The sequence below is a fragment of the Limosilactobacillus kribbianus genome, assembly GCF_026413145.1.
In the GTDB taxonomy this organism is placed as follows: domain Bacteria; phylum Bacillota; class Bacilli; order Lactobacillales; family Lactobacillaceae; genus Limosilactobacillus; species Limosilactobacillus kribbianus.
On sequence record NZ_JAOVYZ010000007.1, the window covers coordinates 1 to 54379 of the forward strand.

51 protein-coding genes, 1 tRNA gene and 1 riboswitch are annotated in these 54379 nt (G+C 51.8%); of the genes, 8 read left to right on the forward strand and 44 right to left on the reverse strand.

The genetic code is table 11. From position 1 onward, the window contains the following. The first annotated feature begins 121 nt into the window (after positions 1-121). Positions 122-1009: a hypothetical protein gene (locus tag OCT58_RS02900; protein ID WP_267201344.1), complete on the forward strand. Its 888-nt coding sequence runs from the start codon at positions 122-124 to the stop codon at positions 1007-1009. Between the two features lie 264 nt (positions 1010-1273). On the opposite strand, the gene OCT58_RS02905 is transcribed toward OCT58_RS02900, so the two are convergent. The 8 genes from OCT58_RS02905 to uvrC all read right to left on the reverse strand — a co-directional run bounded on the left by OCT58_RS02905 (position 1274) and on the right by uvrC (position 10073). Further along, positions 1274-1362, reverse strand: a tRNA-Ser gene (locus OCT58_RS02905). A gap of 78 nt (positions 1363-1440) precedes the next feature. Continuing rightward, positions 1441-2067 carry a DUF308 domain-containing protein gene (locus OCT58_RS02910; protein WP_267201345.1) on the reverse strand — a complete coding sequence of 209 codons (627 nt, stop codon included), beginning with the start codon at positions 2065-2067 and terminating at the stop codon, positions 1441-1443. A 70-nt stretch (positions 2068-2137) separates the two neighbouring features. Then, positions 2138-2656, reverse strand: a complete 519-nt coding sequence (locus OCT58_RS02915) for an adenine phosphoribosyltransferase (RefSeq protein ID WP_267201346.1) — start codon at positions 2654-2656, stop codon at positions 2138-2140. A 23-nt stretch (positions 2657-2679) separates the two neighbouring features. Further along, the gene (gene recJ, locus OCT58_RS02920; RefSeq protein ID WP_305069070.1) at positions 2680-4998 is read right to left on the reverse strand and encodes a single-stranded-DNA-specific exonuclease RecJ; all 2319 of its coding nucleotides are present in this window, start codon (positions 4996-4998) and stop codon (positions 2680-2682) included. 76 nt (positions 4999-5074) lie between these two features. Continuing rightward, a complete protein-coding gene (locus OCT58_RS02925) occupies positions 5075-5908 on the reverse strand; it encodes an SDR family NAD(P)-dependent oxidoreductase (protein WP_267201348.1) in 834 nt (277 codons plus the stop codon). Positions 5909-5926: 18 nt separating this feature from the next. Then, positions 5927-6856, reverse strand: coding sequence for a ribonuclease Z (rnz, locus tag OCT58_RS02930; protein WP_267201349.1), 930 nt, complete (start codon positions 6854-6856; stop codon positions 5927-5929). Between the two features lie 26 nt (positions 6857-6882). Next, complete coding sequence (obgE, locus tag OCT58_RS02935) at positions 6883-8196, reverse strand: GTPase ObgE (RefSeq protein ID WP_267201350.1); 1314 nt, start codon at positions 8194-8196, stop codon at positions 6883-6885. Between the two features lie 65 nt (positions 8197-8261). Continuing rightward, on the reverse strand, positions 8262-10073 hold the full coding sequence (gene uvrC, locus OCT58_RS02940; RefSeq protein WP_267201351.1) for an excinuclease ABC subunit UvrC: 1812 nt from the start codon (positions 10071-10073) through the stop codon (positions 8262-8264). Between the two features lie 144 nt (positions 10074-10217). Between uvrC and OCT58_RS02945 the strand changes: the two genes are divergently transcribed. Further along, positions 10218-10358, forward strand: coding sequence for a hypothetical protein (locus OCT58_RS02945; RefSeq protein ID WP_267201352.1), 141 nt, complete (start codon positions 10218-10220; stop codon positions 10356-10358). 304 nt (positions 10359-10662) lie between these two features. On the opposite strand, the gene OCT58_RS02950 is transcribed toward OCT58_RS02945, so the two are convergent. The 8 genes from OCT58_RS02950 to rpsO all read right to left on the reverse strand — a co-directional run bounded on the left by OCT58_RS02950 (position 10663) and on the right by rpsO (position 19105). Next, entirely contained in the window at positions 10663-10962 is a 300-nt protein-coding gene (locus OCT58_RS02950; protein WP_267201353.1) for a nucleoside triphosphate pyrophosphohydrolase family protein, read from the reverse strand. Then, entirely contained in the window at positions 10963-11553 is a 591-nt protein-coding gene (gene yihA / locus OCT58_RS02955; RefSeq protein WP_267201354.1) for a ribosome biogenesis GTP-binding protein YihA/YsxC, read from the reverse strand. It abuts the gene before it with no gap. 11 nt (positions 11554-11564) lie between these two features. Further along, entirely contained in the window at positions 11565-12824 is a 1260-nt protein-coding gene (gene clpX, locus OCT58_RS02960; protein ID WP_267201355.1) for an ATP-dependent Clp protease ATP-binding subunit ClpX, read from the reverse strand. 133 nt (positions 12825-12957) lie between these two features. Then, the gene (gene tig, locus OCT58_RS02965; protein WP_267201356.1) at positions 12958-14271 is read right to left on the reverse strand and encodes a trigger factor; all 1314 of its coding nucleotides are present in this window, start codon (positions 14269-14271) and stop codon (positions 12958-12960) included. Positions 14272-14456: 185 nt separating this feature from the next. Further along, on the reverse strand, positions 14457-15647 hold the full coding sequence (gene tuf / locus OCT58_RS02970; RefSeq protein WP_267201357.1) for an elongation factor Tu: 1191 nt from the start codon (positions 15645-15647) through the stop codon (positions 14457-14459). Positions 15648-15857: 210 nt separating this feature from the next. After that, positions 15858-16766, reverse strand: coding sequence for a hypothetical protein (locus OCT58_RS02975; RefSeq protein WP_267201358.1), 909 nt, complete (start codon positions 16764-16766; stop codon positions 15858-15860). Positions 16767-16826: 60 nt separating this feature from the next. Continuing rightward, on the reverse strand, positions 16827-18650 hold the full coding sequence (locus OCT58_RS02980) for a ribonuclease J (RefSeq protein WP_267201359.1): 1824 nt from the start codon (positions 18648-18650) through the stop codon (positions 16827-16829). Between the two features lie 185 nt (positions 18651-18835). Further along, entirely contained in the window at positions 18836-19105 is a 270-nt protein-coding gene (gene rpsO, locus OCT58_RS02985; RefSeq protein WP_267201360.1) for a 30S ribosomal protein S15, read from the reverse strand. 258 nt (positions 19106-19363) lie between these two features. Here rpsO and rpsT point away from each other — a divergent pair, with 258 nt between their 5' ends. Beyond that, complete coding sequence (rpsT, locus tag OCT58_RS02990; protein WP_267201361.1) at positions 19364-19618, forward strand: 30S ribosomal protein S20; 255 nt, start codon at positions 19364-19366, stop codon at positions 19616-19618. 91 nt (positions 19619-19709) lie between these two features. Here the strand turns inward: rpsT and holA are convergent, their stop codons facing one another. From holA to pdhA, 16 genes are all read right to left on the reverse strand, one after another. Next, positions 19710-20744, reverse strand: coding sequence for a DNA polymerase III subunit delta (holA, locus tag OCT58_RS02995; RefSeq protein WP_267201362.1), 1035 nt, complete (start codon positions 20742-20744; stop codon positions 19710-19712). Further along, positions 20714-22768 carry a DNA internalization-related competence protein ComEC/Rec2 gene (locus tag OCT58_RS03000; protein ID WP_267201363.1) on the reverse strand — a complete coding sequence of 685 codons (2055 nt, stop codon included), beginning with the start codon at positions 22766-22768 and terminating at the stop codon, positions 20714-20716. The genes holA and OCT58_RS03000 overlap by 31 nt, the downstream gene beginning before the upstream one ends. A 209-nt stretch (positions 22769-22977) precedes the next feature. Continuing rightward, the gene (locus OCT58_RS03005; protein WP_267201364.1) at positions 22978-23469 is read right to left on the reverse strand and encodes a ComE operon protein 2; all 492 of its coding nucleotides are present in this window, start codon (positions 23467-23469) and stop codon (positions 22978-22980) included. Between the two features lie 56 nt (positions 23470-23525). After that, the gene (locus OCT58_RS03010) at positions 23526-24152 is read right to left on the reverse strand and encodes a helix-hairpin-helix domain-containing protein (RefSeq protein WP_267201365.1); all 627 of its coding nucleotides are present in this window, start codon (positions 24150-24152) and stop codon (positions 23526-23528) included. 97 nt (positions 24153-24249) lie between these two features. Continuing rightward, positions 24250-25293, reverse strand: coding sequence for a SepM family pheromone-processing serine protease (locus tag OCT58_RS03015; protein ID WP_267201366.1), 1044 nt, complete (start codon positions 25291-25293; stop codon positions 24250-24252). Further along, positions 25277-25798, reverse strand: coding sequence for a pantetheine-phosphate adenylyltransferase (coaD, locus tag OCT58_RS03020; protein WP_267201367.1), 522 nt, complete (start codon positions 25796-25798; stop codon positions 25277-25279). The genes OCT58_RS03015 and coaD overlap by 17 nt, the downstream gene beginning before the upstream one ends. Before the next feature lie 6 nt (positions 25799-25804). After that, positions 25805-26365: a 16S rRNA (guanine(966)-N(2))-methyltransferase RsmD gene (rsmD, locus tag OCT58_RS03025; RefSeq protein WP_267201368.1), complete on the reverse strand. Its 561-nt coding sequence runs from the start codon at positions 26363-26365 to the stop codon at positions 25805-25807. Beyond that, complete coding sequence (locus tag OCT58_RS03030) at positions 26362-26646, reverse strand: YlbG family protein (RefSeq protein ID WP_267201369.1); 285 nt, start codon at positions 26644-26646, stop codon at positions 26362-26364. The genes rsmD and OCT58_RS03030 overlap by 4 nt, the downstream gene beginning before the upstream one ends. Positions 26647-26658: 12 nt before the next feature. Continuing rightward, positions 26659-27873: an FtsW/RodA/SpoVE family cell cycle protein gene (locus OCT58_RS03035; RefSeq protein WP_438361108.1), complete on the reverse strand. Its 1215-nt coding sequence runs from the start codon at positions 27871-27873 to the stop codon at positions 26659-26661. 112 nt (positions 27874-27985) lie between these two features. After that, on the reverse strand, positions 27986-29830 hold the full coding sequence (gene typA / locus OCT58_RS03040; protein WP_267201370.1) for a translational GTPase TypA: 1845 nt from the start codon (positions 29828-29830) through the stop codon (positions 27986-27988). 108 nt (positions 29831-29938) lie between these two features. Further along, positions 29939-30706 carry an inositol monophosphatase family protein gene (locus OCT58_RS03045; protein ID WP_438361109.1) on the reverse strand — a complete coding sequence of 256 codons (768 nt, stop codon included), beginning with the start codon at positions 30704-30706 and terminating at the stop codon, positions 29939-29941. 1 nt (position 30707) lies between these two features. Next, the gene (locus OCT58_RS03050; protein WP_267201371.1) at positions 30708-30992 is read right to left on the reverse strand and encodes a UPF0223 family protein; all 285 of its coding nucleotides are present in this window, start codon (positions 30990-30992) and stop codon (positions 30708-30710) included. Between the two features lie 133 nt (positions 30993-31125). Beyond that, a complete protein-coding gene (gene lpdA, locus OCT58_RS03055) occupies positions 31126-32553 on the reverse strand; it encodes a dihydrolipoyl dehydrogenase (protein WP_267201372.1) in 1428 nt (475 codons plus the stop codon). Positions 32554-32558: 5 nt separating this feature from the next. After that, a complete protein-coding gene (locus tag OCT58_RS03060; RefSeq protein ID WP_267201373.1) occupies positions 32559-33878 on the reverse strand; it encodes a 2-oxo acid dehydrogenase subunit E2 in 1320 nt (439 codons plus the stop codon). Positions 33879-33923: 45 nt separating this feature from the next. After that, on the reverse strand, positions 33924-34901 hold the full coding sequence (locus OCT58_RS03065) for an alpha-ketoacid dehydrogenase subunit beta (protein WP_267201374.1): 978 nt from the start codon (positions 34899-34901) through the stop codon (positions 33924-33926). 2 nt (positions 34902-34903) lie between these two features. After that, a complete protein-coding gene (gene pdhA / locus OCT58_RS03070; protein ID WP_267201375.1) occupies positions 34904-36004 on the reverse strand; it encodes a pyruvate dehydrogenase (acetyl-transferring) E1 component subunit alpha in 1101 nt (366 codons plus the stop codon). A 254-nt stretch (positions 36005-36258) separates the two neighbouring features. Between pdhA and def the strand changes: the two genes are divergently transcribed. Then, a complete protein-coding gene (def, locus tag OCT58_RS03075) occupies positions 36259-36831 on the forward strand; it encodes a peptide deformylase (RefSeq protein WP_267201376.1) in 573 nt (190 codons plus the stop codon). A 34-nt stretch (positions 36832-36865) separates the two neighbouring features. On the opposite strand, the gene OCT58_RS03080 is transcribed toward def, so the two are convergent. Continuing rightward, positions 36866-37333, reverse strand: a complete 468-nt coding sequence (locus OCT58_RS03080; RefSeq protein ID WP_267201378.1) for a hypothetical protein — start codon at positions 37331-37333, stop codon at positions 36866-36868. 128 nt (positions 37334-37461) lie between these two features. Here OCT58_RS03080 and OCT58_RS03085 point away from each other — a divergent pair, with 128 nt between their 5' ends. Together OCT58_RS03085 and OCT58_RS03090 are read left to right on the forward strand one after the other, a co-directional pair. Beyond that, positions 37462-37683, forward strand: coding sequence for a DNA-directed RNA polymerase subunit epsilon (locus tag OCT58_RS03085; protein WP_267201379.1), 222 nt, complete (start codon positions 37462-37464; stop codon positions 37681-37683). Positions 37684-37760: 77 nt separating this feature from the next. Continuing rightward, entirely contained in the window at positions 37761-38723 is a 963-nt protein-coding gene (locus OCT58_RS03090; protein ID WP_267201380.1) for a diacylglycerol/lipid kinase family protein, read from the forward strand. Between the two features lie 36 nt (positions 38724-38759). Here OCT58_RS03090 and OCT58_RS03095 read toward each other — a convergent pair whose 3' ends face one another. The 6 genes from OCT58_RS03095 to lysA all read right to left on the reverse strand — a co-directional run bounded on the left by OCT58_RS03095 (position 38760) and on the right by lysA (position 45465). Next, positions 38760-40343, reverse strand: a complete 1584-nt coding sequence (locus tag OCT58_RS03095) for a C40 family peptidase (RefSeq protein ID WP_267201381.1) — start codon at positions 40341-40343, stop codon at positions 38760-38762. Positions 40344-40514: 171 nt separating this feature from the next. After that, on the reverse strand, positions 40515-41294 hold the full coding sequence (gene dapB / locus OCT58_RS03100; RefSeq protein WP_267201382.1) for a 4-hydroxy-tetrahydrodipicolinate reductase: 780 nt from the start codon (positions 41292-41294) through the stop codon (positions 40515-40517). A 13-nt stretch (positions 41295-41307) separates the two neighbouring features. After that, entirely contained in the window at positions 41308-42225 is a 918-nt protein-coding gene (dapA, locus tag OCT58_RS03105) for a 4-hydroxy-tetrahydrodipicolinate synthase (protein WP_267201383.1), read from the reverse strand. A gap of 16 nt (positions 42226-42241) precedes the next feature. Beyond that, positions 42242-43390: an N-acetyldiaminopimelate deacetylase gene (locus OCT58_RS03110; protein WP_267201384.1), complete on the reverse strand. Its 1149-nt coding sequence runs from the start codon at positions 43388-43390 to the stop codon at positions 42242-42244. A 12-nt stretch (positions 43391-43402) separates the two neighbouring features. Further along, positions 43403-44113: a 2,3,4,5-tetrahydropyridine-2,6-dicarboxylate N-acetyltransferase gene (dapD, locus tag OCT58_RS03115; RefSeq protein ID WP_267201385.1), complete on the reverse strand. Its 711-nt coding sequence runs from the start codon at positions 44111-44113 to the stop codon at positions 43403-43405. 38 nt (positions 44114-44151) lie between these two features. Beyond that, on the reverse strand, positions 44152-45465 hold the full coding sequence (gene lysA, locus OCT58_RS03120) for a diaminopimelate decarboxylase (RefSeq protein WP_267201386.1): 1314 nt from the start codon (positions 45463-45465) through the stop codon (positions 44152-44154). A 94-nt stretch (positions 45466-45559) separates the two neighbouring features. Further along, positions 45560-45742, reverse strand: a riboswitch (Lysine riboswitch). A gap of 210 nt (positions 45743-45952) precedes the next feature. On the opposite strand from lysA, the gene OCT58_RS03125 reads away from it, so the two are divergent. Both OCT58_RS03125 and dapF read left to right on the forward strand, forming a co-directional pair. Next, positions 45953-47311, forward strand: coding sequence for an aspartate kinase (locus OCT58_RS03125; RefSeq protein ID WP_267201387.1), 1359 nt, complete (start codon positions 45953-45955; stop codon positions 47309-47311). Between the two features lie 14 nt (positions 47312-47325). After that, positions 47326-48327, forward strand: coding sequence for a diaminopimelate epimerase (dapF, locus tag OCT58_RS03130; protein ID WP_267201388.1), 1002 nt, complete (start codon positions 47326-47328; stop codon positions 48325-48327). Positions 48328-48394: 67 nt separating this feature from the next. Here dapF and OCT58_RS03135 read toward each other — a convergent pair whose 3' ends face one another. The 5 genes from OCT58_RS03135 to OCT58_RS03155 all read right to left on the reverse strand — a co-directional run bounded on the left by OCT58_RS03135 (position 48395) and on the right by OCT58_RS03155 (position 54147). Next, entirely contained in the window at positions 48395-49147 is a 753-nt protein-coding gene (locus OCT58_RS03135) for a sulfite exporter TauE/SafE family protein (RefSeq protein WP_267201389.1), read from the reverse strand. 71 nt (positions 49148-49218) lie between these two features. Next, on the reverse strand, positions 49219-50196 hold the full coding sequence (locus tag OCT58_RS03140) for a ribose-phosphate diphosphokinase (protein WP_267201390.1): 978 nt from the start codon (positions 50194-50196) through the stop codon (positions 49219-49221). An 81-nt stretch (positions 50197-50277) separates the two neighbouring features. Further along, positions 50278-52770: an SF1B family DNA helicase RecD2 gene (gene recD2, locus OCT58_RS03145; protein WP_267201391.1), complete on the reverse strand. Its 2493-nt coding sequence runs from the start codon at positions 52768-52770 to the stop codon at positions 50278-50280. Between the two features lie 27 nt (positions 52771-52797). Beyond that, positions 52798-53478, reverse strand: coding sequence for a tetratricopeptide repeat protein (locus tag OCT58_RS03150; RefSeq protein WP_267201392.1), 681 nt, complete (start codon positions 53476-53478; stop codon positions 52798-52800). A gap of 12 nt (positions 53479-53490) precedes the next feature. Further along, positions 53491-54147: a histidine phosphatase family protein gene (locus OCT58_RS03155; protein ID WP_267201393.1), complete on the reverse strand. Its 657-nt coding sequence runs from the start codon at positions 54145-54147 to the stop codon at positions 53491-53493. Between the last annotated feature and the right edge of the window lie 232 nt (positions 54148-54379).

Here is a 54379-nt window from a genome sequence, read left to right on the forward strand (position 1 = left end):
CCTTTACTTTGGTGTGAACAGTTAAAGTATAACGCAGGAGCTTCTTGCGTTTTTTCTATTTTTATAACAAGGAAGCCAGGGATAGCGGTGATTAGCCGTTATTCCTGGCTTTCAAGTTTCAGTGGATAAACAATCAAATGAATTAGCTGAACAAATCATTGCAAAACTACACGCCAAAAATAATAGTTCATCTGATGCGACTACTCAGCACACTGGCAATGTTATTGCTAAGCTTGAAAAACAGTTAGACCGTGAAGATGATGCCTATAAAAAAGCGGAATTGCGAAAACAAATTCAGCAAAAGAAACTGGATAAACTAAATGGCTATGCGAATATTTCAATTTATGAAGCTGATTACTATAAGCAGGCAATTAATGATATTAATAAATTAAAGGACTATATTACTCGTGAGAAAAAGCGAAAAACTAGCAAGCAGCAAATTCTAGCCGACTCACAAACAACAGCTAAAGCAATTCTCCAAAATTATCGCCAGGCTGTTCATAATCACATTGAGGACCTTGAAACGTGGCAAAAGAACTATATTAAACAGTTTGAAAGTAGCAAGAAAGAATATGACAATCCACAACTAGAATTGTTACACCGTCAAGACTTTAATGCTAAGCTAAACGCTATGAATGATCGGCAGCTAAGCAATTACATTAGCAACTTAAACGAGCATGGCCAGTTAACGGTCTATGAATTAAACACGCTAATGGGCGCTGTTAAGGGCAAATCTCGCCTTTACAACATCCTAAAAGTTTATAAAGATAGCAACAACATTGGAAGCGAGTATAAGAATACCAAAGAATGGAAGGCAGTTAATAGTGCACTTAATACATTGGGTGTTTATGAACAATCAGACGGCATTTATACAGCACCCGATGCTAGTGGCCGGCCGCACCGCATTAACTTGTTAAATCTTGGGAATGAAGAAACCATTGGCTATAACGATGATGACGGTCAACAGAATACAATTGGTAATAACGGTAGAAATATATTAGATTTCTAAATTAAAGAATTAATAACAATCAACTCTGTAAAAGCACTTGGTTTCTCCTTGTGCTTTTTTTACTTGTCAAAACTTGACTTCCTCGCATACCAAAATAAAAAGGCCACCTAAACAGTGACCTATCAACGCCGGCAAGAATAGAAATTTGTCGTGAATTTTGTCGTGAACTTGCCAAAAAATACATTTTTATAATAATTTTCAAAAATAAAAAAGCTGGTATATCAACGTTTTGGCACCATTGACAACCAGCGAAAGGGTTAAAAAAGGAGAGTACAGGATTTGAACCTGCGCGCCCGCTCTACACGGGTTCGCCGGATTTCGAGTCCGGTGCATTACCACTCTGCCAACTCTCCATAATTCAACTGTTACATTATACCAAACTTCCCGAATTCCGTAAAGGGGACGTCAGTAACAGTCGAATTTAATCTGCTTTAGTTATTCTGATCCGCAACATCGTGTGTTGTTTGCCCATTCTTAGCCGTGTAAAGGGCTTCTTTGGTATTGTCTGGATTAACAATACTCAGGGAATAGTCCGCTCCGAGAACTTTCGAGATCTGTTTTGAATTGGACTTGATGGACTTGGTCAAATTTGGCCAGCCAATTTGTTCTGACTGGCTTGGATCCTGAACCAGCGATTCCAATGCCTTGACCGTGTCATCGTCGGTTGGCTTAATACTAAAGGTTTTGGTGTCCTCGTCAAAGCTAACCGAGCCCAGTTTGGAGTAACCTTTCTGTAATTGGCGCAGCACTGCCATTTCTTTATTTTCTTGGGTTGCCTGGTTATTAGCACTGCCATTAATGGTCCCCGTTTTATCGGAAAAGGCATTGCTCCCCTGTGTCTGGGTTGTCTGAGACGATGACGTGCTTGACTGCTCGGTCTGTGCCTGCTGATTGTGGTGGAAATATGGCAGATTGATTCCACCATAGATCACCGCTGCCAAGCTCAAAACAACGATAATCGTCCCGGCCTTCCATTCCCGGTAATGCTGCCAGGAATTAGCCAGGTAAAAGCCACCCAGAATCAACATTAAGCCACCAAAAATAACAAGAAAGATCATGAATTAATATCCCCTTTTGCAATTTGCTCAGCTGAAGCAAAAGATGTGCCGCTGCCAGCACATCTTGGTCTTAAAACTCCATTAATGCCTTCATGTCATACTTCTCAATCTTGTCACGACCATGGAGGGCCTTCAATTCGATTAAGAATGCACAACCAACGACGATACCGCCCATCTTTTCGACCATTTCAATTGTCGCCGAGATGGTACCACCGGTTGCCAACAGATCATCGACAACCAGGACCCGCTGACCGGGCTTAATCGAGTCGTATTCCATCTGCAGGGTTGCCGTCCCGTATTCCAAATTATAGGTGGCACTGATTGCCTTTCTTGGCAGCTTGCCTTTCTTCCGGGCCGGGGCAAAACCGACACCCAATTCCCGAGCAATTGGACAGCCGACAATAAAGCCCCGCGCCTCGGGACCGACAACCATGTCCACCTGCTTGTCACGGGCGTAAGCAGCCAATTCGTCAGTTGCTTGCTTGTACGCCTCACCGTCCGCCATCAGCGGTAAGATATCACGAAAGATAATTCCCTTTTCTGGATAATCGGGAATACTTGCGACGTATTTATAAAGGTCTAAGGTCATTGGAAATTTTTCTCCTTTAATTATTAATCCTTCTTAAGGCACTGTAGTATCCACTGAGTAACGCTCGTGGCGTCACCGTACAAAAGGACTTTTTCAGCTTGGTAACGAGCAAGCTGTTTTTGGTACTGTGTCGTTTGTTTCAAATCTGTCTTACCACTGACCGGCTGCAGATTTAAAACACCATTATTTATTGTAACAAATCCCGCTTCAGAAAACACTTGAATTATCAAATTTAATCGTGTTGGGTTGATTTTCAGGTACTGACTGGCAGCCATCGCCTGCTGTGGCCATTGAAGACGGGGATTGGCACGCAGAAAGCCGTACACCTCGGCGAAGTCTTGCCGATCCGGCAGGCCGGCGAGGTAAACATTCTGCCGATCCATCAGTAGCAAGCGGATTTGTGCCGGCGCCCCCGTATCATTTTGAAAAAGCTTCTTGAGCGCCGCCAGGCTATCGGGCAGATCCACTAAAGTAATTTGCCGATGCTTAAAGTCCATCTCCTGGGCGGCGGCCGGACTCAAAGCGTGCTCGGCCCCAACGTGGGGGGCAATGTTTTTGCGAAGCCGATCATCATAGACAATGTACTCCCCATCCGCCTTGAAATGTTCCGGACGTAAATGCGCCGTCCGCTCATCCAGGACGAGGGGGCCATGGACATGCGCGTCAACCAACATTAGTTGAACTGAACGCTGTCCCTGCCATTCATTGATGCCGACCGTCGCCGCAATGTCGACTTGATTGCCCGGTGCCTGAAAGAGCGGCGCATCTTGTCCATGACCAAAGGCAATCACGGCTAGTTTCTGCTGCCCGCGCAGGCTAAACTTCAGGTGGCTGTTGTCCCTTCCCATCGTCCGGACCCCAGCCGGGTGAATGTTGGTAAGTTCAAATACTGGTTCCTCATTGTCCGGGCCAAAAGGGGCCAACTTTTGAAGGTCATTGTAAAGGTCCTCATTGATCTGATCTGGATTGAGCTCGGTCGCCAGCTTTAATGGCAGCGGCTTTTGCCAATCAAAACCTTGACGCGTTGCCTCCGCATCCAATGCCGCCTGAAGCTGATCCAGCTTGTCAACCGCAAAGGAAAGCCCGCAGGCCGCCGGGTGACCACCAAAAGCCGTCAGCAGCGCGCGGTGTGGGTCCAAGGCGGCGAAGAGGTTGAAGCGCTCATCACTGCGCCCCGATGCCTTGGCAACCTCCTGACTACCGTCCACACTGGCAACGATGGTCGGCTTGCCGGTCTGCTCACGAACCCGGCTGGCAACGATACCAAGGACTCCCTGGTGCCAGTCATGACCCAACAAAATCAGGACCGGATGCTGCCGATTCTTAGCCGCGTTTGCTTGGGCCAGTGCTGGTTGCATAATCGTGTCCACCAGCTGGCGGCGCTGTTGGTTGGCGGCCTCAACCTGTTTGGCCAGCTCCTGGCCCTCTCCTTCATCAAAGGTCGTCAGCAGCTGAACCCCAAGTCCGGCATCCGCGACCCGGCCCAGTGCGTTTAGTTGCGGTGCAATCCCAAAGCCAATGTCCTGATCCGTCAGCCGTGGTTCATTAAGTCCCGCCAATTTCACTAGTTCATGGAGACCCGGTCGCATCCCCTGGCGCAAGACCTGCAGTCCCAGGGAAATCAGTACCCGGTTCTCGTCAGCAACACTTACCACATCGGCGATCTCACCAATTGCGACCAGGTCCAGCAGCTCCTGGGGAAATTCATCGGTCAGTGCCCAGGCCAGTTTGAAAGCCACCCCGACCCCCGAGAGACCGGCAAAAGGATAGTCCGTTCCTGGATACTGGGGATGAACCACCGCAACAGCGTCCGGTAGATCCGCTGGCAGCTCATGGTGGTCAGTCACGACAACATCCACGCCCTGCTTTATCACCGAATCAATGACATCCTTACCGCTGACCCCGTTGTCAACGGTCACGATCAACTGGGTACCCTCTTCAATCAAACGCTGGTAGGCTGCGGCATTCGGTCCGTAGCCATCGTTAAAGCGGTTGGGAATGTAATAATTGACATTGGCACCGATTTCTTGGAGCGTCTCGTACATGACTGCCGTGCTGGTAATTCCGTCCGCATCGTAGTCGCCGTAGATCGTAATTTGTTCTCCCCGCTCAATCGCCTGTTGAATCCGGTCCACGGCCTTGTCCATGTCATGTAGCTGATGGGGATCATGAATCAAGTTGGGATCAGGTTGTAAGAATTGCTGGGCAGCTTCCGGCGTTTTTATGCCCCGCTTTACTAGGAGATCGGCGAGCACCGGACTCAGCCCTATCTTTGTGAGGGCCGTTACTGCCGCCGGATCCGCATCCTTTGCCAGTTCCCATTTAAACCGCGAATCATTCATTTTCTTCACCATGCGCTTTCCTAAAAATTTCTGCAAAATAAGGAAGGCTGCAACACGTCGGTCACAGCCATTCTACTTACAAACTCTTCTTGTCCTGCTGAAAATCAAAGAACTTCTTAATCGCCCAATCGCTGAGACCAGGGATGACCCGGTAGGCCCAGCCAAGGCAGGCCACGTAGGTCGGAACATTGATTTCCCGCGTCTGGTAGCCAACGTTATCCCAGATCCGCCGAGCAAGTTCGTCTGGTTCAATGAACATCCATTTTGGCAGGTGGGCCTGATAGGTGTTGTTAGGATCACCCTTTGCCCAGAACTTCGTGGAGATCGGGCCGGGGTTGACCGTCAGTACCTGAACGCCGTAATCAGCGACTTCCATCCGTAAGACATTATCAAACTGAATAACACCAGCCTTGGTTGCCGAATAAACCGCGCTGTTTGGCGTTGGGATCTTGCCAGCCAGTGAGGCGATGTTGATGATTGCCCCATAGCCCTGATCCATCATCTGCTTGGCCACGCACCGGCTGATGTACATCAGTGCTAGGAGATTAACGTGAACCATTTCCGCCATAGAAGAATAATGCTGGTCAGCAACCTCGGTAAACTCACCCAAACCGGCCGAGTTAATTAGGACATCAATACTGCCGACCTCGTGTTGGATCTTGTCCAGCACCTGATCGATGGCGTCCGGATCAGTCACGTCGAGCTGGTAGGCAAATGCTGGCCGGCCCGACAAAATCAAGCACTTTTTGGCTACTTTCTGAAGCTTTTCCTGGTTGCGAGCGGCCACCACCACAATTGCTCCCCGGCGTGCTGCTTCTAGGGCGAGCTGCTTACCAATGCCGCTCGAACCACCGGTGATCAGCACGACTTCATTCCGTAAAAAGCGCAGTGTTTTTACCCGTCTTAACATTGTCTACCATCCCTTTTCTTATTTTTTAAACGGAATATCGAACACATCCAGGTCATTTACGACCCGCGTCTCTGGAAAAATATTGCGAACCTGGTAGGCCAGCTGATAGGCAGCCTTCCCGGCATAGCGGGCCGAAATATGGGTCAGGAAAAGACGCTTGGCACCCGCTTTTTTCGCAATTTCCGCAGCCTGCTTGCTGGTTGAGTGGTAATAGTTATGGGCCAACTGGGCCTCGTCTTTGCCGAAGGTGCTCTCGTGAACCAACACATCCGCATCTTTAGCCAACCAGAGCGCATTCTTCGTTGCCCGAGTATCACCTAAAATAGCAACCACCCGGCCTGGCTGTGGTTGACCGATGAAATCATGGCCATCCAATACCCGACCATCAGGGAGCTCAACGGTCTTGCCGGCCTTCAACTGCCCGTAAACCGGCCCGGACGGTACCTTGGCTGCCCGCAGCTTATCTACCATTAGTTCGCCCGGGTGATCATGCTCTACTACCCGATAACCATAACAGGTGATCTTGTGGTCCAACTTCTTAGCGTAAACCGTGAAGCCCTGGTCCTCGAAGATCTTGCCCTCCTGTTGGATTTCAACAAAGTGGAGCGGGTAGCTCAACCGCGACTCGCTCACCTGCAGGGCGGTCAGCACAAATTTTTTGATTCCTACCGGTCCATAAATTGTCAGCGGCTCGTTTCCCCCCTGAAAGGACCGCGAGCTCAGTAGGCCCGGAAGGCCAAAGATGTGATCACCATGAAGGTGGGTGATAAAGATTTTTTCGATCTTCCGCGGCCGAATCGTCGTGTAAAGGATCTGGTGCTGCGTTGCTTCACCGACATCAAAGAGCCAGATGGCATTGCGCTCTTCCAGCAGACGCAGAGCCACGCTGGTAACGTTGCGCTGCTTGCTGGGCGAGCCCGCACCGGTGCCTAAAAATTCTAGTTGCATAGTGTTTCCTACCTTTTCAATCGTGTTTATTGAACAAATTCAAAGACAAACTTCTTAATCCGTACCAGGTCGCCATCTTGGATGCCCTTTGCCCGCAAGGCATCGTCAACACCCATCTGACGGAGCTGCCGGGCAAAACGCAACTGGCTCTGCTCGTGAGTTAAGTCGGTCATGTCAAAGAGCCGGAGTAATTTGGCCCCGCCAAGGACCCAGGTTCCATCCTCATCCTTGCTGATCGTAAAGTCGGCGGTCTCCTTCTCCGGTGCGGCAGCCTTGTATTCGGCTACCAGTTGCTCGTCGTGGCTTTCGCTGTCAAAGGCCGGCGTCTGATCCAGCAGATCAGCCGTCAGCTGCATCAACTGCTGGACACCCTGGTGAGTAACGGCGGAGATTGGGAAGATCCGTGGCACGTTTGGCAGCGTCGTGTCCTCCTGCAGTTCTGCCTTGAAGTGATCCAGATTATCCTGAGCATTCGGCAGGTCCATCTTGGTGGCGACCACGATTTGCGGCCGCTTCAGCAATTCGGGATCGTAGTTAGCCAGCTCATGATTAATCTGCCGGTAACGTTGGATTGCCTGTTCCGGATCCTCGCTGCTCATGTCAACCAGGTGAAGCAAGACCCGTGTCCGTTCGATGTGACGCAAAAACTTCAGGCCTAAGCCGATCCCTTTAGACGCTCCTTCAATCAATCCAGGCATGTCAGCCATCGCAAAATCCCGGCCATCCGGCAGCATGACCATCCCCAGATTTGGCACCAGGGTCGTAAACTCATAGGCCGCAATCTTTGGCTTAGCACCAGTCACAACTGACAGGAGCGTTGACTTCCCGACCGATGGAAAACCGATCAGGCCGACGTCGGCCAGCATTTTCAATTCGAGCTCCAGATAGTGATCCTCACCAGGTTCCCCGTTTTCTGCGATCTCCGGAGCGGGGTTCTTGGCGCTGGCAAAGTGAATGTTGCCGCGACCGCCACGGCCGCCGCGGGCCACAACCAGTTCTTGCCCCTCTTCAACCAGGTCACCGATGATCTGGCCAGTATCGAGATCACGCACCGTCGTCCCCTGGGGAACCGCAATTACGGTATCCTCGGCGCTCGGACCGGTCATTTGCTTATTCATCCCGTTGCCACCGTTCTTAGCTTTAAAGATCCGGTGGTAACGGAAGTCCATCAGGGTCCGTAAACCTTCGTCCACCTTCAGGATGATGCTGCCGCCACGGCCACCATCACCACCGGCAGGGCCACCGTTAGGCACGTATTTTTCACGCCGGAAAGCGACCATTCCGTCACCACCCTTTCCGGCATGCACCTCAATTTTTATCTGATCAACAAATGTATTCATTTGGATTATTCTCCGTTCTATTTAGTTACTATTAAGTATATTGGAAAAAGCGGACAGCGTCAAAATCAATCGTGACTGCTGCCCTTGGCCACCGCCGCGTTTTTCTGCAGGGAAACCTTAATCAATTGGGCCGTGGGCCGGTTGATCCCCAGGGCCTGAATATCTTCCACCGAAGCCGCGGCGATCTTGCTAATCGACCCGTACTGCTTCAGCAGCTTGGTCCGGGTCCGCGGCCCAACCCCCTTGATCTCGTCCAATCGGGAACTGAGCGAATGCTTAGTGTGAACCCGCCGATGGAAGGTAATCGCAAAGCGGTGCACCTCGTCTTGGATCCGCTGTACCAGGTAAAAGCCCTGGCTACGTGGATCGAGGTGAACGTGCTGATCGTGATCGCCAAAAAGCAGGTCGGCAGTCTTGTGCTTGTCGTTTTTAACCATCCCGACTACCGGAATATCAAGCCCCAGTTCGTTCTCCAGGACATCCTTGACGGCGTCCATCTGAATCTCACCACCATCCATGAAGATCATATCCGGCATTGGCTTATTTTCCTTTAGGAGCCGGGAGTAGCGCCGTCGAATCACCTCGCGGGTGCTGGCGGCTTCATCGGCGTGGTCGATCACCGTCTTGAGCTTGTACTTACGATAAAGTTTCTTAGCCGGCTCCCCGTCAACGAAGACCACCATGGCGCTGACCGGATCGGCCCCTTGGATGTGGGAATGATCAAAGGCCTCAATCTTGTGGCCCGCCGGCAGTCCCAAGGCGTCGGTGATTTCCTTCATCGCCCCGGTCGTCTTGCTCTGGTCCATCTCCAGCAAGCGAAACTTCTCACTTAGGGTTAGGCGGGCATTTTCGGCCGCCATGTCCATCAAATCGCGCTTTTCCCCCCGCTCTGGTGTCCGCACCGGGACGCCCAGGATTTCACTGATTTCCTTATTTGGCAGTCCCGCCGGCAACAGGATTTCCTTAGGTAGGATGTTGTTGCGCCGGTGGTAGAACTGAAGAATGAAGCTGGTCATTTCTTCAACCGCCGTGTCAACAATTGGGAAGAGCCGCTTCTCCCGTTTCATCAGTCGCGCCTGGCGGATAAAGAAGACCTGGATCGAAAGCCAGCCCTTGTCCATATAAAAGTTAAAGAGGTCTCGCGGCGTCTTATCATTGGAGATGATCTTTTGCTTTTCAACGGTCACCTCAATGTAGTGCAGCTGGTCGCGGATCTCAGCGGCCCGTTCGTACTCCAGGTCCGCAGCGGCCTTATTCATCCGGGCCGTCAGCTGACGCTTAACTGCGGCCGTGTTCCCGTTGAGAAACGATTTAATCCGTTTGATCTGGGCTGCATACTCCGCGGGCGCAACCTCCTTAAAGCAGGCCCCCAAACACTGACCCATGTGATAGTACAGGCAGGGGCGGCCCTGGTAACCGTGGCAACGCCGCAGCGGGTAGACCTTTTGGATAAAGTGAAGGGTCTCCTCGGCCGCGTACACGTTCGGGTAGGGACCGAAGTAGTAGGCCCCATCTTTTTTGACCTGACCGGTGATCATGGTCTGCGGATCACGCTCGTTGGTGATTTTGATGTAAGGATAGCCGGTCCCCCGCTTCAGCTTGATGTTGAAATAGGGCTGGTGCTTTTGGATCAGGGTGATTTCCAGGAGGAAGGATTCCTTGTTGGTCCCGGTAATAATGGTCTCGAAGTCCGCCACCTCTGACACCATCTTGGCGACCTTTCCGGTGTGGCTGCTCTTAAAATACGACCGCACCCGGTTCTTCAGGTTCTTGGCCTTTCCAACGTAAATGATCTGACCGTTAATATTTTTCATTAAATAACAGCCGGGCTTATCCGGCAGTAATGCTAGCTTATGTTCCAGATATTCGCTTGCCATCATAACCCTCCGATAAAATTACTAACTAATTATTATAAGTGATCCGCCGTCCAAAAGGCAAAGAAAGTGCAAGCCAGATGACTTGTCGAATTGCCGGTAAATGTGCTAGCATTCTTCTTAAAAGAGATTAAAGGAGCGATCAGAATGGGACTTGTTACTCGGCGGAGCCTGCAAATCGACAAACTCTTCGACCAGTTGGCCGTTGATTCGAAGAAGCAAAAACCGCTTGATAAGAAAAAAGCAGACAAAGAAACTGATAAGAAAAACACGGATAAGCAAAAGTAAGCTTGGACCGCAAAAAAGAGGTGAGTGGGAAACAACCACCAGAGTGGGGCGCGACGCGAAGCTAGCCTATTAGGTATGGCTAGCCTAGGACGGGAGTCGGCGCTGAAGGCGTCGGCTTTCGTCCGTAGTCAAATAGACTTGCTCCGCTGCGCTAGACACTAGCCCCACGGTTGTTTTTCACGTTATCTTTCCAATTATTTGAAAAGTAAAGGGAGGTCGGGAGAAAACAAATTTTCTCCCGGCCTCCCTTTTTTAAGCGAAGGTGATAACCAACTGCATAGCTAACGTTTCAGCTGTTTACCAGTTACTTTTGTTTCTTAAAGCCACTAGGGTAGCGGCGGTTTAATTCCGCAATGTTTGCCTTGGCAACCTCGTCGAATGGAATGTCTGCCCACTCGGCAATCTGAGACAGATACCAGAGAACATCCCCCATCTCGTGCATCAGCTCTGCTCGGTTGAGCTGCTTGCTCTTAAAGGTGTAGTTCTTTACCAGGTCCACCACCTGACCCGACTCGCCGGCGAGCCCCAGGGCACAGTTGGTCAAAACCTGTTCATTTCCGTAGAGCGTCCGTTTGGCTGCCTTTTGGTACTCGTTGAAATCCACTTAGTTCATCCCCGTCTGTTGTTCAATCCATTGCCATACTTGATCCTTGCCCCGTTTCGTCACCGCCGAGAAGAGGATCAATGGCGCGTCACGTTTCATCGTCAGTCGCTTTCTGATCTGGCTTTCCTGCCGGTTCCAGACGTTAGACTTAACCTTGTCGCTCTTGGTTCCCACGACCAGGGTTGGCAAGCTGTAGTAGTCCAGCCACTGATACATTGAAACATCATCGGCAGTCGGTTCATGACGAGCGTCAACTAGCATAATGACCCCGCGCAATTGTTCCCGCTGGGTCAGGTACTGTTCAATCATCTGACCAAAGCGTTCCCGTTCCTTTTTGGAAACCTTGGCGTAGCCGTAACCCGGCACATCAACGAAGTAGAGCTGATTCTCCACGTTGTAAAAGTTCAGGGTCTGGGTCTTTCCCGGCTGACTCGAGGTGTGGGCAAAGTTCTGCCGGTTAATCAGTGTGTTGGTCAGTGAGGATTTACCGACATTCGAGCGGCCAACCAGGGCAATCTCTGGATAGTCCGTCTTGGGGTATTGATCGGCCCGAACCGCACTGATCGTCAGGTCAACGTTATGTACATCCATCGCGCTTCTCCTTACTTGGCCTGGGCTTGCTTCTTCATGACGTAGCGTGGTTCCGTATGGTGGGTCACGCAGCGCTTGTCAATCACAACTTCCGCGACATCCTTGCGGCTTGGCAGGTCAAACATGACGTCCCGCATGACGTCTTCAATGATCGACCGCAGCCCCCGGGCACCGGTATTTCGCTTGATGGCCAACTGAGCCATAGCCTTAAGGGCGCCATCGGTAAATGACAGCTTGCTGCCGTCAAGACGAATCAGTTCCTGGTACTGTTTAACCAGGGCATTCTTCGGTTCGGTCAGAATCCGGACCAGATCATGCTCGTCCAACTTCTCTAAAGCGGTCATCACTGGCAGCCGCCCGATGAATTCTGGGATCAAACCAAACTTCAGCAGGTCTTCTGGGATAACGTGCTGCAGGATGTTCTTCTCAGTGATGCTGCCCTTTTCATCGGCGTTCGTGTCGGTACCGAAACCAATCGTCTTTTCACCCAGCCGTTCCTTGACGATCGTCTCAATACCATCAAAAGCTCCGCCGACGATAAAGAGAATATTCTTGGTATCAACCTGAATAAATTCTTGTTGCGGGTGCTTCCGGCCCCCCTGCGGCGGAACATTGGCAATCGTCCCTTCCAGGATCTTCAAGAGGGCCTGCTGAACCCCTTCACCGGAAACATCCCGGGTGATTGAGACGTTTTCACTCTTCTTAGCAATCTTATCGATTTCGTCGATGTAGATGATGCCCTTTTCGGCCCGGTCAACATCAAAGTTCGCCGCTTGCAGCAGCTTTAAGATAATGTTTTCCACGTCTTCGCCGACATAACCGGCTTCAGTCAAAGTCGTCGCATCGGCAATCGCAAATGGAACGTTTAAAATCCGGGCCAGGGATTGGGCCAGGTAGGTCTTCCCAGAACCAGTTGGGCCGATCACCGCGATATTGCTCTTTTGCAGCTCAGTATCGTTGTTATCACCATTCATCATGGCGTTGACCCGCTTGTAGTGGTTGTAAACTGCCACTGCCAGCGTCTTCTTGGCTTCATCCTGACCAATTACGTAGTCGTCCAGTTCACTGACGATCTCTTCTGGTGTCGGTACCCGGAAGTCCTTGCTTGCCTGATCATCGGCCAGTTCCTGATCAATGATCTGCTTGCACAAGTCCACGCATTCGTTACAAATGTACACACCGGGACCGGCAACAATCTTTTTCACTTCGTCCTGTGACTTACCACAGAAGGAGCAGTGAATAGAATCCATTCCCTTGGTATCTTCAAACATTAAGCTTCCTCCTCTAAAGTACTGAGAACATCATAACAAAATTAAAGACCGATTTCGAATGATGTGATTTGGATCAAAAGAAAAAGTGTCCAATCAATTGATTGGGCACTCATCAGTCTTGAACGAAGTAAAATTACTTGTCAGACTTCTTGTCGTCGCTGGCAACCTGCTTTGCGGAGTCCGCAACCAGGTCAACGGCCTTCTTGATCTTGATGTCGTGAGCCAGCATGTCCTTAGACAGTGCCTTTTCAACGGCGTCTTCCTTCATGCCGTATTGCTTAGCCAGGTCAGCAACTTCCTTCTTCATTTCGTCGTCGCTGGCTTCCAGCTTAGCATCATCAACGATAGCTTCCAGAACCAGGTTAGTCTTAACCCGTTGTTCAGCATCGTTTGCGAATTGCTTCTTCAGGTCTTCTTCCTTAGTACCAGTGATCTGGAAGTACATTTGTGGGCTGATCCCCTGTTGTTGCATTCCAGCAAGGTATTGTTGCATCTGCCGGTTCGTGTCGTCATCCAGCATTGATTGTGGGATGTCTTGGATTTCGGCATTGGCAACAGCCTTTTCGATCGCAGCGTCTTCAATGGTAGCCTTAGCTTGGTTGTCCTTGTCTTCTTGCAGCTGCTTCTTGGTCTTGTCCTTCAGTTCGTCTAAGGTGTCAACATCCTCGTCAACGTCCTTGGCAAAGTCATCGTCAAGTTCTGGCAGTTGCTTTTCCTTGATTTCGTGAACCTTAACCTTGAAGATGGCGTCCTTACCGGCCAAGTTCTTAGCGTGGTAGTCTTCTGGGAAGGTTACCTTAACATCAACGTCATCACCGGACTTGTGGCCAACCAGTTGGTCTTCAAAGCCAGGGATGAAGGAGCCGGAACCCAGTTCAAGGGAGTAGTTGTCAGCGGAACCGCCGTCGAACTTCTCACCGTCAACACTACCTTCGTAGTCGATGACAACCGTGTCGCCGTTTTCAGCTGGCTTGTCTTCCTTCAGAACCAGTTCAGCTTGTTGTTGACGCTTCTTTTCTAATTCGGCATTAACGTCATCGTCAGAAACCGTGGTGTCCTGTTCAGGAACTTCCATTCCCTTGTAGTCGCCCAGCTTAACTTCTGGCATCACGTCAACCGTAGCAGTCAGAGTCCATGGTTGACCCTTTTCCATGCTCTTGATGTTAATTTCAGGTTGAGCAACTGGTTGGATCTTGGTTTCTTCAACCGCTGCGCTGTAGGCATCAGGCAGCACCTTGTTCAAGGCATCTTGGTAAAGTGATTCTTCGCCGTACATTTGATTAAAAATCTGGCGAGGAACACGACCCTTCCGGAATCCCGGAACGGTGATCTTCTTACGAGTTTCAACGAAGGCTTCGTCAAGACCCTTCTTAATCGTGTCGACATCAATCGTGAAAGTCAATGTCCCTTTGCTGGCATCGCTATCGCGTTCCCATTTTGCTGACATTTTATTTCCTCCAATAACATTTCAATTTGACCAGGCGCTTACTGCGCGCTGGTCTGTACATACTTTATTAGTTTACCGTAGCTGTCAGGCAATTGCAACCAATTGCCTGACATCGCAACGTAATTTTAAAGCAAAAAAGGAATTCGGCAAGACCGAATTCCTTCATGTTTTTGCCTAATTGAAAATTAGTCCAGCACTTCGGATACCACACCGGCACCAACAGTGTGTCCACCTTCACGGATGGTGAACTTCAGACCCTTTTCAAGGGCAACTGGCTTTTGCAGGTTAACAGTGAACGTAACGTTATCACCAGGCATAACCATTTCTACGCCATCTGGCAGTTCAATCGTACCAGTAACATCAGTAGTGTGGAAGTAGAACTGTGGACGGTAGTTGGAGAAGAATGGAGTGTGACGGCCCCCTTCTTCCTTGGTCATAACATAAACTTCACCCTTGAAGTTCTTGTGAGTCTGGATGGAGCCTGGGGCTGCCAGAACTTGACCACGTTCAACTTGGTCGTGAGAAATACCACGAAGCAGAACACCAACGTTGTCCCCGGCTTCACCAAGGTCAAGCGTCTTGTGGAACATTTCCAGACCAGTAACAGTGGACTTCAGAACCTTGTCGGAAAGACCAACGATTTCAACTTCGTCACCGATCTTAACAGTACCACGGTCGATACGACCGGAAACAACAGTACCACGACCAGTGATAGTGAAGACGTCTTCGATAGGCATCATGAATGGCTTATCAGTAGGACGCTTTGGAGTTGGGATGTAGTCATCAATAACATCCATCAGGTGCAGAACAACCTTTTCTTGTTCTGGGTCACCCTGAAGAGCCTTCAGAGCGGAACCACGGATAACTGGAACATCGTCACCAGGGAAATCGTATTCGTTCAGAAGGTCACGAACTTCCATTTCAACCAAGTCAACCAGTTCGTCATCGTCAACCAAGTCAGTCTTGTTCAGGAATACAACGATGTATTCAACACCAACCTGACGAGCAAGAAGAATGTGTTCACGAGTCTGTGGCATAGGACCATCAGTAGCGGCAACAACCAGGATAGCACCATCCATTTGTGCAGCACCAGTGATCATGTTCTTAACGTAGTCGGCGTGACCTGGCGCATCGATGTGTGCGTAGTGACGCTTTTCAGTTTCGTATTCAACGTGGGCAGTGTTGATAGTGATACCACGTTCCTTTTCTTCTGGAGCGGCATCGATATCAGCGTAATCTTCTTCCTTTGCCAGACCCTTAGCTGCCAGTACCTTGGTGATAGCAGCAGTTAAAGTAGTCTTCCCATGGTCAACGTGGCCAATAGTACCAATGTTTACATGGGGCTTTGTACGTTCATAATGTTCTTTTTCAGCCATTAATGAAAACCTCCTGTTAATTTACAAGTATAATGCCAGTCGTTTCAAAAAAATGACTGACACACCCTTAGGGATATTGTACTACTTCTTTTCGCCAATTGAAAGCTTTATATCAAAGGCTTGAAGAAGAATTCTTAAATATAATATCAACTATCCTCGCGTTTGTAAATAAATTTAGCGATGTTTTTCGCCTAAATTAGAAAATCCTTATTAATTCCCCTGGGCAAGCTTGCTAATCCGCGCCCTGATTAGCTTTTGCCAGCGTGCTGCAGCCGAATCAGTTGCACTTTTCCCACCGTCAATCGTCACTAACAGTTCCTCGGCCCAAGCTGTCGGGTCGTCAATCACGTCTTCAATTCGGGGCATCAGGAACATCAGTTGCAAGTCAAACTGCTGATTAGCCAGCTGATAGCGCATCGCATCCTGGTTGGCTAATCGGTCGTGAATCAGCTGACGCACCTTTTTCACCACCGGAAGTTCGTCGCTGGCAATCAAGTGGGCCGGATTTACCTGGTATTCCTGATTGTCCAGCCAGAGGTAGGTCACCTGGGCGTCCAGGTGAATGCAGCGAAGAGTTTCGATGATGTCACTTTTGATCAGGGGCTGAACAAAGGGATCACGCAAGACGAAACGACTTCCCAGCAAGAACTCGTTCAGCGGTAACTCGTAGGCTTCACTCAGACGCTCGCGTTGCTCCAGAATCGTTCCATCCCCCAGGTGATAAAACTGCCGAAGATTCTGTTGAAGGGTCACCTGGTACTTGATCTCCGCTGCCTGTTCACTATCAACAACTATTTTCAATAATTCTTCTTGCCAGCCTGGATCCGCCCCGGCAATCAGCAAGCGGCACTTGAGATAGCGCTGGTTCGCCAAAAGCACCCGCACCGCTAATTCAACATCCGATCGCGTTTTTAGGAAAAGGGCTGGTTCTTCCAGAACGAAGCTCAAGGCCTGGACGTACTGATGATCGTGATAGAGCGCCAGCACCTGGTTGCGGATCAGGATCGGGCTAGTAGTGTCCATCAGCAGTCCACCAAGAATCTCACTGGCCGTTTTCCATTTTTCCTGTTTGATCAGAACCAATGCACGCCGCAATTCACGCTTTTGTTGTTCATCCATTTTTTCACCTCACAACATGAAAGAAGGAGCCAATCCATTCGACTGGCTCCTCAATTTTGACTAGTTTTTATTATTATTTTTCTTGGCCTGACCTTGTTTGTCGTGCTTACGGCCCCGACCCCGGCCACGATGATGACCATTGTTGGACTTCTTTTCCTTATTAGAAGAATTATCCTTCTTATCCTCGTCATTGTTGTTCTTCTTGCCCTTACGTTTGGCGTGTTGGTTGATCTCCATGATCACGGGCAGGATAACCGGGTGACGCTTGGTCTGGTCAAAAAGGAAGCGGTTGAGCTTCTCACGAACATCCTGCTTGAGATGGCTCCAGTCGAATTCCTTTTGGTCCAGGTTTTCCTGGACAACCTTCTCAACTAGGTCGGCACTTTGTTTCATCAGCTGGTGGTTGGTCTTCACGAAGACAAAGCCCCGCGAAGTGATCTGCGGTCGGGCCACAATCTTTTTCTTCTTGCGGTCAATGGTAGCAACTACCACGAAGATCCCATCTTCGGACAGCACGCGCCGGTCGCGCAGGACAATGTTACCGATATCACCAATCCCGGTCCCATCAATCATCGTGTTGCCGACATCGATGTGATCACCGAGGTGGAATTCGCCCTTCTTGTAGGTTAAAACGTCACCCTTGGCAGTAATAAAGATATGGTCGGCAGGAATGCCCACCTCTTCGGCCAGCTGGGCGTGCTTGTTCAGCAAGCGGTACTCACCCTGGATCGGGATGAAGTACTTCGGCTTCATAAAGTTCAGCATCAGTTGTTCGTCATTTTGGTTGGCATGACCGGATGGGTTCAGGTCATCGGAAATAAACTTGACCTCGGCTCCGGTCCGGTAAATCATGTCCTTGGTCTTCTGAACCTCTGTCTCCTGGGCATAGGATGGCGTGGTCGTCACGAAGACCAGGTCGTTATCGGTCATGTGCAGCTTCGGGTTGTCCCCGCTGGCAATCTGTTGGAGCGACTTAATTGGCTCGCCCATCTTTCCCGTCTCTAGGATGACTACTTGGGAAGGATCCAACTTGTCCGCTTCCTTCATGCTGATTAGCAAGTCCTTTGGCAGCTTTAATTTGCCCAAACTCATGGCGGTGTTAACAATCTGTTCCAGGTCCTTGCCGGACAGCACAATCTTCCGATCAGCGGCCACGGCGGCATCGATAATCTGCTGAATTCGCATGATGTTGGAAGCAACGCTGGCAACGATGATCCGACCATCCTGGTGCTTGAAGGTTTCCTTGACGTACTCGCCAATGTCCTTTTCCCGGGCGGAAGTCCCGCTGATCCCTGCCCCTGCGGAATCGCTCAGTAACGCCAAAACACCCTGGGAGCCAATCTCCGCCAGCCGGGCCAGGTCGGTCTGGTAACCCTTCGTGGCCGTCTGGTCAAACTTGAAGTCACCAGTGTAAACGATATTCCCCTCACTGGTCTCGATGACCACCCCAAGGGTCTCTGGAATGGTGTGGGTCGTCTGGAAGAAAGAGACGGTCACGTCGTTGAAATCAATTGCCGTGGTAGCATCGACGACATGGAAATCATTGAATTTCTTAACTTCTTTATGGCTCTTAACCGCCAGCTTAGCTAGGGCAATCGTCATCTCGGAACCAAAGACCGGCACGTTGAAGTCCATCAAGAAATACGGCAAGGCCCCGATTGAATCGGCATGGCCATGGGTCAGGAAGACTCCGACAATCTTGTCCTTGTGCTGGCGCAGGTATTCCCAGTCAGGAATCACGACGTCAATCCCCATTAATTCGTTTTCCGGGTACTTTAGGCCGGCATCGAGAATAAAAATCTGGTTTTCCACTTCGACGGCGTACATGTTCTTACCGTTTTCACGAACGCCCCCGAATGGAATAATCTTAATACTGTTACTCATCGAGTAATTTACTCCTTTGATTTAGTTTTGAACTGCCCCACCACAAGTTAAATGATGGGATTTTTAATTTCGTTCACGATTAGCTAATCATATCTTACCACAATCAAAGTTATCATTGGAACTAATCTAGCCCGGGAGACGAAAAAAGCACCCCAGCCAAGTGCTGGAGTGCCAGAAGATCAAGATTACCGACGAAGGCCAAGAGCCTTGATCAGTTCACGGTAAGCAGGCAGGTCGGTGCGCCGCAGGTAAGCCAGAAGGTTACGACGGTGACCAATCTTCTTCATCAGACCACGTTGTGAGTGGTAGTCGTGCTTGTGAGTACGAAGGTGATCGTTCAGTTCGTTGATGTCAGCAGTTAAGACAGCAACCTGAACCTGGGTTGAACCAGTGTCGCCCTCGTGCGTTGCGAATTGCTTGATGATTTGATCTTTACGTTCCTTTGAAATAGCCATGCTATTTTCCCACCTTTCAATTAATAGTGCGCCTAGTTCTAAGTACGACGTCGGTGAGGATCGCCAAACTGAGAAGAGGCAAGTTGGTCATTAAATTAACCTTTAATACTATAACCGATTGCTGGCCTTCTTGCAAGCTTTGCAACAAAATCCCCGCTTGATCAGTTGAAACTATTGCATTAGCCGCCAGTCTTTTGTATAATGAAAAACGTTGAAAATTCTGGTCAACTGAATAACCGGGTAATGGAGGTGAAACTCATGCCAATTATCAAGTCAGCAATCAAACGTGTTAAAACTAGTGCCAAGGCCGAAGCAAAGAACGCTTCCCAATTAAGCCACATGCGGACTGCTATCAAGAAGTTCGACAAGGCCAAGCTTGCTGGTGAAGACAACCTTGACGCACTGTACAAGGATGCTCTTTCCGCAATTGATCGGGCGCACTCCAAGGGTCTCATTAAGGCCAACAAGGCTGCTCGTGACAAGTCACGCTTAGCCGCACGTTACAACAAGTAATGTAAAATAAAAAGGGTCAGCAAGTGCTGACTCTTTTTATTTTTAAACTGAATAGCGCACCAACCATCCAATGATGATTGGTGCGCTATTTTTAGTTGGCTTGGCGGGCCTGATGGGCGTACTGAAGCATGAACAATTGAAAAAGAAGGGCTGGATCGCGCTGGGTCGTCTTCAGTGCCTGTTCGATTCTGATTAAACCCAGGTAGGCATTCTCCAGGCTCAGCATCGAGAAGTTGCGAACCGTCCGCAACCCTAGTTTGACGCGGTATGGATGGACGTTCAATTCCTTGGCTAGGCTCCCCTGGCTCAGACCGCGTTGGTTGAGAACCTTGAGCTGAAGTAAGAGCCGAAATTGGCCCACTAGCACGGCATTGATCCGCAGAGGCTGTTGCTGCCCCGCCAAGAGTTGGCGATAGAGGTCCAGAGCCCGCACCTGGTCATGCTTGAGGACTGCCGTCACTAGATCGAAGACGTTCTCGTCAAGGGACTGGGGAACCAGTTCGGCCACCATCTGCTGAGTGATATGCTGATCTTGGTAGGCCAGGATCTTGAGCTTGGCTAGGTTGGCTTCCATCAGGCCGTAATCGGCATTGGTCCGCTGCACCAGCTCGTCCATTGCCGCCTGATCGATCTGGAAATGAGCCGCCATCAGTTGGCCGACGATCGCCTGGCGGGCCTGCTGCTCATTGAGCGGGGCCGCGCTGACCGTCACCGCCGTTTTCTTTAAGGCCTTCACAACCCCCTTGCGACCATCGAGCTTCTCATAGGGGGCCAGAATGACGAAGACCGTACTCATTTCAGGGTGACTCAGGTAGTCCTTCAGCCCGTCGACGTCATGGTCAATTTTCCCCCGCTTCTTCTCCCCGGTTAAAAAGTAGGGCTTGTTGATCACTACCAACCGCCGCTCGCCGAAAAACGGCGCCGCCATCGCATCATCGAGGGCGACGGCAACGGAGGTCGTTTCCATGTCGTAGCGGCCCACGTTCATCACCCGTTCCTCCTCTGGAATCAGCTGCAGGAATCGGTCAAGGGCCTGTTCGATTAAGGCCTGCTGGGTCCCCAGCACCAGGTAAACCGGGGCCGGTTGCTTGTTCTTCAGTTGTTTAGACAATTCGGTAAGGTCCATTTAAGTTCGTCTCCTCGTAGTGTGGTCGTCCAGTGACCATTGGTTCCTTGAAATACATATCTAATCATCCCGTATTGCTGGGTGGAAAGGTAGTTAATCTGCAGCTCTTTGAGCGTTGCAATTACCTCGTCATTGGGATGGTGGTAGCGGTTGAAGCGGCCTGCTGAAATAATTCCCAAGCGTGGTTGGAGCTGCCGGAGGAATTGCTCGTCGCTAGCCGTCCGGCTGCCATGGTGTCCCAGCTTGAGAACCGCAACCCGCAACTCAGGATAGCGGGCAATCACCGCCCGTTCTCCCGCTCGATCCAGGTCGCCGGTAAAGACAAAGCGCTGGCCGCCAAACTGGCCGGTTAACACCAGGGAATCTTGATTTTGTGCCTCACCCGGCTGGAAGGGATGCAGAATTTTGAGTTCCGGGTCAACGTTAGGATGCTGGTCCGTTACCGGAATAATTGCCGGCCGCTGCCCAGCCGTCAGCTTGTTTTGCAGCACCGGCTGGCGTTCCATCCCCGCCGGCACTACCACCCGGACCACGTGCATATTGGCAATCACGGTCGGTAAGTAACCGATGTGATCGGTATCCCGGTGGGTTAAATAAATGGTATCGATTCGGCTGATCCCCCGGCTCTTTAGGTAATTAATGCTGGTCCGTGTTGCCACGTTGCGCCGCGGTTGAGTTTTGAAGTGCCCAAAATTAAGCTTGCCACCGGTATCAATCATCATCACCCGACGATTCAGCGGTTCGCGGATGATGATGCAATCGCCCTGACCGATATCGACAAAGGCAACCTCGCCCTGTAGCGGAAAGTGAATCACCAGCAGGCAGGCCAGGTAAGCCAGCGCCAGCATTCCCCACCGCCGCGGCCTCGTCCAGTCAGTCAGGCACCATAAGGTCAGGCCAAACAAGATTAACGCAAAAAATAGCGGCGGCTTACCAAAGTGAACTTCGCCGGGTATGCTGGCCGCCAAGGCAATTACCCGTTGAAACAGGATCAGGAGCTGGTTCACCATCAAGCCCAAAAACGGCAGCAGCCAGTACGTCGTTGCCGCGACGATCACCAACGGGAAAAGGATCAGGGAGAAAAGCGGAATTAAGGGATAACTGATCAGCAGGCTCAGCCAGTGAAACTCAAACACGAAGGTCAGGATAGCGGGCAGGCTGATTAAACCCAGAAAAATGCTCTTCTGAAGGCCCGATTGCCGCCGGTCCAGGACGTGCAGCATGAAGGACAGCAGATAGGTCAGCTGGCCGCCCAGGCTGAGCAGCAGCTCTGGTTCATAAAGCAGCCCGCCAAGCAAGCTCAGTGCCCAGCAGTCCAGACCGTCCATTTTCAGAAACCTTTGGAGCAGGCCGGCCTCCGCAACAATCACCGCCCGCACCAGGCTGACCGCGCCCCCGGCAATTACTAGGTAGAGGGGCAAAAGACAGATTAGAAGCCCGTCGACCAGCTCCCGGTCAAGCCAGAGGTAAATGCCAGCCCAGCGCAGCAGGCTGATCAGTAAAACCACGTGCATCCCGGAAATGCAGAAGAGATGAATCACTCCCAGGCGCTTGACGTTTTCCATCAGGTCCGCGTTTTGCGGGTCTGTCTGGCCGATCAACAGCTGTTGACAATAACCTGCTAGCGGCTGGGGCATTTTCTGAAAGTAACGCCCCCATTGATAGCGCCAAAGGTGGCAGCGCATCCGCAAATTTGGCTTTAAAACGGGCCGGATCGCCACCAGCCGGGAAATTCGCAGCTGGTTGACAACGCCCCGCTGCCGAAAGTAGCGCCGCAAATCAAACTCATTTTCGTTAGTTGCCGGCATGACTGGCTGCAAATCACCGGTAACTTGCCAGTACTGAGGGCCGGCCATTTTTTCGATTACCCGCCGCTGCTCCCGGTCGCGGTTGATCATCGTTACCGTTTCGCGCTGTCCCGTTCGTTGATCCTTTGCTAAAAGAGTGATTAGATCTCCAGAGACTTTCACCTCGTCGGGCAGCACCAGTAGCGTCTGGGTCACCGGCGTCTGTCCCTTGACCATCATATGCGTCATCCGCTACCGATAGCCCTGACAGATCATTGTCGCTACCAGCAGTGTAAGCAGGCAAGCAATCAATACTTGTGGGCGTCTCAAGAAGCTTACCCGCACCAGCAGGTAGAGTACCAAAATCCAAAACCAACCAGATGGTCGCAGAAAGGCAACCGTAACCAATCCAGCCGTGAACGCCGGAAAGATCCAGTAATGACGAATTAGCCCTTTTGCTCAGGCCGGATGTACTGGCCCAAGTGAACCTCGTCTAAAATGTTGTCGTCTAATTTAATTTGGTGAAGTTGAATGTTCTTTAAGCGGATGAGTTTCATTGCGTAATCATCGTTGTGGTAGTTGCGAATGTAGTTAATCTCCCGAATACCGGCCTGCAGAAGGCTCTTAGTGCATTGCAGGCACGGAAAATCGGTCACGTACAGGCTGGCCCCGTCGGTTGAAATGCCGAACTTGGCACACTGCAAGATGGCGTTCATCTCCGCGTGGATCGTCCGAACACAATGACCATCGCGCAGGTAACAACCGGCATCAAGGCAGTGCTCGTCGCCAGCCACCGAGCCGTTGTAGCCCCCCGCGATGATCCGCTTGTCCCGCACCAAGACGGCGCCGACCGAGAGCCGCGTGCAAGTGCTGCGTGACGCCAACAAGGCCGCCTGAATCATAAAATACTGGTCCCAATCAATTCGCTTTTTGACCATAATTGTCAACTCCTTTATCTGGAATATTATAGCAAACAATTCACCCAAACCAAAAATTAGACGGCCAGCTGGCTTCGAATCTTGTCGACACTCTTGTCGCCAAAGCCACTAACCTGTTTCAAATCGTCAACCGACTTGAATTGGCCGTGTTCCTGACGGTATTGGAGGATCAACTCGACCTTCTTATCACCGATGCCGGTGATCTGGCAGAGCTGTTCCTTGGTTGCGGTGTTGAGGTTGACAATCGGCTGGTCGCTGCTCCCGCTCGCCTCCTCCGTGCTTGTTTCCCCACCAGGCGCGTTTGGCACACTTTCCCCGGGAAGCGGAATGTAGACGACCTGCTGATCGGTCAGTTGTTTAGCACGGTTAACCTGTTTCATGTCCGCCGTCGCCAAAACACCCCCAGCCGCCGCAATTGCTTCTTCCACCCGTGCACCGGCCCGCAGCTTGTAGACGCCCGGATGCTTGACCGCGCCTTTGACGTCAACACAGACGCGACCGGATGCAGCCGACGCAGTACTGGTTGCCTGACTCGCAAGCGATTGTTGACTGCTAGACAGAGTTTCGCCCGCCTGACTTGGCTGCGGCGACTTGAAGTACCAGCCGGCCACTAAGATTAGCAGAGCCCCGAGGATCAAAATTTGGTAGCAATAGCTTGTCCAGAGTTCACGTAGTCTCTCCATTTAACACCCCTCCCATATATATAAATACGTAAATTTTCCTATTTCGCACGAAAAAAACTGGAAAAAGTTTCCCTTTCCCAGTTTTTAGAATAAATGATTATTTTTCGAGGTAGTGAACTGCCTGCTTAAACGAGCTGACCGGCACGACTTTCATTCCCGGCGCATATCGTTTTGCCGTCTTCTTCGCCAGCTGATAGTTGGTCTGGTGGCCCTCCTCATACTTTAGCAGAAGCTTTGTCGGCTTGACGTATGGCGCTAGGAAAATCGTGGCCCCGGCGCGGTGGGCGGCAATCACTTTCTTGTCGATTCCACCGATCTCGCCGACGGTACCATCGGAGCTAATCGTCCCCGTCCCGGCAATCTTGCGGCCCCGCTGAAGATCGTGGCCACTGACCTGTTCATAAATCTGCAGTGTGAACATTAAACCGCCGGATGGGCCACCTAACCGCCCCGGATTTACCTTGACCGGAATTTTTGTCTTGACCTTCATGTTGTTGGTTAGGATGATGCCGATCCCGGAGCGGGTACTCGTCAGTTTAACCAGTCGGTGAGTTGTCTGGTGAGTGTGGCCGTTGCGCACGTAAGTAACCGTCAGCGGTGAACCAACTTTCTGCTTACCAATGTACTTCTGGAAGCCCTGGGCCGTGTTGTAATGGTGGCCGTTGACCTTGGTAATGGTATCCCCGACCTTGATGGCGTGCCTGAACTTTGAATTCGATTGGACCTGCAGGACGTAGATTCCCAGATACTTCTTCGTCACCTGCTGGTGGGCCGCCTTGTAGGCCACCGCAATTGCCTCGTTGATTGAGCTCTTCATATAGAAATCCTGAACTCGATCAAAGGTCGCTCCGCTCTGGCCCCCCGTCACGTCCGAAGCCTTTTCGATCGACATGTACGGAACCGCCTTGGCCAGCAAGTAGGTGGCCGGGCGGGCTTGTTGCAGGGCGACCGAGGTGATCATAAAACTCCCCTTCCCTGGATCAGGGTGGTTTTTCACCCGGACGAAGGATCGTAGGTTGGTAGCACTCCCCGGAGCTTCAATGTATGAATTAAGCGGCCACAACAGGAACCAGCCCAAGAAGAGGACGATCCCCAGTGTGATCGCAATCCAGCGTAATATCCGGTTATCTTGCTTTTTCATTGTGTGCCTTTACCCGCATCAGTTGTCGTTCTTCCAACCGCTTCTTCAATGCCGCATTGATGTTTGCTGGTAGATAGGCGGAAATGTCGCCCCCGTTAGACGTCACTTCCTTCAGCAGACTGCTTGAGAGGTGCTGATACTCCGGCTTAGCCAAGAAAAAGACGGTCTCGCACTGGTCATCTAAGAAGTTATTCATCGCCGCAATGTCACGTTCGTACTGAAAGTCGGTGTTGTTGCGCAATCCCCGCATCAGGTAGTCGGCCCCGATCCGATTCATCAGGTCCACCGTCAAGCCAGTGGCGGTGATGACCGAAACGTTGTCCAGACCGGCAACAGCTTCCTTGATTTGAGCCACCCGTTCTTCCACCGTAAACAACGGCTTCTTGCTGGTATTCGTCATTACGGCTACCGCTAACTGATCAAAAAGGGCGCTCCCCCGCTTGATCAGATCAAGGTGTCCCAAGGTCAGTGGGTCAAAACTCCCCGGAAATACAGCTACTTTCATCTTAAACTACTCCTTTCGAAAACGATAAATCGTTAGCACTGTGATACCGTATGTTTGCCGCCGTACAAAGGCAAAGTGCTCGAGATCCGCTGCCGGCAAACCGGCCTCCTGGTTGGTTTCGGCCACGATGGTCGCTCCATCATTGAGCAAATTTAACTCCACCATCTTAGCCAAATCCTTTAAGATCTGTTGCTTAGCATAGGGCGGATCGAGGTAAACCAAATCAAAGCACTCCCCTTGATGTCCAAGCATCCCCAGGGCCTTTCTGGCGTCCATCTTGTAAACCGTGAACTTATCAGGCTGCTTGGTCACACTAATATTGTGCTGAATCGTCTTGATCGCCTGGTATTGGCGATCGATTAAGGTCGCGTTGGCAATCCCGCGCGACACTCCTTCAATACTGAGGCCCCCGCTACCGGCAAACAGGTCCAGGCTCTGGCCCCCGTCAAAATAAGGACCGATGATGTTGAAGAGCGCTTCTTTAACCTTGTCGGTAGTTGGTCGGGTGGCCATTCCGGGAACTGCACTTAGTTTCCGGCCCCGAAAATCACCTGCTACTACTCTCATTTTTTGTCATCCTCATCGTGTAATTTATAGAGACCGGTCATTTCCAGATCGGTCAGAGTGGGGTCCAGATCCGGCCGATATGATTCCTCAACCGATCGCACCGCTCGCAACTTTTGAATTTTTTCCTTCACCGGCGCAACTTGGTCCTGATCAACATACAGAATCACGTAATGCATCCGCCGCGATACATAGCGCACAATGCCATAGCGCCGCAGCGTCTTGATGACGCGGTTCCCATTAATGTAGACCACAAGAGCCCGCCGGGGTGTCAACTTAAACATAATACCATATCCTTATTTAGTCGTCAGAAACGGGGAGCCCATTTCCAGGCGCCGTTTGTTTTGCTGAATACTGATGTTCATGATAATACCAACCGCTGCGGACAGGACCAGCATACTGGAGCCCCCGTAGGAAATAAAGGGGAAGGTCACCCCGGTAATCGGCAGTAGACCTAGAACCCCACCGATGTTAAAAAGGGTTTCGACGCTAAAGAAGGTCGCCGTCCCGTAGCAAATCAACGTCATATAGAGGGAATTGCTCCGGACCCCTAGCTGGATCATCCGGCAGATTAAAATCAACAGAAGGATCAGAATTGCACTCACACCAACCAAGCCCAACTCTTCACTGGTAATTGACATAATAAAGTCGGTGTTGGGTTCGGGCAGGTAGCCCATCTTCTGAACACTATTTCCTAGACCAACCCCAAAAATTCCACCGTTGCTGATGGCGTAATAGGAATTGACGAGTTGGCTCCCCGAACCGCTGGCATTACCGAAGGGGTTCATGAAGGCGATGAATCGCTGAGCCCGGTAACCACCATGGATCCAGCCGTTAATGATCGCCTGCTGGAGCCCGATGTACAAAACCAACGGCACACCGACGATCATGGAAACCCCGAAGGCCCAGCGCATATCGCAGGCCAGAATCATCACCGCGATGATTGCAAAGTTAATCGCCACCCCACCAGTGTCGGGTTGAACAAAAATCAGTATTAGGTAGGCTCCCGCTACTACAAGCGGACCGATCGACGACTTGGTTTCCAGGAAGTGGCGACCATGCTGCCGGGCCCGGGCCATTCGATCAGCCAGGTAGAGAATGAAGTAAAGTTTACAGAACTCCACCGGCTGAATGTTGACAGGACCAAGGTTGATCCAGCCGCGGGCCCCGTTGACGGCCCGGCCGAGGATCAGAACTATTACTAAGAGGAAACCCATAATTATGGTTGAGTACTCCAGAAACTTGCGCTGACGAAAATGCTCCAGGGAGTAGTTGGCAAAGAAAAACATTACCATTAGGCCCAGGATAACATAGAGCGTTTGCTTCACCAAATAGGCCTGGGGGGTTCCACCGTTTTGCATCTCAATTCCAGCACTAGACGAGTAGACCATCACAATCCCCGTGACACAGAGAATCAAGTAGGGTACCATCAGGTAATAGTCCCAGGAACGCCAATTCTGTTTTAACTGCGACCAGGCGAAATGCGGCCGCTTGATTTTTAGTTTTTTCACTAAAGCACACCTGCTCAAAATAAATTGTCTTGTCTATTATAGCATTAGAATAGACTAAAACCCGAAAAGCATCGTTTTGCTTTTCGGGTTTTATTAAATCTTAGGCGTTTGATTACTTCCGGGAAGCAGCACGACGGCGCTTAGCTTCCTTTTCCCGGGCATTCGTGTTCAAGATCTTCTTGCGCAGGCGAATGTTCTCTGGAGTAACTTCACAGTATTCATCCTCGTTCAGGAATTCGAGTGATTCTTCCAGTGAGAAGTGGGTTGGCGTCTTAATGTGAGCCATTTCATCGGAACCAGCGGCACGAACGTTGGTCAGGTTCTTCCCCTTGGTGATGTTGACGGTGATGTCGTTTTCACGGCTGTTTTCACCAACAATCATCCCTTCGTAGACTTCCGTTCCTGGATCGATCAGCAGTTGACCACGACTTTCGATTCCCATCATGGCGTAGGTAGTTGCCTTCCCGGCATTCATGGAAACCAGAGTCCCCTTCTGCCGGCCAGGGTTCCAGTTCTTGATCACTGGAGCGTACTTCTCAAAGGTGTGGCTCATGATCCCGTAACCACGGGTCAGGGTCATGAATTCCGTGGAGTAACCGATCAACCCACGTGACGGTGCCAGGAAGATCAGCCGCGTCTGGCCGTTCTCGCCTGGTTCCATGTTCTGCATCTCACCCTTGCGCTTGGAAAGGCTGTCAATCACGGCACCAGTGTATTCATCAGGGGTATCGATTTGAACCTCTTCAAATGGTTCGCACATCGTCCCGTCGATTTCCCGGTAGATAACTTCTGGACGGGAAACGGACAGTTCGTAGCCTTCCCGCCGCAGGGTTTCGATCAGGATGGACAGGTGGAGCTCACCACGACCGGAAACGGTCCAGGCACCTGGATCATCGGTATCATCGACCTTCAGGGAAACGTCAGTCTGCATTTCCCGCTTCAGCCGGTCTTCCAGCTGACGGGCAGTGACAAACTTACCTTCCCGACCAGCAAATGGTGAATCGTTGGTCCGGAAAGTCATCCGCAGCGTCGGTGGATCAATCCGCAGTGGCTTCAGTGCTTCAGGATGGTTCGGGTCGGTTACCGTTTCACCAACGTTAATGTCTTCCATTCCGGAAACGGCAATCAGGTCACCGGCTTCGGCTTCCTTGATTTCCAACCGCTTCAGACCGAAGAACCCGAAGAGCTTAGTAACCCGGAAGTTCTTCTTGGTTCCGTCCAGCTTCATCAGGGTAACATTGTCACCGACCTTGATCTTCCCCCGGAAAATCCGGCCGATCCCAATTCGACCAACGAAGTCATTGTAATCCAGGATGGCAACTTGGAACTGCAGTGGTTCGTCGGAGTTGTCAATTGGAGCCGGGATCGTCTTGATGATCGTGTCGAAGAGTGGCTTCATGGTGTGCTTCTGCGTGGAAATGTCAGAATCGTAGCTAGAAGTACCGTTCATAGCAGAAGTGTAAACCACTGGGAAGTCCAGTTGGTCTTCATCGGCACCCAGTTCAATGAAGAGGTCCAAAACTTCGTCGACAACTTCTTCCGGACGAGCACCCTTCCGGTCAACCTTGTTGATAACCACGATTGGGGTCAGGTGTTGTTCCAGGGCCTTCTTCAGGACGAAGCGGGTCTGTGGCATGGTCCCTTCAAAGGCATCGACAACCAGCAGAACCCCGTCAACCATCTTCATCACCCGTTCAACTTCACCACCGAAGTCGGCGTGACCTGGGGTATCCAGGATGTTGATCTGGTACTTGCCGTACTTTACGGCCGTGTTCTTAGACAGGATGGTAATACCACGTTCACGTTCAATGGCGTTCGTGTCCATGGCCCGATCTTGAATGCTGAAGTGTTCCGGCAGAGTGTCAGATTGCTTCAGCATTTCGTTAACCAGGGTCGTCTTACCGTGGTCAACGTGGGCAATAATCGCAATATTACGAATATCATCACGAGATTTCAAAGCGTAATTCTTCCTTTCATATCAACCTAATTTCATCTTAACTAGTATACACTGGATTGAGACTGATTTCATAAAAAAACTGTGACAAAGCCGTCACAGCCCCCACAACTACTCGGTCCGGGTGAGGATGTCACGCGCGACCCCATTCGTTGCTACTAATACAAGATTAGATGATAGCACATTTATTCCATCACCGTCAATTGATTTCACACTCAATCCCAATTCTTCCGCCAGAACTCGTCCGGCCGCCAGGTCCCAAGGCTTGAGCCAGGAAACGTAGGCGCCGAGCTCGCCGGTCAGGACGCCAATCATTTCCTTAGCCGCACTGCCATACATCCGCAAACCACTCGCCGCTTGGGCCACGGCCGGCAGATTGGCAACGTTGCGTAAAATCAGCGCACTGCTGACGGCGATCAGGCTTTGCCGCAGGGTGGTATCGACTGGTGGGACAAGCCGTTCTTCATTTTTAAAGACGCCCCAGTGATTGCCGCCATGATAAAGATCATTATTGACCGAATCCATAATGTAACCAAGCGTCGGCCGCCCATCAATGTAAAGGGCCAGCATGATTCCAAAATTGTCATGTTGCTTTACAAAGTTCAGCGTTCCGTCCAACGGGTCTACGATCCAGACGTGCCCGGCAAGGTTAAGGACCTCATCATCGCCAATCCCTTCTTCACTAAGGATCCGGGCGGCGGGATCAACTTCCCGTAGTCCCTGGTTAAGGGTCCGTTCGTTCTGCCGGTCAATGCTAGTCACTAGGTCATTATAATTGCTCTTCGTTGCCACCTGATAGGTACTATCCAACTGCGCGAGGGTCGATCGATTGACCTGGCGCAGCAACCTTTGCACTCTTGAGTCAATTTCTTCTAACACGTTAATCGCCAGCCATCTTGATTGTCTTGGCTGAAGAATCCTGAGCCTGCTTGACTACTTGATACAAAACATAACCCGATTCTTTCTCAAATTCCCGGCCAATCTGTTTCTCTTCTGCCTTAGAATTTACGATTTGCTTAAATGCCCGATAACGCTTCAAGACTTCATCACGCTTAATTCCAACTTCATAGGCATCCTCTACCGCGCGCAGCATTGCGATCACGGTCTCCATCTCCTGTGTTGACCATTCTGGATTCAACGGGTAGGAATAACTCTTGTTCTGCATTCTAGAACCCCCCTCAGCTTATTTATTCCATTATACAATTCTGCACAAGCGATTGGTGGATTTTCCTTTAAAATCCAAAAACGCGTTGCCATTTCTGACAACACGTTTTTGGATTTGATTCAGATGTTGATGATTAGATGTGAGTTGGTAGACCCAGAGCAACATCAGCAGCTTCCTGAATTGGTTCATTAAGGGTTGGGTGTGGGTGAATCGTCAAAGCAACATCTTCAACGTTCATTCCGCAGTTAACGATTAATGATAGTTCACCAGCAAGCGTACTTGCTTCTGGACCAACAACCTGGGCACCAACGACGTTCTTCTTTTCCTTCGTGTAAACGAAGCGAACAAAGCCATCTGGTTGGTCAAGTGAAACCGCCCGTGCGTTCCCAGCAAATGGGAATTGCGCAGTGGCAACTTCAATGCCCTTGTCCTTAGCTTCACTAGCAGTCATGCCGACTTGGGCAAGCTCTGGATCAGCGAAGCAAACAGCAGGTACCCCTACCCAGTCATTAGCAGTGTTCTTACCGGCAATCGCTCCAGCGGCAGTCTTACCTTCGAAGAATGCCTTGTGAGCCAATGCTGGGCCGGGAACCATGTCACCAACAGCGTAGATGTGATCGACATTGGTCTTACCCTGCTTGTCAACGATAACCTTGCCGTGGTCGTCCATCTTGACACTCGTCATGTCCAGGCCAAAGTTGTCGGTGTTTGGCTTCCGACCAACAGAAACCATGCAGTAGTCAGCCTTGATGCTGCTTTCCTTACCGTCAACTTCGTAAGTTACCGTAACACTGGAGTCATCCTGCGTCGAGTTCTTGGCCATGGCACCAGTGATGATGTCAATGCCCTTCTTCTTCAGGTTCTTAACAACAACCTTAACCATGTCCTTGTCGAAGCCACCAAGAATACTGTCAGTACCTTCAATGATTGTTACGTGAGAACCAAGGTCAGCATATGCACCAGCCAGTTCAGTCCCGATGTAACCACCACCGATAACAACAAATTCCTTTGGGATCTCAGGCAGGTTCAGGCCACCAGTAGAGTCGATAACCCGGCCTTCAAACTTGAAGTTCGGAATTTCCACTGGACGAGAACCAGTAGCCAAAATCAGGTTATTCCATTCGATCTTCCGACCGCCGTCGAAGTCCATGAATTGCTTTGGACCAGACTTCAGAACCCGGAGTTGGTGGTCGTTGTCCATCATGGCAACACCATCAATGATTTCAACCTTGTGCTTCTTGAGCAGCATCTTAACCCCACGGGTCATCCGGTCAACGACCTTCTTCTGCTTCCAGTCCTGGGTCTTCTTGAAATCAATCGTTGCATTGGTCTTGGAAACACCATAGGTGCTGGAATCCAATGTTTCTTGAAGACGATGACCAGCGGCAATTAAAGCCTTTGATGGGACACAACCAATGTTCAGGCAGACACCACCCAGACCTGGATCACCCTTTTCAATCAGGGTAACCTTCTGGCCTAATTCGGAAGCCCGAATAGCGGCAACGTAGCCACCGGGGCCCCCACCAACAATAACCGTATCTTTCTTTTCAACGTCAGCCATACTTATTAGCCCTCCATCATTAACAATTCAGGATCTTCCAGAAGCTTCTTCAGGTAGTTCAGAGCTTCAGTAGCTAATGCACCATCAATCAGACGGTGATCAACAGTCAGCGACAGCTTCATGTTGTGACCAACAACGATTTCGCCTTCGTCGTTAACAACTGGTTCAGTAGCAATCGTACCCATCCCGAGGATAGCAACTTCTGGTTGGTTGATGATTGGAGTGAACCAGCCACCACGCATAGAACCAATGTTAGAAATCGTAATGGAGCCGTGAGCCATGCTTTCTGGGCTCAGCTTGTTGTCTTCGGCAGCCTGAGCGTTGTCGGAGATTTCCTTAGCAATTTCAAACATACTCTTGGAATCAGCGTTCTTGATGTTCGGGTTGTACAGACCGTGGTCAGTGCTGGTAGCAATCCCAATGTTGTAGTAGTGCTTCTGAACTAATTCTTGAGTACTGTCATCAATGGAAGCATTGAATTCTGGGTACTTCTTCATCATTGCGATGATCGCCTTAACAACGTAAGGCAGGAAGGTCAGGTGAATGCCTTCATCAGCAGCAACAGCCTTGTACTTCTTCCGATTTGCCATCATCTTAGATACTTCGGCATTAGCGAAGACAGTAACCATTGGACTGATGTCGGCAGATTCACGCATGTTCTTAGCAATGATCTTCCGCATGTTGGACAGCGGTTCACGAGTCTCGGCATCTTCACCAGCACCAGTGTAAGGCTTGATGGTGTTACCAGCCTTAGCAACAGGTGCAGCAGCGGTAGCAGCACCAGCAGCTGGAGCAGCACCGTTGAAGTTGTCGATATCTTCCTTCAGTACTTGACCGTGGTTACCACTTGGTTGTACTAAGGAGATGTCAACACCCTTGTCACGGGCATACTGACGAACGGAAGGCATTGCCATAACCAGCTTGTTTGGCTCAGCAAGTGGAGCAACGCCACCCTTAGCAGGTGCGGCTGGAGCAGCAGGAGCAGTGGATTCTGCTGGAGCTTCGGATTCTTCTTCAGCAGGTGCTTCATCAGCGTCACTGCCACCTTCGTCATCGTCACCTTCGACGTTAGTGCTTACGCCGTCCTTGCCATCGTCGATTTCAACCAGGTCGTCACCCTTTTCAACGTGATCGTCTTCCTTAGCATCCAGCTTGGTAACGGTCCCGTCAACTGGAGATACCAGTTGGGTGGTGGACTTATCGGTTTGAATTTCTACTAATGGATCGTCAGCCTTGATAGCGTCGCCTTCCTTAACCAGGAATGAAGCAACGTCACCTTCAGTAAGGCCTTCACCCATTTCAGGTAGTCTGAATTTGTAAGCCATATTAATTTAACTTCCTTTCTAATTAATCAGTAGGCAAAGCCGTGATTAATAGTTAACTACTTGACGAGCTGCTTCTTCAACTTCCTTGGCACGTGGAAGCCATACATCTTCTGCCATTGGGAATGGGTAGACAGAGTTAGGTGCAGCAACACGGGAGATAGGAGCATCCAGGTACATGATGGCACCTTCAGAAATTGCGGAAGCAACCTGGGCACCAACACCGGCCATCTTTTGAGATTCCTGAACAACTACAACGTGGTGAGTCTTCTTGATGGATTCAAAGATGGTGTCAGTGTCAAGTGGGTAGAGTGAACGAAGGTCAATAACTTCGGCAGAAATGTTGTCCTTAGCCAGCTTCTTAGCAGCCTTGACAGCTTCAGGAACCATACCACCATAGGTAACGATCGTAACGTCATTACCTTCCTGAACAACGTTAGCCTTGTCCAACGGAACGGTGTACTTGTCGTCAGGAACTTCACCCTTAACAGAACGGTAAAGACGAAGGTTTTCAAGGAACAGAACTGGGTCGTTGTTTTCAATAGCGGAAATTACCAGACCCTTAGCATCGTAAGCGGAACTTGGGGTAACTACCCGCAGACCTGGGATACCAACGAAGAAGTTTTCAAGGTCATCCCCGTGGAGTTCAGCAGTGTGAGTACCACCACCGTAAGGAGTCCGAATGGTGATTGGCATGTTCTTGGTACCATTGTATTGGAAACGAACACGTGACATCTGTCCGGCAATGGAGTCCATTGCTTCAAAGGTGAAGCCCATGAACTGGATTTCTGGAACTGGACGCCAACCAGTAGCAGCTAAACCAATTGACATGCCCAGGATCCCTGATTCAGCCAGTGGAGTACTGAATACACGATCTTGACCGTACTTATCTTGTAAGCCATTGGTGGCACGGAAGACACCACCGTTCTTACCAACATCTTCACCGAAGACCAGCGTCTTTGGATCTTCAGCCAAAGCAATGTCAATACCTTCAGTAATAGCTTTGATATATGTCTTTTTAGCCATGATTACTTCGACTCCTTTGCTTCGTACTCTTTAATTTGTTCCTTGATATCTGGGGTTGGTACTTCGAAGGTCCGCTTCAACATGTCAGAAACCTTTTCTGGTTCAACAGAGTCGGCTTCCTTCATTTGCTTCTTGAAGTCTTCCTTGCATTCATCAGCGTACTTCTTTTCTTCTTCTTCAGACCAGAGACCCTTCTTGGTTAAGTACTTCCGAAGCCGAATCAGTGGGTCCTTGTCGAACCAAGGCTTTTCTTCTTCCTTGGTACGGTACCGACTAGGATCGTCACCAGCAGAACTGTGAGCACCAAACCGGTAAGTCAAGGTTTCAATCAGAACTGGGCCGTTGCCAGCAGCAGCGAATTCACGTGCTTCCTTGGCAACTTCGTAACATGCCAGTACATCCATCCCGTCGACTTGAACGCCTGGGATACCAGCAGCAACACCCTTTTGAGCAATGGTTTGAGCCTTAGTTTGCAGCTTCCGTGGGTAAGAAATAGCCCATCCGTTGTTCTGGATGATGAATACGGCAGGTGCTTGGAAGGCACCGGCGAAGTTCATCCCTTCGTAGGTGTCACCCTGTGAAGAACCACCTTCACCAGTGTAGGCATAAGCAACGGCATCCTTTTCACCGTTCTTCTTAATACCAAGAGCAGCACCGGCCATTTCAACCATCTGAGCACCAATGATGATTTGTGGACGAAGAGCACGAGCATCAAAGAGGTTCCCCTTGATGTGACCCTTTGACCAGAGATACATTTGAGCCACAGTAGCACCGTGTTGAATTAATTGTGGTAAGTCACGGTATGCTGGGCAAAGAAAGTCTTGCTTTTGGAATGCTGATGCAGTACCCATTTCAGAAGCTTCCTCACCCCAAGTTGGAGCGTAGAACCCTAACCGTCCTTGTTGTGAGAAGCTCATCGTTTGTTCGTGCAGGGCACGTTCCCAAACCATTTTCTTCATTAAGTCTACAATTTGGTCATCAGTGAAATTAGCCATTAAGTCCTTGTTAACAACGTTTCCATCATTATCAAGAATTTGAACAGGCTTTGCGTATGCAGCGCCTTCATCGGCTTTAATCTTTGCAAAGTCAACAGCATTGGCCATTATAAAACATCCCTTTCCAAATCCAATTAACATCATGTAAGCGATTGCCTACTTACAGTTTCTAGTATAGACGCTTTCGGATATAAAACAAGCGCTTTCATAGACTTTTTTAGCAAAATTTGCCTAAAAAGTCTTTGTGAACAAGTTATTTTAAACTTTTCCGTAGCTTTTTACGAAAAAGGGCGATTTTAGTCAGCAAGTTAACTTTAGTATGATAAAATAATTAGATAGAGTAAATTTGGAGGCGAATATTCTTGTATCTGATGAAGGATATTACCCGTGACGGTAATCCCGTTTTGCGGAAACGTGCGGCCAAGGTTGAATTCCCCCTGTCAAAAGAAGAGCAGGACCTGGCCAAGAACATGATGAAGTACCTGGAAGTAAGTCAAGACCCTGAACTCTGCGAAAAGTATAAGTTGCGGGCCGGTGTCGGTCTAGCTGCTCCCCAAGTGGGAGTTTCCAAGCAGATGGCAGCTGTCTTAGTTCCACCATTGGAGGGCGATGACAAAAGCGACGGCAAGCCGCTTTTCAAGGACGTCATCATCAATCCGGTGATCGTCAGTGAATCCGTCCAGTATGCAGCACTGACTGAGGGAGAGGGCTGCCTGTCCGTAGACAAGGACGTTCCTGGCTATGTTCCCCGGCATGACAGAATCACTCTGCGTTACCAGGACGTTAATGGTGAAACCCACCAGATTCGTTTGAAAAACTACCCGGCAATCGTTTGCCAACACGAAATTGATCACCTTCACGGGATGCTCTTTTACGACCACATCAATAAGGAACACCCGTTTGAAGCCCCTGAAGACACGATCATGATTAGCTAAGTAAATAAAAAGCAGCGAAAATTTTCGCTGCTTTTTATTTACTATGACGATTCAAGCGTTTCAGATCACTGACGTATTCCACCGTCGACTCATTCAATAGGTAGGCCACATCAATGTGTAAGATACCCTCGTATTCCCACCAGTCGGTCACTACAAAAACTGGCCGACCGGGCTTAAAAGCACTCAGCTTTTTGTGCTCGGCATAAGCAGTCAGTTCCTGACTTAAACGATCCCGGTCGAGGCTCTTTTCCAGTTGCCGGTAGTCAAAATGGTATTCAAAGGCTAAAACGCCCTTGCCCCAAACATCAGCCACCAGTTGGGAGGAAAGCTGTTTGTCCCAGCCTAACAGCTTCTGCAGGCTTTGATTAACTGCTTCGTCCGTGACCTGTTGAGCACGGTTGCGCAGCATTAAGGTCGCCCGGTTGATCAGGATCCGGTGAATTGCCACATATAAGGCTAAAACGATCAGGATTGCCACTACACATATCCAAAATAGTCGCATTTTCTCCACCTCATTTGGTATAATATCTGTTTTAATGATACCATGTTAGGAAATTCTAAGACAGCATTGATTAGTTGTGCTAGAATAGGTAAAGTAATTAATTTCGATAATAAGGAGTTTTGAACAGTATGACTTTTAAGGTATACTACCAACCGGACAAAACCAAGCGGCCCGTCCGTGAAAACACTCAATCATTATTCATTGAAGCCGACTCTGAAGCCGAGGCCCTTTTGATGGTTGAGCACAACACCGATTACATGATCGAGTACGTTGAACAGTTGGACGACAAGGCCCTCGCTTACGAAAAGCAAAATCCTAATTTTAAGATGACAACATTTGACGAAAAGTAATAATGTTGGTTAGGGGGTTGTGACAAAGTGAATTTTGTCACAACCCCCTTCGCTTATTTACCAAAGGAAGAATAACGATGCATTATTCAATAATCATTAATCCAACCGCGGGAAACGGCTATGCCAAGGAGGCTTGGCTGGCCATTCAGCAGGAGCTTGATAATTTACAAGTTGACTATCACCATCAATTTACTAAGTACGCGGGGCATGCGACCTATCTCGCCACCAAGCTGACTCAAGCCCAGTCAGCTAAGGAAACGGTCGTCATCGCGATGGGCGGCGACGGCACCTTGCACGAGGTCTTAAACGGTTTAATTAAGGCAGCACCGACTCAGCCCCTTCCCCTCGCCTACATTCCAGCCGGCACCGGCAACGACTTTGCCCGCGCCTACGGAATTTCTTTGGACCCCCGCACGGCCCTTCACCAGATTCTGGACGCTGACCAGACTCGGACCATCAACATTGGACACTACCGTGATGCCATTAAGAAGACGGATCACTATTTTCTCAATAATGTCGGGATCGGCTTCGATGCCGCCATCGTCAGTCGGACCAATTCCTCCAAGGCCAAACGAAGACTAAATCGTCATCACCGGCTGGGGCATTTTGCCTACGCTTCTCAGGCCATGGCAGTGCTTTACAATCAAGCGCCTTTCTCCTTGATGGCTCAGGGCGAGCATGGTCGCGAGTTCTTTGAAAAAGCCTACATCGTAGTAGTCACCAACCACCCATACATTGGCGGCGGTTTTCAAATCGCACCCAGTGCTAGTCTCGACCAGAACGGCTTAGATCTCGTGATCGCCGAGCGGCGCAGTTGGCCAACCACTTTCTGGCAGTTAATTCAACTCGCCCATGGTAAGCTGATGGATTCACGGCTGGCCAATCATTACCACGGGCATCGCTTTCACGTCACAACCACTTCACTTGAGTTTGGCCAGGTGGATGGTGAGGAGATGGGGAACCAGTTCATGGATCTTACCATGTCAACAGCTACCTATCCCTTCCGCCAGCAATCCTTAACTGAAATTAAAAAAGACTGATGAGCAAAAACTCATCAGTCTTTTTTGATCTTCAATTTATTTAACTGTTCCGGCAAAGCTTGGCATGAAGTAGCTGCTGATCGTGTAGGTCGCAACGTTCGTCCCCGGCTTTGCAGCAGCGACGTACTGGTTATTGCCGATATAAATTGCGCAGTGGTAGGTTGCACCGTGCTGTCCCCAAAAGAGGATGTCCCCAGCCTGGGCCTGACTGACAGAATGCTGGTTAACGCAGCTCTCCAAGGCCACCGTGTTATGCGGCAGCTGCTTACCCTCGGCATTCTTGTAGACATAATCAACCAAGCCAGAGCAATCCGTCCCGCTCAGTGAGGAACCGCCCCAGACGTAAGGAACACTGTTGCTGTTTGCAATCTTAACAGCCAGGCTGACTACTGACCCCGATTGAAGGTCGCTGGTCGTCGTGCTTTGGTTTTGGTTAGCAGTAGTCGTTGCGGCAGTTTGAGACTGAGTCTGCGTCGTGGCGGACTGGGTCGTCTGCTTTTGCTGAGCTTGACTATTTACCTGTTGAGATGAAACCTGGCTGACAGCAGTGGTACTCGTCGTGGCACTTGCCTGTGGTTGACTAGTCGAAACAGGGGTTGTTGTGCTAGTCGTTACGGTACCAGCACCTTGAGAGACCGGCGTGCTGGTAGCAGCAGATGATTCTGCAACGGTCTGGGAGGCTACTGACTGTGCTTGGCTGGTCGAGGTAACCGCTTCGGCTGACGTCGCAGCAGCTGCCTGTGAATTAGTGACGCTAGCCGTGGAGGCAACTGCAGAGGCTTGGAAAGTCTGTGTTTGTGCAGCCGTCGACTGTGATTGAGCAACGGCCGATGAAGCGCTGACCTGGCTGGTAGCTGTGGACAGGGCTGTCTGCGTACTCGTTGAATTACTCAGACTCGTCTGATTAGCAGCCGGAGAAGTAGCTGGTGCCTCACTTGGTGCTTCACTGACCGCCTGACTCACAGCACTGCTGTCGGTATTAACGGCAGCAGCGGTACTCATTTGACCCGCTGCGCTAACAGGATCAGTGGCACTCACTGTGCTTGCGCTGGCAGGAGTTGCGACCACTGTTTCTTGAGCGCTTGTAGCAGTTGTTTCGACCGATTGACTAACCGGCGTATTCGTTATGCTGGTGGTAACCGCCGTCTGTTGGGTATCTGGCGTTGACAAAACGGCAGTAGCTTGGGAACCATCGACCAGCAGGCGTTGGCCAATGTAAAGCTGATCACTCGTCAACCCGTTTAAAGCCTTTAACGTGCTGACAGAAAGATTGAAGTGTTCGGCAATCTTGCTGAGAGTATCCCCCGGAGCAACAGTGTAATAACCGTTAGCATCCGCGTCAGCCATCGTTTGGTCGCTGCCTGGCAATTGGAGCCGTTGACCAGCGTAAATCAGGTCAACACTGTTGCTGACCTTTTTAATTGCGCCACCATTGGCATTCTCAATTGCCTTGACGGTTGTCTTATTCTCCTGAGCGATCTTCCAAACCGTGTCACCTGCTTTAACCAGGACACTGTTGGCACTAGCAATTTGGGTTGAAACGGCCAGCGCTCCCACTGCCCCTAACGTTCCCATCAGAAGATAATGGGTCACAGATCGATGGTGCACACGTTTAACCATCCGCAAGACTTCCCTTCAAAATTAAATTTCTTATACAAGAATTACATTAGTAGTTAAGTATACAGTTTTAACTTTACCATTTTTTAATAAACTAGTATAGCGAACATACGGTCTTGCTCATAAAAAAACAGGAAATTCTTGCTAAAAGATTCCCCGTTTTTTGATACTAATTTAAAGAATATTTTCCAAGCCAACCACTAATTCGTTTAAGTTGGTAACCTTTTCCAGGGCCACCTTGACCCCGCTCATGAAGGACTGGCGATCAAAGGAGTCCTGGCGAATCGTCAGCGCCTCCCCGGCACCTCCGAAAAGGACCTGCTCGTGGGCGATGTAGCCCGGCAGGCGGACGGAATGGATCTTGATCCCGTGGTAGTCACCGCCGCGTACACCATCCAGGCTCTCCGTCTCATCTGGATTGGTCTCGTGATCTTCCCGCACTTCGGCGATCAGCTTGGCAGTGCTCAGTGCCGTCCCCGATGGCGCATCCTTCTTGTCGGCGTGGTGCATTTCGATCACCTCAACGTCCGGGAAGTAGGCCGCCGCCTCCTTGGCAAATTTCATCAAGAGAACCGCTGACATCCCGAAGTTCGGGGCAATCATGCCACCGAGCTGCTTCTCCTTGCTCAGCTGGATCAGCTCAGCCTCCTGGGCGTCGGTCAGGCCGGTCGTGCCGACGATCGGCGCAAAGCCGTGCTGGAGGGCAAACTTGACGTTCGGGTAAACAGCGTCCGGCAGGGTAAAGTCCACCCAGATGTCGGCCACGCCGTCCTCAATCTCAGCCAGCTGGTGGTAGACCTTGACCGCCGCCCCCAGCTGATACTGCCCTTTTTCTTCGTCCGCCAGGTGGGGGGCCAGGACGGCGGTGAGCTCGAAGTCGGTCAGTGAATTGACCAGGGCCACCGCCTTTTGCCCCATCGCGCCAGCCGCACCGGCGATTAATACTTTTTGCATCTTGCTGACCTCCTTACAGGTTGTCCGGCAGGTCCTGGGCGTTCAGCGAACCAGTCGGCAGCTCCAGGGCCGCCTCCAGTGCACCCTTTTCCTCGTCATTTAAGGACAGGATTGGCAGCCGGCAGCCACCAACCGCGTAGCCCTGGGCATTCAGAACCGCCTTGACCGGTGATGGTGACGGGTACATGAAGAGGGCCGCCATCTTTGGCGTCAGCAGGCGCTGCAGCTGGGCCGCCTTTTGGTAGTTGCCGGAGTACAGCTGGTCGTACATCTGACGCATTTCCTGGGCGTAGCAGTGGGAAGCCACGGAGATGACCCCGTTGGCACCGAGGACCCGAGCAGTCAGGGCCTGGGCATCCTCACCGCTGAAGATGGCGAAATTGTCGGCGGCATGCTCGATGATGTATTCCATTTCCTCCAGGGAAGCACATTGCTTGACCCCGGCGATGTTCGGGTTGTGGGACAATTCGACCACGGTTGCGGCATCCATCTTGACTCCGGTCCGGCCCGGGATGTTGTAGATGATAATTGGAATATTGACCTGGTCGGCAACGGCGGTGAAGTGGGCGATCATCCCTCGCTGATTTGGCTTGTTGTACGGCGGCACGACGACCAAGGCATAGTCAATCCCGTCGATCTGAGCCACCTCATTGGTGAAGTCGATCGTCTCCTGGGTGTTGTTGCTCCCAGTCCCAGCGATCACCGGGAAGCGGCCGTCAATGATCTGGCCGAAGTGACGGTAAAGGTCCAGCTTTTCGTCATGGGACAGGGTTGGCGTCTCACCGGTGGTTCCACCGATGACAAAGCCGTTGCTCCCCTGGGCGATTAGGTGGTTAGTCAGCTTCTCCAGGCTAGTGAAGTCGAGTTCGTTCTGGTCATTAAATGGGGTTACGATTGCGGTCAGTAAATCAGCATTTTGTAAGCTTGTCATAATTTAATTCCTCCAATTAATTCTCTTGCATCCGATGGATCAAAAAGCCGGTGATGGCGTCGACGCCCTTTTGAATGGCACTCTCCTTGGGCGTTAAGGTGGCAGAGTGCAGCTGGGAGTCGTCATCAACCCCCAGCCAGAACATCGTCCCCGGGAACTGGGCCAACAGGAAGCCGAAGTCCTCACCGGTCATCGCCGGCGCGGTCTCAATAAAGTTCACATCCGGGGTCTGCTGCATGTAGTCAATGAAGTCCTTCGTCAGGGCGGGGTTATTTTCTACCGGCCAGTAGCCACCCTGGTTGAGTTCCAGTTTGACCTCCATGTTGAAGCTGGCACCGATCCCCTTACAGATCTCCTCTAAGCGGTGGTCAATCTTTTGGATCATCGTCTGGGTCAGCCCGCGGATCGTCCCCTCAATTCGGGTGTGGCCGGCAATGACGTTGCGAATGCTGCCGCCCTGGATTTTGCCGAGGGTGATTACCCCGCTTTGGATCGGGTCAATGCTCCGCGAGATGACGGTCTGAACCTGCATGATCAGGCTGGCGGCCGCCACCACCGTATCGTTGGCGTCCTGCGGGTAGGCGGCGTGCCCGCCCTTTCCCGTTAGGTCGATGTTGACCTCGGTGGTCCCGGCAAAGAGCGTTCCCATTCGACAGCCGATCGCCCCGGCTGGCAGGTCAGGATTATCGTGCAGCCCGTAGAATTCGTCCGGGCGCCACTTGCCGGTAAAGACACCGTCCTCATAGGCCCGCTTGCCGCCGTAGTCGCTCTCCTCCGCTGGTTGGAAGAAGAAGAGCAAGTTGTCCTTAGGCTGATGGTCACTAAAGTAGCTCAGCACCCCCAGGGCGACGGTCATGTGAATGTCGTGCCCACAGGCGTGCATGACGCCCGGATGGTGGGAGGCATAGGGCAGGCCAGTCTGTTCTTCCACCGGCAGGGCATCGATGTCGGTCCGGTAGCCGATCGTTCGTTGCGGGGCGCTCCCGTGAACCAGGACCAGGATCGCGGTTGGCAACTTTTCCGGCACCAGGATTTCCAGATTGTCTTGGTTAAATTCCTGGATAACTTTTAATAGGTAGTCATGGGTTTGAAATTCGTGCAGGGCCAGCTCGGGAATCTCGTGCAGGTGGCGCCGGACCTGGATTAGTTGTTCTTCAGTCAGCATGACCGTCCCTCCTTAGAGCTTCCGCAGGTCATCTTCCAGGCCGGTTTTGCTCTTGGTCTGATCATCGACGTTCTTGACGAACTTAGCGGGAACCCCGGCCACCATCGTATGGGGAGCAACGTCGTGGGTGACGATTGCCCCGGCCGCTACGACGGCACCCTCGCCGACGTGGACACCCTCGATCACGACCGCGTTGGCCCCGATCAGGACGTTGTCATCAATCCGCACCGGCTGGGCGGAAGCGGGTTCCACCACCCCGGCTAGGACGGTTCCGGCACCGATGTGACAGTGCTTGCCGACGATCGCCCGACCACCGAGGATGGCGCCCATGTCGATCATCGAGTCCGCACCGATCTCGGCACCAATGTTGATCGTCGCCCCCATCATGATGACGGCGTTGTCGCCGATCAGGACCTTGTCACGGATGATGGCGCCGGGTTCAATCCGGGCGTTAATCCCCTTCAGATCGAGCAATGGCACGGCAGAATTGCGGGCGCTGTTTTCGATCCGATAGTTGTCAATCACATCCTGGTGTTGATCGAGGAAGGGCTTGACGTCCGCCCAGTCGCCAAAGATGACTCCGCTGTGTTCCTCGGTAAAGTCATCGATCCCTGCCGGGAAGGTCAGACCTGCCAGGTCCCCCTTCAGGTAAACCTTGACCGGGGTCTTCTTGGGAGCGTTACCGATGTAGTTGATAATTGTTTGTGCGTCTAATTCTGCCATAATCAAAACTTCTTTCTACATATTAATAGGATTACAAATTACTGGGCGTGGTAGGGAAGGTCGAGGTGCACCAGGTCATCCAGGCTTTCCCGCTCGATCACGACCTGGGATTGACCATTTTCGGCAAAGACCACCGCCGGCCGCGGGTTGCGGTTGTAGTTGGAGGCCATTGAATAGCCATAGGCCCCTGTGTCGAGCATTGCCAGGACATCCCCGGGCTTGGTTGCCGGCAGGCCCTGATCCTGACTCAGGATATCGCCGGACTCGCAGTACTTGCCGGCCAGGCGAACGTGCTCCTTGATCGGGGCGTGGGGATCGCTGGCGAGGACCGTTTCGTACTCAGCCTGGTAGAGAGCGGGGCGAATGTTGTCGCCCATCCCACCGTCAACGGTCACGTACGGCTTGAGCCCCGGCACGTCCTTGCGGGAACCAACCGTGTAGAGGTTGTAGCCGGCCGGACCGACGATCGAGCGGCCCGGTTCAATCCAGATGGCCGGCATCGCCAGGTCGGTCGAAGCAATCGCCTGCTTGATGGCCTTGATGATCGCGTCCACGAAGTCTTCCGGCATCAGCGGATGATCACCGCTGACGTAACGGATCCCGAAGCCCCCACCGACATTAATTACCCGGGCTTGGTAGCCATACTTTTCTTGCCAGTGGCTGGCAACTTCAACCAGCTTATTGGCCACCCCTTCAAAGCCGGCCAGTTCAAAGATCTGCGAACCGATGTGGGCGTGGAGCCCTTCCATTTCCATCCGTGGGTTGGCCAGCACCTTTTCCAGGGCCAGGTCGGCTTGGCCGGATGCAAGGTCAAAGCCGAACTTGCTGTCCACCTGACCGGTCTGGATGTACTTATTCGTGTGGGCGGAAATCCCGGGCGTGATCCGCAGCATCACCTTAATCTTGGCGTCCGCCGCTTCCAGGAGATCTGCCAGCAAATCGATCTCGTGGAAGTTATCCAGCATGATCACGCCGACATGGTGACGGATCGCCATTTCAAGCTCTTCTTTCGACTTGTTATTGCCGTGGAAGCTGACCCGCTCCATCGGGAAGCCGGCCTTGATTGCCGTGTAGAGTTCCCCGGCCGAGACGACGTCCACGTGGGCGCCCTCTGCTGCCGCGACCTGGTAGATGGCCACCGCCGCGAAGGCCTTGCTGGCGTAACTGACCGCGTAGTCAACGTTGTTTTTCTCAAAGACCTTCCGGAAACGCCGAATCTGGTCACGAATCTTGGCAACATCGTAGACCACCAGCGGCGTCCCGTATTGCTTAGCCAACTCGATTGTGTCACAGCCCCCGACCGTCAAATGCCCGGCCGCGTTAATCTCTTGCTCACTAATCTGCTCATTCATCTGCTATTCCCTCCATTGCTTTGCGTGGGGAATCAACTGTAAAAAAAGATCCACTGTCTGCGCAAACAAACAGTGGATTTGATTGATCCATTTAATTTGTCGATAGCGCAACGCAGGCTGATTATGTGTCCTGCGACAGTCCGTGACTTATTAGGCCACGCCCCAGCCAACCTAGCCCTGCCAGACTAAGCGCTTCGGCAGCCGCCCTGTTCGGCAATCATCCTTGCTTGGCTGGCTCCGATTGCTTACTAGTGTTGGCTGCGCCTCTTCGATTTATGTTTATAGCTTATACCAAATAATGAGAAAGTCAAGCGGGTAAATTAATTTTTCACAAATTAAATAAGTTGCTTATATGAAGTAAAACGTTATTCTATCGGGTTGACAAAATAAAACGGCTTGCTTATTTTAAGTTCCATGTTAAAATTCGGTTAAAATAATTTAGCAATAATTAGTAAGTCTAATTATCGCCCGCAAGGAGTTCTTAGCAATGAAAGTAGTAAAATTTGGCGGCAGCTCCCTGGCAGATGGGGAGACCTTTGCCCAGGCAATCAAAATCATCACGGCCGATCCCGAGCGACGGGTAATCGTCACCTCCGCCCCCGGCAAGCGGACTCCCGATGACATCAAGGTGACCGATCTACTGATCGAATACGCCCACCGGGTCATCAACAAGCAGCCCTACGACGACGTTCTCACCCAAATCATCAGCCGTTATCAGGCGATTGCCAAGTATTTTAACCTGCCCGCCGAAAAGCTAACCGACCTGATCCAGCGTCTCCACGACCTGCCCGCCGGCAAGTACCCGAATAACCACTACCTGATGGCCGCCTTCAAGGCCCACGGGGAGCGGTCCAACGCCATGCTGATGGCGGCCGTCTTGAACCATCTTGGCTACGAGGCCCGCTTCGTGACGCCAACTGAAGCCGGGATCCGGGTCACCGGGACGCCCAATAACGCCAATGTCATCCCCGAGACCTACAGCCTGCTGGACCACTTCACGGCTAAGCAAAGCGAACTGCTCGTCTTCCCCGGTTTCTACGGAATCACCCTGGCCGGCCACATCGCCACCTTCTCCCGCGGCGGCTCTGACATCACCGGGGCAATCCTGGCCCGCGGGCTCCACGCCGACCTCTACGAAAACTTCACCGACGTCGACGCCATCTACTCGGCCAATCCAAACGTCATCGACGACCCCGAGCCGATCACCAAGATGACCTACCGCGAGATGCGGGAGCTCTCCTACGCGGGCTTCTCCGTCTTCCACGACGAGGCCCTGATTCCGGCCATCCAGGGCAACGTACCGATCAACGTCAAGAACACCCAGCACCCGGAAAAGCCGGGAACGCTGATCGTGCCGGACAAGAATTTCCAGCCCCGCGACATCGTCACCGGGATCGTCAGCGGCAAGCACTTCGCCGCCCTGTACCTGCACAAATACCTGTTGAACAAGCAAATTGGTTTCACCCTGCGAATCCTGCAAATCCTGGCCAAGCACGGCATCTCCTATGAACACATGCCGTCCGGGATCGACGACATCACGATTATCCTCGACCGCGACCAGATCAATGATCAGCTGATCGACGAAGTCAGCAACGAGATCCAGGAAACCGTCAATCCCGACCACCTCGAATGGATCGACAACTACGCGATCACGATGGTCGTCGGCGAGGGCATGCGCAACCGGGTCGGGGTCATCAACGATATCCTGGAGCCGCTGGCCAAAAACCACATCGCCGTGCCGATGATCAACCAGGGGGCCTCCCGGATCTCAATCATGATCGGGACCTTCGACAAGGACGCCGACAACGCCGTCCGGGCCATCTACCACCGTTTCTTCGCCAACTAAGGAGGAATTTTTCTATGCCAACCCTACTGAAAGTCCATGGTTCAGCCAACCAATTCTTCATCCTCGATCAAACCACCTTAAACCAGTCCCTGACCGACGCCGAGCTCGCCAGCTTGGCACAACAGCTCACCGATCCCCAGGACGGCCTCCTCGGCGGTGCCGACGGGCTGCTGGTCGTCAATAAACCGACCCGGCCCGGTTCCCAGGCCCAGATGCGGGTCATCAACGCCGACGGGAGCGAGGCCACGATGTGCGGCAACGGGCTGCGGACCGTGGCCCGTTACGTGGCGGAACGAGACGGGCTGGATCACTTTGCCGTTGACACCCTGGACGCCAGCCTTCAGGTGCGGCGCCAGCCCGACCTGGCCGACGGTGTGCCCGCCTTTGCCGTCGAGATCTCGCCGGTCCGCTTCAACCGGGAGGCCCTGCCGTATGAAAAGCTCGGCCACGACCGCTTGCTCGGCACCCCGGTTCCCGAAATTTGGCCCCAGCTGACCTTCTCCGCCATCGCGGTGCCGAACCCGCACCTGATCTCATTTGTTGACCGGCCCGCCCTGCAGGATGACGTCCTGGGCGTGATCGGGAAACGGCTCAACGGAGCTAACCCCTACTTCACCGACGGGGTCAACGTCAACTTTGCCCATATCCTGGGGCAGAACCAATTATTCGTCCGAACCTACGAACGGGGCGTCGGCTTTACCAACGCCTGCGGGACCGGAATGTCGGCCACCAGCCTGGCCTTCGTCCTCCTTCATCCCGACCAGGCCAGCTTCAACCAGCCGATTGACGTCTTCAATCCGGGCGGCAAGGTCCGCACCATCGTCCACTACGAAGACCAGCACTACTGGATCGAGCTGATCGGCAACGCCACCTTCACGGAAAGGATCACGGTGGATGAGGTAGACCTGCACCAGGCAAACGTCAAGCCGGGACAGGTCCAGGTCGAAAGCACCGGTGAACAGGCCGCCTACCAGGCGTTCGTCAACCAGCTTCCCCACTTTGACCTGGTTGATTAGCCTTCCAAATCACATTCAAAAAGCCACCGAAAACTGCGTCAACACAGTTTTCAGTGGCTTTATTGGTTTAGCACATTGAAACGATCCCCATGGTGGCCACGAAGATCCCCATGAAGAGCTTGACCAAAAAGGCCCGCGACGGCTTGTTGGTCAGCCAGATGATCACTGTCGGGGCGAGCAGGGCCCCGGCCAGTGAACCCGCAATCAACCCGCCGGCCGCCTGCCAATCAACATTGCCCCCAGTGAGGTGCAGCAGGGCCCCAACGATTGACATGCCGACCAGCACGTAGGACGAGGTCGCCGAAGCGTTCTTCATCGGCACACCGAGGATCAGCAGGCCGGCCGTGATTGGTCCGCCACCACTCAAGCCCGCAACACCGACCATCAAGCCACCGAGGATCCCGTAGAGGACACTGGCTAGTCCTGGCGACAGGCGGTGGCGTTTACTGGGACGGTTGTGGTAGAGCTGGTAAATGATCTGCAGGCCCAGGGCGACCAGGATCAGCCCGATCACGACCTTATAGATCTGCTGAGGGATGAAAGGCGAGATGAAAAAGCCGATGAAAATACTCGGGATGGCCGCCAGCATCATCCGGCTCCCCAGTTTGAAGTCGATCAAGCCCTTTCGGTAGTAAGACCAGGCACCGATTACTAAAGCCGGCAGCGCCGTCACAATTGAGGTTGCCGCCGCTGCAGCAGGGGCGAGACGAAAGATCCCAGTTAAAACGCCGAGGTAAATCGCCCCACCACCGCCGCCGAGCGAGATCACAAAGATTCCGACGAGAAAGCCAATTAAGATTAACGAAAGCAGCTGCAGCAATTTTCCTTCCCCTTTTCAAAAATGCAAAAAAGTGCTGAACCGGTTTAACATGGTCCAACACTTTCCAAATGTTAATTGTGGTTGAAGAGCGTGTCGATGGATTGGTGGTTGTGAATCCGGACAAGCGCCTCGGCCAGCAGGTCGGCAACGGACAGCCGGACCAGCTTCTTGAAACACTTCTCCTCCGGCAGGTTGATCGTGTCGGTCACGATCATTTCTTCCAGTCCGGAACCTTCCAGGGTGTTGACCGCATCCCCGGACAAGACGGCGTGGGTTGCGACCCCATAGATCTTCTTGGCACCAAACTTCTGCAAAGCAGCCGCCGACAGCTTCATCCGGATTCCGGTGTCCACAATGTCGTCGACGATGATGGCATTGCGATCCTTGACGTCCCCAATAACGTACTCTGGAACCTCCTGGATGTCCCGTTCCCGAACCTCATCTGCCCGGTTGTCGACAATCGCGATTGGGGCCTTGATCCGTTCCGCAAGCTTCCGTGCCAGACTAACCCCAGCATGGTCAGGGGAAACCACCACGGCGTTGTCACCGGTCAGGCCCTGCTGTTCACAGTACTTGGCTAGCAGGCTAGTGGCTTGAAGGTGGTCCACTGGAATATCAAAGAAGCCCTGAACCTGGGCGGCATGAAGATCAATCGTTACCAGACGGTCGATCTGATCCATTTCCAGCAGGTTGGCAATCAGCTTAGCGGTGATTGGTTCCCGACTGCGGGCCTTGCGATCCTGCCGTGCGTACCCGTAATAAGGCATCACAACGTTGATCTTAGCAGCACTCGCCCGCCGCAGGGCATCGACCATGATCAACAGCTCCATCAGATTGGTGTTGACCGGGTCAGAAACGGACTGAACCACGTAGACCTCACAGCCCCGCACACTCTCGTCGATGGTAATCTTAATCTCCCCATCGGCGAAGTGGCTGATCGAGGCCTTGCTCAGCGGCAAACCGATCCGTTCGGCAATGGCCTGGGCCAGTGGCCGGTTCGAGTTTAAGGCAAACAGGCGGACGTTCTTAGCATTCTTAATCTGGGTCATCATTTTGCTCCTTTTGTTCTATGCAAAAAATTCACTTTCATTATCGCAACAAATCCGCGGGCAATCAAGTCAAAATCTCGACTAACAGTCCTGGGGCCGGATGCCGTTCATCCCGATCATGGGATCAACCGCCTCCTGCTGGATCAGTTGGGCCGTCAGGAGGCGTGGAAAAGCCGGATCGATTAGCGCCGACTGAGGTGACTGGGGCGTGCTAGTCTGCTGTGGCTGGGCTGCTGAAGATGCCGGTGTCACAACACCCGATCCCCCGTTGGCCGGTGAATCCAGCGGCGACTTCAAGTCAAAATGACGCTGCCAGACAGTCTGGAGCCGCTGGAGAAGGGTTGTCTTGCGATTAACCCCCGTATTATGGATTGCTGTCACCAGGGCCGCCGGTTCACCGATCAGGACCAATTTCTCGGCCGCCCGGGTGATAGCCGTGTAGACCAGGTTGCGCTGCAGCATTCGATTAAACTGTGTTACCAGTGGCAAAAGGACCATCTTGAACTGGCTCCCCTGGGACTTGTGAATCGAAATGCAGTAGGCCAGCCGGATTTGGCTCCACTCCTGTCGGCCATAAGTAACCTCGTTGCCATCGAAGTCGATCGTGATCGTAGCCGTCCTCTTGGCGCCTTTCTTTCCCCGGGCCTCAATCGCGGTAATCCGACCGATATCGCCGTTAAAGACGTTGTTTTCCGGACTGTTCACCAGTTGCAAAACCTTGTCCCCCACCCGGAAGGTCTGTCCCCGGAATTCGATTTCCTGCTTATCCTTGGTCGGCGGGTTGTAGGCCGCCTGAGCCAGCTGATTGAGATTGTCAACCCCTGCCTGACCACGGTACATCGGCGCCAGGATTTGGACATCGTCGGCCGAATAACCCCGCTTGGCTGCAAGATCAATAATTTGGTGCACAATGCTTGGCACCTGGGGAGCGTGGCACTGGATAAAGGAACGATCGGCCATCCGATTGGTTAAAGTAGCCGGCAAGTGGCCCTCCTTGATGGCGTGGGCCAGCGGAATAATCGTCGAGTCGGCCGATTGGCGGTGAATATTGGTCAATTCCACCTGGGGCAGATCACCAAAGGCCAGCAGGTCGTGGAAAATTTGACCGGGACTGACCGAGGGCAGTTGATCCTTGTCACCAACTAAGACGACGTGCATCGAGGTCGGGATCGCCTGAACCAGGGTCTTAAAGAGGAGGGTGTCAACCATCGACATCTCGTCGACAATCAACAGTGAGCCCTTAATGTCACGGGCGTTCATGTCCGTCGGCACCTCTCGGCCATTGAGCCCCAGCATCCGGTGAATGGTGCTGGCTGGCAGGTCAGTTGCTTCGCTCATCCGCTTAGCCGCCCGTCCCGTTGGCGCCGCCAGCAGGACCGGGAAGGAATTGTCCTTGTATTCGCCGAGATTTAAAGAAATTTGGTGCAATTCGGCATAGGCCGCTACGATTCCCTTGATGATAGTTGTCTTGCCGGTCCCGGGTCCCCCCGTCAGCAGGAGAAGTTTATGCGTCAGCGCTTGCTTAATCGCCTTGGTCTGGACCGGGTCGTATTTGATTCCGGCCTGGGTGCTCGTCTTAGCTACTACCTGATCCACGGTGGCCGGGTCAATCTGCTCGCCGGGGGCGGTGAAAATCCGGTGGAGGTTTTCGGCGATCTGCCACTCTGCTTTAAACAGCGCTGCCGGGTAGATCCGCTGTTCCTCGTAGCTGATGGCGTTTCTCTTCTCAAGGGCCACGATTTGATCAGCCACCGCATCAACACTCACCATTCCCCGTTCGTCCGCGTTCAGCAGGGAAACAGCCTGCTGGAGGAGCGGCTGGGTGGTGGTATAGGTGTCCCCAGTTTCCATTGTCAGGTCGTCCAAACTCTGAAAAATAGCCGCACTAATCCGCCGCGGATCGTCGGCTGGCAGTTTCAGGTGGGCCGCCACCTGGTCGGCTCGTTTGAAACTGATCCCATCAATGTCCGTCGCCAAGCGGTAGGGATTCTCGCGAATGATGTGAAGGGTTTCGTCGCCGTACTTGTCAAAGATAGCACTGCTGAGGTTGCTGCCAAAGCCCAAGTCATTTAAGCCGATAATAATCTGATCCATCCCCTGGCTGGCGTTGAGGTTCTCCACCAGGGACTGCTTGACCCCGTGACGGAGGTTGAGGGCATCCAAAACGTGGGGATCAGCAGTGATCTTTTCGATTGCGTTGGTTCCGAGGGTATCGACGACCTTTTCAGCCGTTTTCTTTCCCACTCCGCTAAACCGCTTGCTGGCAAGGAACTCGATCAGCCCTTCCCTGCTCGTCGGTTGGTTAACGTGGTAAGACTGGGCCTGGAACTGGCGGCCATAGCGGGGATGGTCGACCAATTGACCCTCAAAGCGGTAGGTCTGGTCGTCACTGAGTTCACCAAAGCTCCCGGTAACCGTGATTTCGTTCTCGTTCCAGTCAAAATTAGCATCCTCCACCGAGACGATCAGTACCTTATAGAAGGAGTCGGGGCTGGTGAAGATTTCCGATTGGACCTGACCAATAAAAAAAGACGGCTCCGCGGGCGTCTTAAATAAATCGATTTCGTCAGCCATTGAAGTCATCCTTTCATGTTCCGAATGTTAATCACCCTGGTTTGTGCGCAGGGTCTTTTCAATGTCGTTAATTCGTTGTTCACTCTTCTGGTAGTAGACTGGGTCCAGCTGCTTGGCCTGGGTCAGGTAATCCTGGTAGGGCTCGCCCAGAACCATGGCAACCAGTCCCCGATTGAACTGGGTGTCGGCGCGGCCCGGATGCCGCTTCAAGATTGCATCGTAGTAGCCCTTAGCCTGCTTGAATTCGCCCAGCGCGAGGAGTGAGTCCCCAATCACCTGGTTAATGTCCGGGTCTTCCTGGCGCAGCTCATGGGCGGTCAAGCCGTAAGCGACCGCCTGCTTGTGCTGCCCCTTCTTCATGTAGCTCTGGGCCAACATCAGATAGGAGTCGGCCTTGCGCTTGTCATCCTTGATCTTGTTGTAAAGCTCAATTGCCCGATCGACCTTCCCCACCTCATAGTAGAGGTTGCCTAGCCCATAGTTTAGTAGATCCTGGGCCTCTTGGTCATTTTTGGCCTCAAAAATCCCGAGGGCCTTCATGAAGAGTTCCTCGGCTTGCTGGTAATCGTTCAAGCGGGTCAGCAGTGATCCCAGGTCATAGTAGTTGTTGACCTTGTCTGGGTGTTCGTCGATGGCCTGAATTAACTTGTGAACCAGCTTTTCGGTTTGTTTCTTTTCACTATCACGAAAATCTTTCTTTTCTGTCATCTCATTCACCTCTTAAATCGTGTCGGTTGGATCAACCTTCGTCTTGTGAAGGTAGGACGTGTCGTTCCACTTCTCAAGTTCAAAATGCTCAGCATCAGTGGTTTGAAGAATTGTGGTGGAGGTGTTAGACAGCCCACCCCGATCCTTCAAATGCGCCAGTGGGGTCCCAAGCAGCGCATTGATGGTCGCATTCAAAGCCGCTCCATGGGAAACGACCACGATGTTTTCGTCCGGATTGTTCCGGCAGAATTCCTTGATTGCCGTCCCGACCCGGGCAATCACCTCTTGAAAGCTCTCACTTTCGATTAACTGGGCATCGTACTTGTCAGGATGGTGTCGGAAATTGTCCAGCGCTTCCGGCCACTTGGCCGCCACCTCATCGAAATGCATCCCTTCCATCTTGCCGAGGTTGAATTCTGCCAGGCGACTATCAAGCGTCAGTGGGATCGGCCGATTGATATTATCAATCAAGCGCTGAGCGGTCACCCGAGCCCGCTTCAACGGACTGGCGTAAACGTGGGCAATTGGCACCGGCCGCAGGGATTCGGCGAGTTGTTCAATCTCGTGGTAGCTGGTTTCCAGCAGCGGCGAATCTCCATGAGCACCCTGATAGCGGGACTGGAGGTTCCATTCGGTTTTTCCATGACGAATCAAATATACTTTTGTCAATTTCTATCGCAGACCTTTTTTCTAATTTACTAATATTCTACCAAATTAAACGGTGAATGTTCATTCGAATAATAAAAAAGGCTGAGGAACTCCCTCAACCTTTAATTTTGGCAGATTGCAAGAAATAACTTGAACGAATTTAATGACGTAAATTAAGCAGGAAGATCTCGATTGGTGTGCGCCAGTTAAGACATTTAAGTGGCCGGGAATTCAGATACCAATTGATTTGAAC

Excerpts from the sequence above, each read along its gene's own strand:
- dapA (WP_267201383.1), bottom strand. The coding sequence starts at position 42,225 with ATGACAAGCTTACAAAATGCTGATTTACTGACCGCAATCGTAACCCCA.
- OCT58_RS03085 (WP_267201379.1), top strand. The coding sequence starts at position 37,462 with ATGACTTTTAAGGTATACTACCAACCGGACAAAACCAAGCGGCCCGTC.
- OCT58_RS03080 (WP_267201378.1), bottom strand. The coding sequence starts at position 37,333 with ATGCGACTATTTTGGATATGTGTAGTGGCAATCCTGATCGTTTTAGCC.
- OCT58_RS03125 (WP_267201387.1), top strand. The coding sequence starts at position 45,953 with ATGAAAGTAGTAAAATTTGGCGGCAGCTCCCTGGCAGATGGGGAGACC.
- coaD (WP_267201367.1), bottom strand. The coding sequence starts at position 25,798 with ATGAAAGTAGCTGTATTTCCGGGGAGTTTTGACCCACTGACCTTGGGA.
- holA (WP_267201362.1), bottom strand. The coding sequence starts at position 20,744 with ATGGACCTTACCGAATTGTCTAAACAACTGAAGAACAAGCAACCGGCC.
- OCT58_RS03065 (WP_267201374.1), bottom strand. The coding sequence starts at position 34,901 with ATGGCTAAAAAGACATATATCAAAGCTATTACTGAAGGTATTGACATT.
- rpsO (WP_267201360.1), bottom strand. The coding sequence starts at position 19,105 with ATGGCTATTTCAAAGGAACGTAAAGATCAAATCATCAAGCAATTCGCA.
- OCT58_RS02980 (WP_267201359.1), bottom strand. The coding sequence starts at position 18,650 with ATGAGTAACAGTATTAAGATTATTCCATTCGGGGGCGTTCGTGAAAAC.
- OCT58_RS03015 (WP_267201366.1), bottom strand. The coding sequence starts at position 25,293 with ATGAAAAAGCAAGATAACCGGATATTACGCTGGATTGCGATCACACTG.
- OCT58_RS03095 (WP_267201381.1), bottom strand. The coding sequence starts at position 40,343 with ATGGTTAAACGTGTGCACCATCGATCTGTGACCCATTATCTTCTGATG.
- OCT58_RS03000 (WP_267201363.1), bottom strand. The coding sequence starts at position 22,768 with ATGGTCAAGGGACAGACGCCGGTGACCCAGACGCTACTGGTGCTGCCC.
- OCT58_RS02925 (WP_267201348.1), bottom strand. The coding sequence starts at position 5,908 with ATGTTAAGACGGGTAAAAACACTGCGCTTTTTACGGAATGAAGTCGTG.
- dapB (WP_267201382.1), bottom strand. The coding sequence starts at position 41,294 with ATGCAAAAAGTATTAATCGCCGGTGCGGCTGGCGCGATGGGGCAAAAG.
- rpsT (WP_267201361.1), top strand. The coding sequence starts at position 19,364 with ATGCCAATTATCAAGTCAGCAATCAAACGTGTTAAAACTAGTGCCAAG.
- OCT58_RS02975 (WP_267201358.1), bottom strand. The coding sequence starts at position 16,766 with ATGGATGAACAACAAAAGCGTGAATTGCGGCGTGCATTGGTTCTGATC.
- OCT58_RS03150 (WP_267201392.1), bottom strand. The coding sequence starts at position 53,478 with ATGACAGAAAAGAAAGATTTTCGTGATAGTGAAAAGAAACAAACCGAA.
- lpdA (WP_267201372.1), bottom strand. The coding sequence starts at position 32,553 with ATGGCTGACGTTGAAAAGAAAGATACGGTTATTGTTGGTGGGGGCCCC.
- clpX (WP_267201355.1), bottom strand. The coding sequence starts at position 12,824 with ATGTTTGAAGATACCAAGGGAATGGATTCTATTCACTGCTCCTTCTGT.
- dapD (WP_267201385.1), bottom strand. The coding sequence starts at position 44,113 with ATGGCAGAATTAGACGCACAAACAATTATCAACTACATCGGTAACGCT.
- OCT58_RS03090 (WP_267201380.1), top strand. The coding sequence starts at position 37,761 with ATGCATTATTCAATAATCATTAATCCAACCGCGGGAAACGGCTATGCC.
- recD2 (WP_267201391.1), bottom strand. The coding sequence starts at position 52,770 with ATGGCTGACGAAATCGATTTATTTAAGACGCCCGCGGAGCCGTCTTTT.
- OCT58_RS03010 (WP_267201365.1), bottom strand. The coding sequence starts at position 24,152 with ATGGAGAGACTACGTGAACTCTGGACAAGCTATTGCTACCAAATTTTG.
- tuf (WP_267201357.1), bottom strand. The coding sequence starts at position 15,647 with ATGGCTGAAAAAGAACATTATGAACGTACAAAGCCCCATGTAAACATT.
- obgE (WP_267201350.1), bottom strand. The coding sequence starts at position 8,196 with ATGAATACATTTGTTGATCAGATAAAAATTGAGGTGCATGCCGGAAAG.
- tig (WP_267201356.1), bottom strand. The coding sequence starts at position 14,271 with ATGTCAGCAAAATGGGAACGCGATAGCGATGCCAGCAAAGGGACATTG.
- OCT58_RS02915 (WP_267201346.1), bottom strand. The coding sequence starts at position 2,656 with ATGACCTTAGACCTTTATAAATACGTCGCAAGTATTCCCGATTATCCA.
- uvrC (WP_267201351.1), bottom strand. The coding sequence starts at position 10,073 with ATGGCAAGCGAATATCTGGAACATAAGCTAGCATTACTGCCGGATAAG.
- rsmD (WP_267201368.1), bottom strand. The coding sequence starts at position 26,365 with ATGAGAGTAGTAGCAGGTGATTTTCGGGGCCGGAAACTAAGTGCAGTT.
- lysA (WP_267201386.1), bottom strand. The coding sequence starts at position 45,465 with ATGAATGAGCAGATTAGTGAGCAAGAGATTAACGCGGCCGGGCATTTG.
- OCT58_RS03050 (WP_267201371.1), bottom strand. The coding sequence starts at position 30,992 with ATGCAGAACAAGAGTTATTCCTACCCGTTGAATCCAGAATGGTCAACA.
- dapF (WP_267201388.1), top strand. The coding sequence starts at position 47,326 with ATGCCAACCCTACTGAAAGTCCATGGTTCAGCCAACCAATTCTTCATC.
- pdhA (WP_267201375.1), bottom strand. The coding sequence starts at position 36,004 with ATGGCCAATGCTGTTGACTTTGCAAAGATTAAAGCCGATGAAGGCGCT.
- OCT58_RS03030 (WP_267201369.1), bottom strand. The coding sequence starts at position 26,646 with ATGTTTAAGTTGACACCCCGGCGGGCTCTTGTGGTCTACATTAATGGG.
- yihA (WP_267201354.1), bottom strand. The coding sequence starts at position 11,553 with ATGGATGTACATAACGTTGACCTGACGATCAGTGCGGTTCGGGCCGAT.
- OCT58_RS02945 (WP_267201352.1), top strand. The coding sequence starts at position 10,218 with ATGGGACTTGTTACTCGGCGGAGCCTGCAAATCGACAAACTCTTCGAC.
- OCT58_RS03060 (WP_267201373.1), bottom strand. The coding sequence starts at position 33,878 with ATGGCTTACAAATTCAGACTACCTGAAATGGGTGAAGGCCTTACTGAA.
- rnz (WP_267201349.1), bottom strand. The coding sequence starts at position 6,856 with ATGCAACTAGAATTTTTAGGCACCGGTGCGGGCTCGCCCAGCAAGCAG.
- OCT58_RS03005 (WP_267201364.1), bottom strand. The coding sequence starts at position 23,469 with ATGGTCAAAAAGCGAATTGATTGGGACCAGTATTTTATGATTCAGGCG.
- OCT58_RS02910 (WP_267201345.1), bottom strand. The coding sequence starts at position 2,067 with ATGATCTTTCTTGTTATTTTTGGTGGCTTAATGTTGATTCTGGGTGGC.
- recJ (WP_305069070.1), bottom strand. The coding sequence starts at position 4,998 with ATGAATGATTCGCGGTTTAAATGGGAACTGGCAAAGGATGCGGATCCG.
- OCT58_RS03110 (WP_267201384.1), bottom strand. The coding sequence starts at position 43,390 with ATGCTGACTGAAGAACAACTAATCCAGGTCCGGCGCCACCTGCACGAG.
- OCT58_RS03140 (WP_267201390.1), bottom strand. The coding sequence starts at position 50,196 with ATGACCCAGATTAAGAATGCTAAGAACGTCCGCCTGTTTGCCTTAAAC.